The organism is Gordonia sp. (in: high G+C Gram-positive bacteria), assembly GCF_047606305.1.
Taxonomy (GTDB): domain Bacteria; phylum Actinomycetota; class Actinomycetes; order Mycobacteriales; family Mycobacteriaceae; genus Gordonia.
This window is the reverse complement of sequence record NZ_JASGER010000051.1, coordinates 1-56724: the sequence shown is the minus strand read 5'-3', so window position 1 is coordinate 56724 and position 56724 is coordinate 1. Positions and strand designations below refer to the sequence as shown.

52 protein-coding genes and 1 riboswitch (1 of these 53 only partly in view) are annotated in these 56724 nt (G+C 70.1%); of the genes, 25 read left to right on the top strand and 27 right to left on the bottom strand.

Annotation, left to right across the window (positions count from 1 at the left end):
- Window positions 1-770, bottom strand: the 5' portion of a protein-coding gene (locus QM634_RS08070) for a Rieske 2Fe-2S domain-containing protein (RefSeq protein WP_415042257.1). Its footprint begins 346 nt before the window's first position; only the first 770 of its 1116 coding nucleotides appear in the window; its start codon is at window positions 768-770; its stop codon lies beyond the left edge, outside the window.
- 59 nt (window positions 771-829) lie between these two features.
- Between QM634_RS08070 and QM634_RS08065 the strand changes: the two genes are divergently transcribed.
- Window positions 830-1465: a TetR/AcrR family transcriptional regulator gene (locus QM634_RS08065; protein WP_415042256.1), complete on the top strand. Its 636-nt coding sequence runs from the start codon at window positions 830-832 to the stop codon at window positions 1463-1465.
- Between the two features lie 9 nt (window positions 1466-1474).
- Window positions 1475-2515 (top strand): LLM class F420-dependent oxidoreductase, encoded by a 1041-nt coding sequence (locus QM634_RS08060; protein WP_415042255.1) that lies wholly within the window; start codon window positions 1475-1477, stop codon window positions 2513-2515.
- Here QM634_RS08060 and QM634_RS08055 read toward each other — a convergent pair.
- Complete coding sequence (locus tag QM634_RS08055) at window positions 2512-3978, bottom strand: WS/DGAT/MGAT family O-acyltransferase (RefSeq protein ID WP_415042254.1); 1467 nt, start codon at window positions 3976-3978, stop codon at window positions 2512-2514. The genes QM634_RS08060 and QM634_RS08055 overlap by 4 nt on opposite strands.
- An 18-nt stretch (window positions 3979-3996) precedes the next feature.
- Window positions 3997-4275 (bottom strand): hypothetical protein, encoded by a 279-nt coding sequence (locus QM634_RS08050; protein ID WP_415042253.1) that lies wholly within the window; start codon window positions 4273-4275, stop codon window positions 3997-3999.
- Window positions 4276-4324: 49 nt separating this feature from the next.
- On the opposite strand from QM634_RS08050, the gene QM634_RS08045 reads away from it, so the two are divergent.
- Window positions 4325-5038, top strand: coding sequence for a lysostaphin resistance A-like protein (locus QM634_RS08045; RefSeq protein WP_415042252.1), 714 nt, complete (start codon window positions 4325-4327; stop codon window positions 5036-5038).
- 60 nt (window positions 5039-5098) lie between these two features.
- Window positions 5099-5746, top strand: coding sequence for a hypothetical protein (locus QM634_RS08040; protein ID WP_415042251.1), 648 nt, complete (start codon window positions 5099-5101; stop codon window positions 5744-5746).
- 1 nt (window position 5747) lies between these two features.
- Here the strand turns inward: QM634_RS08040 and QM634_RS08035 are convergent, their stop codons facing one another.
- Window positions 5748-6986 (bottom strand): PucR family transcriptional regulator, encoded by a 1239-nt coding sequence (locus tag QM634_RS08035; protein WP_415042250.1) that lies wholly within the window; start codon window positions 6984-6986, stop codon window positions 5748-5750.
- 144 nt (window positions 6987-7130) lie between these two features.
- On the opposite strand from QM634_RS08035, the gene QM634_RS08030 reads away from it, so the two are divergent.
- Entirely contained in the window at window positions 7131-8288 is a 1158-nt protein-coding gene (locus tag QM634_RS08030; protein WP_415042249.1) for a lipase family protein, read from the top strand.
- Window positions 8285-9352, top strand: coding sequence for an esterase/lipase family protein (locus QM634_RS08025; protein WP_415042248.1), 1068 nt, complete (start codon window positions 8285-8287; stop codon window positions 9350-9352). The genes QM634_RS08030 and QM634_RS08025 overlap by 4 nt, the downstream gene beginning before the upstream one ends.
- Window positions 9353-9379: 27 nt before the next feature.
- Here QM634_RS08025 and QM634_RS08020 read toward each other — a convergent pair whose 3' ends face one another.
- Genes QM634_RS08020 through QM634_RS08010 form a run of 3 tightly spaced genes read right to left on the bottom strand, consistent with a single transcriptional unit; the run spans window position 9380 to window position 11981 of the window.
- Window positions 9380-10831, bottom strand: a complete 1452-nt coding sequence (locus tag QM634_RS08020; protein ID WP_415042247.1) for a peptide MFS transporter — start codon at window positions 10829-10831, stop codon at window positions 9380-9382.
- On the bottom strand, window positions 10828-11640 hold the full coding sequence (locus QM634_RS08015) for an adenylate/guanylate cyclase domain-containing protein (RefSeq protein ID WP_415042246.1): 813 nt from the start codon (window positions 11638-11640) through the stop codon (window positions 10828-10830). Before QM634_RS08015 ends, QM634_RS08020 begins: the two co-directional genes overlap by 4 nt.
- Window positions 11637-11981: a hypothetical protein gene (locus tag QM634_RS08010; RefSeq protein WP_415042245.1), complete on the bottom strand. Its 345-nt coding sequence runs from the start codon at window positions 11979-11981 to the stop codon at window positions 11637-11639. Before QM634_RS08010 ends, QM634_RS08015 begins: the two co-directional genes overlap by 4 nt.
- A gap of 118 nt (window positions 11982-12099) precedes the next feature.
- Between QM634_RS08010 and QM634_RS08005 the strand changes: the two genes are divergently transcribed.
- The gene (locus QM634_RS08005) at window positions 12100-12435 is read left to right on the top strand and encodes an RNA polymerase-binding protein RbpA (RefSeq protein ID WP_415042244.1); all 336 of its coding nucleotides are present in this window, start codon (window positions 12100-12102) and stop codon (window positions 12433-12435) included.
- Window positions 12436-12476: 41 nt separating this feature from the next.
- On the opposite strand, the gene QM634_RS08000 is transcribed toward QM634_RS08005, so the two are convergent.
- The 4 genes from QM634_RS08000 to QM634_RS07985 are packed head-to-tail and all read right to left on the bottom strand — an operon-like array spanning window position 12477 to window position 17049.
- Window positions 12477-13277: a polyprenol monophosphomannose synthase gene (locus tag QM634_RS08000; protein ID WP_415042243.1), complete on the bottom strand. Its 801-nt coding sequence runs from the start codon at window positions 13275-13277 to the stop codon at window positions 12477-12479.
- Entirely contained in the window at window positions 13270-14895 is a 1626-nt protein-coding gene (gene lnt / locus QM634_RS07995) for an apolipoprotein N-acyltransferase (protein ID WP_415042242.1), read from the bottom strand. Before lnt ends, QM634_RS08000 begins: the two co-directional genes overlap by 8 nt.
- Window positions 14892-16538: an amidohydrolase gene (locus tag QM634_RS07990; protein ID WP_415042241.1), complete on the bottom strand. Its 1647-nt coding sequence runs from the start codon at window positions 16536-16538 to the stop codon at window positions 14892-14894. The genes lnt and QM634_RS07990 overlap by 4 nt, the downstream gene beginning before the upstream one ends.
- A 31-nt stretch (window positions 16539-16569) precedes the next feature.
- A complete protein-coding gene (locus QM634_RS07985; RefSeq protein WP_415042240.1) occupies window positions 16570-17049 on the bottom strand; it encodes an FxsA family protein in 480 nt (159 codons plus the stop codon).
- Between the two features lie 77 nt (window positions 17050-17126).
- Here QM634_RS07985 and QM634_RS07980 point away from each other — a divergent pair, with 77 nt between their 5' ends.
- Window positions 17127-17954, top strand: a complete 828-nt coding sequence (locus tag QM634_RS07980; protein ID WP_415042239.1) for an alpha/beta fold hydrolase — start codon at window positions 17127-17129, stop codon at window positions 17952-17954.
- On the opposite strand, the gene QM634_RS07975 is transcribed toward QM634_RS07980, so the two are convergent.
- Window positions 17951-18709 (bottom strand): decaprenylphospho-beta-D-erythro-pentofuranosid-2-ulose 2-reductase, encoded by a 759-nt coding sequence (locus QM634_RS07975; RefSeq protein WP_415042238.1) that lies wholly within the window; start codon window positions 18707-18709, stop codon window positions 17951-17953. The two genes, QM634_RS07980 and QM634_RS07975, sit on opposite strands and share 4 nt — an antisense overlap.
- Before the next feature lie 28 nt (window positions 18710-18737).
- On the opposite strand from QM634_RS07975, the gene QM634_RS07970 reads away from it, so the two are divergent.
- From QM634_RS07970 to QM634_RS07955, 4 genes are read left to right on the top strand one after another with little or no spacing between them, the layout of a single operon-like run.
- The gene (locus QM634_RS07970) at window positions 18738-19166 is read left to right on the top strand and encodes a pyridoxamine 5'-phosphate oxidase family protein (RefSeq protein ID WP_415042237.1); all 429 of its coding nucleotides are present in this window, start codon (window positions 18738-18740) and stop codon (window positions 19164-19166) included.
- A 10-nt stretch (window positions 19167-19176) separates the two neighbouring features.
- Complete coding sequence (locus tag QM634_RS07965) at window positions 19177-20313, top strand: M24 family metallopeptidase (protein ID WP_415042236.1); 1137 nt, start codon at window positions 19177-19179, stop codon at window positions 20311-20313.
- A complete protein-coding gene (locus QM634_RS07960; protein WP_415042235.1) occupies window positions 20310-20963 on the top strand; it encodes a hypothetical protein in 654 nt (217 codons plus the stop codon). The genes QM634_RS07965 and QM634_RS07960 overlap by 4 nt, the downstream gene beginning before the upstream one ends.
- A 20-nt stretch (window positions 20964-20983) precedes the next feature.
- Entirely contained in the window at window positions 20984-21577 is a 594-nt protein-coding gene (locus QM634_RS07955) for an SHOCT domain-containing protein (RefSeq protein ID WP_415042234.1), read from the top strand.
- On the opposite strand, the gene QM634_RS07950 is transcribed toward QM634_RS07955, so the two are convergent.
- The 5 genes from QM634_RS07950 to recC are packed head-to-tail and all read right to left on the bottom strand — an operon-like array spanning window position 21578 to window position 31910.
- A complete protein-coding gene (locus tag QM634_RS07950) occupies window positions 21578-22594 on the bottom strand; it encodes a hypothetical protein (RefSeq protein WP_415042233.1) in 1017 nt (338 codons plus the stop codon).
- Between the two features lie 15 nt (window positions 22595-22609).
- The gene (locus QM634_RS07945) at window positions 22610-23338 is read right to left on the bottom strand and encodes a hypothetical protein (protein ID WP_415042232.1); all 729 of its coding nucleotides are present in this window, start codon (window positions 23336-23338) and stop codon (window positions 22610-22612) included.
- Window positions 23339-23375: 37 nt separating this feature from the next.
- On the bottom strand, window positions 23376-25220 hold the full coding sequence (recD, locus tag QM634_RS07940) for an exodeoxyribonuclease V subunit alpha (RefSeq protein ID WP_415042231.1): 1845 nt from the start codon (window positions 25218-25220) through the stop codon (window positions 23376-23378).
- Entirely contained in the window at window positions 25213-28587 is a 3375-nt protein-coding gene (locus QM634_RS07935; RefSeq protein WP_415042230.1) for a UvrD-helicase domain-containing protein, read from the bottom strand. The genes recD and QM634_RS07935 overlap by 8 nt, the downstream gene beginning before the upstream one ends.
- Window positions 28584-31910 (bottom strand): exodeoxyribonuclease V subunit gamma, encoded by a 3327-nt coding sequence (recC, locus tag QM634_RS07930; protein ID WP_415042229.1) that lies wholly within the window; start codon window positions 31908-31910, stop codon window positions 28584-28586. The genes QM634_RS07935 and recC overlap by 4 nt, the downstream gene beginning before the upstream one ends.
- Window positions 31911-31956: 46 nt before the next feature.
- On the opposite strand from recC, the gene QM634_RS07925 reads away from it, so the two are divergent.
- The 3 genes from QM634_RS07925 to QM634_RS07915 are packed head-to-tail and all read left to right on the top strand — an operon-like array spanning window position 31957 to window position 34421.
- A complete protein-coding gene (locus tag QM634_RS07925) occupies window positions 31957-32397 on the top strand; it encodes an acyl-CoA thioesterase (RefSeq protein ID WP_415042228.1) in 441 nt (146 codons plus the stop codon).
- A gap of 27 nt (window positions 32398-32424) precedes the next feature.
- Complete coding sequence (locus QM634_RS07920; RefSeq protein WP_415042227.1) at window positions 32425-32994, top strand: GNAT family N-acetyltransferase; 570 nt, start codon at window positions 32425-32427, stop codon at window positions 32992-32994.
- A complete protein-coding gene (locus QM634_RS07915; protein WP_415042226.1) occupies window positions 32991-34421 on the top strand; it encodes an NAD(P)/FAD-dependent oxidoreductase in 1431 nt (476 codons plus the stop codon). Before QM634_RS07920 ends, QM634_RS07915 begins: the two co-directional genes overlap by 4 nt.
- A gap of 18 nt (window positions 34422-34439) precedes the next feature.
- On the opposite strand, the gene QM634_RS07910 is transcribed toward QM634_RS07915, so the two are convergent.
- Window positions 34440-34859, bottom strand: coding sequence for a PaaI family thioesterase (locus QM634_RS07910; RefSeq protein WP_415042225.1), 420 nt, complete (start codon window positions 34857-34859; stop codon window positions 34440-34442).
- Window positions 34860-35134: 275 nt separating this feature from the next.
- On the opposite strand from QM634_RS07910, the gene QM634_RS07905 reads away from it, so the two are divergent.
- The 9 genes from QM634_RS07905 to QM634_RS07865 all read left to right on the top strand — a co-directional run bounded on the left by QM634_RS07905 (window position 35135) and on the right by QM634_RS07865 (window position 46227).
- Window positions 35135-35551 (top strand): BlaI/MecI/CopY family transcriptional regulator, encoded by a 417-nt coding sequence (locus tag QM634_RS07905; RefSeq protein ID WP_415042224.1) that lies wholly within the window; start codon window positions 35135-35137, stop codon window positions 35549-35551.
- Window positions 35548-36498 carry a M48 family metalloprotease gene (locus tag QM634_RS07900; RefSeq protein ID WP_415042223.1) on the top strand — a complete coding sequence of 317 codons (951 nt, stop codon included), beginning with the start codon at window positions 35548-35550 and terminating at the stop codon, window positions 36496-36498. Before QM634_RS07905 ends, QM634_RS07900 begins: the two co-directional genes overlap by 4 nt.
- Before the next feature lie 9 nt (window positions 36499-36507).
- Complete coding sequence (gndA, locus tag QM634_RS07895) at window positions 36508-37950, top strand: NADP-dependent phosphogluconate dehydrogenase (protein WP_415042222.1); 1443 nt, start codon at window positions 36508-36510, stop codon at window positions 37948-37950.
- Window positions 37951-37953: 3 nt separating this feature from the next.
- The gene (locus tag QM634_RS07890) at window positions 37954-39390 is read left to right on the top strand and encodes a GuaB1 family IMP dehydrogenase-related protein (RefSeq protein WP_415042221.1); all 1437 of its coding nucleotides are present in this window, start codon (window positions 37954-37956) and stop codon (window positions 39388-39390) included.
- A 46-nt stretch (window positions 39391-39436) separates the two neighbouring features.
- Complete coding sequence (locus tag QM634_RS07885) at window positions 39437-40834, top strand: hemolysin family protein (protein ID WP_415042220.1); 1398 nt, start codon at window positions 39437-39439, stop codon at window positions 40832-40834.
- A complete protein-coding gene (locus QM634_RS07880; protein ID WP_415042219.1) occupies window positions 40831-41895 on the top strand; it encodes a hemolysin family protein in 1065 nt (354 codons plus the stop codon). Before QM634_RS07885 ends, QM634_RS07880 begins: the two co-directional genes overlap by 4 nt.
- 21 nt (window positions 41896-41916) lie before the next feature.
- Entirely contained in the window at window positions 41917-42795 is an 879-nt protein-coding gene (locus QM634_RS07875; protein WP_415042218.1) for a 3-methyladenine DNA glycosylase, read from the top strand.
- A 68-nt stretch (window positions 42796-42863) separates the two neighbouring features.
- Window positions 42864-45047: a malate synthase G gene (locus tag QM634_RS07870; protein WP_415042217.1), complete on the top strand. Its 2184-nt coding sequence runs from the start codon at window positions 42864-42866 to the stop codon at window positions 45045-45047.
- Window positions 45037-46227 (top strand): hypothetical protein, encoded by a 1191-nt coding sequence (locus QM634_RS07865; protein WP_415042216.1) that lies wholly within the window; start codon window positions 45037-45039, stop codon window positions 46225-46227. Before QM634_RS07870 ends, QM634_RS07865 begins: the two co-directional genes overlap by 11 nt.
- Here QM634_RS07865 and gcvP read toward each other — a convergent pair.
- The 8 genes from gcvP to secA2 all read right to left on the bottom strand — a co-directional run bounded on the left by gcvP (window position 46224) and on the right by secA2 (window position 55443).
- On the bottom strand, window positions 46224-49082 hold the full coding sequence (gene gcvP, locus QM634_RS07860) for an aminomethyl-transferring glycine dehydrogenase (RefSeq protein ID WP_415042215.1): 2859 nt from the start codon (window positions 49080-49082) through the stop codon (window positions 46224-46226). The genes QM634_RS07865 and gcvP overlap by 4 nt on opposite strands.
- Before the next feature lie 120 nt (window positions 49083-49202).
- Window positions 49203-49297, bottom strand: a riboswitch (glycine riboswitch).
- Window positions 49298-49323: 26 nt separating this feature from the next.
- Complete coding sequence (locus QM634_RS07855) at window positions 49324-49905, bottom strand: MerR family transcriptional regulator (RefSeq protein WP_415042300.1); 582 nt, start codon at window positions 49903-49905, stop codon at window positions 49324-49326.
- Between the two features lie 175 nt (window positions 49906-50080).
- Window positions 50081-50578 (bottom strand): bifunctional nuclease family protein, encoded by a 498-nt coding sequence (locus QM634_RS07850; protein ID WP_415042214.1) that lies wholly within the window; start codon window positions 50576-50578, stop codon window positions 50081-50083.
- A gap of 26 nt (window positions 50579-50604) precedes the next feature.
- Window positions 50605-51279 (bottom strand): MerR family transcriptional regulator, encoded by a 675-nt coding sequence (locus QM634_RS07845; RefSeq protein WP_415042299.1) that lies wholly within the window; start codon window positions 51277-51279, stop codon window positions 50605-50607.
- A 38-nt stretch (window positions 51280-51317) separates the two neighbouring features.
- Entirely contained in the window at window positions 51318-51773 is a 456-nt protein-coding gene (gene garA, locus QM634_RS07840) for a glycogen accumulation regulator GarA (RefSeq protein ID WP_415042298.1), read from the bottom strand.
- A gap of 249 nt (window positions 51774-52022) precedes the next feature.
- Complete coding sequence (gene gcvH, locus QM634_RS07835; RefSeq protein WP_415042213.1) at window positions 52023-52424, bottom strand: glycine cleavage system protein GcvH; 402 nt, start codon at window positions 52422-52424, stop codon at window positions 52023-52025.
- The gene (locus QM634_RS07830; RefSeq protein WP_415042212.1) at window positions 52417-53076 is read right to left on the bottom strand and encodes a CDP-alcohol phosphatidyltransferase family protein; all 660 of its coding nucleotides are present in this window, start codon (window positions 53074-53076) and stop codon (window positions 52417-52419) included. The genes gcvH and QM634_RS07830 overlap by 8 nt, the downstream gene beginning before the upstream one ends.
- A 15-nt stretch (window positions 53077-53091) precedes the next feature.
- Window positions 53092-55443: an accessory Sec system translocase SecA2 gene (gene secA2, locus QM634_RS07825; RefSeq protein WP_415042211.1), complete on the bottom strand. Its 2352-nt coding sequence runs from the start codon at window positions 55441-55443 to the stop codon at window positions 53092-53094.
- Between the two features lie 100 nt (window positions 55444-55543).
- On the opposite strand from secA2, the gene QM634_RS07820 reads away from it, so the two are divergent.
- A complete protein-coding gene (locus tag QM634_RS07820) occupies window positions 55544-55975 on the top strand; it encodes an META domain-containing protein (protein WP_415042210.1) in 432 nt (143 codons plus the stop codon).
- Window positions 55976-55983: 8 nt separating this feature from the next.
- Here QM634_RS07820 and QM634_RS07815 read toward each other — a convergent pair.
- A partial coding sequence (locus QM634_RS07815; RefSeq protein ID WP_415042209.1) for an AIM24 family protein occupies window positions 55984-56724 on the bottom strand: 741 nt, incomplete at its 5' end.

Here is a 56724-nt window from a genome sequence, read left to right as displayed (position 1 = left end):
AACCGCACATCGGAGGTGTGGTCGTCGACCGGCGTCACCGCGGGCATGGTGCGGTTGTCGAGCATGCCCCAGCTCTTGGTCACCGAACAGCCCAGTCCGGCGTTGATCGACTCCACGCCGCTGGTCGCGGCGTCGAGTGTCGCCCCCTCTTCGAAGGCGATCGTGAAGTCCACGTAGGACACCGGCCCAGCGAAGTCGTGGCGGGTGAACTCCGGCATGAAGGGCGTGCCGTGCACGAACTTGAAGTGGGCGAAATCGACGCCGTTCTCCATGATGTACTGCGGGTGGATCTCCAACCCGGGCCGGAAGAGAGTGGCAGCGGGGATGGGCGGGTAGTAGTCGGCGGCGGTCTTGTCGTCGCCGAAGTCGGCGAACACGTCCGGCACGTCGAAATACGGTTCCCGGCCATCGGCGTCGAACCAGATCCAGACCCCCTCGTTCCGCTCGAGTGTCGGATAGCTGCGGATGCGGCGCCCCTTGTTCGGATGCTTCTCATAGGGGATGCAGACGTTGCGCCCCTGGGCGTTCCACTCCCACCCGTGGAACGGGCAGACCAGGTTCTCCCCCTCGACGTGCCCGCCGTGTCCCAGGTGCGCACCGAGGTGCTCGCAGTAGGCGTCGAAGACGGACACCTTGCCCGATGCCGAACGCCAGGCGACCATCTCACGGTTGAAGTACTTCATCGTGTGCACCTGACCGACCGTGATCTCCGGTGACCAGGCCACCTGGAACCAACCGGTCGGTTCCATCGACAAGGGAGTGCGGGCCATTCCCGAAGAATACAAGAACCCTCTATGAAAATGGGTGGTTTCCTCCTTACGATGTCTGCATGACCGAGACGACGGCACCGAGGCGGCGCGCCAACAAGCGTGGGATCGCCACCCGCGAGAACATGATCGCCGCCGCCATCACCTCCCTCGCGACGGGAGACCCGACGGCCGTCTCCGGAAACCGCATCGCACGGGACATCGGTGTCACGTGGGGCGCCATCAAGTACCAATTCGGCGATATCGACGGCCTGTGGGCGGCGGTACTGCGCCACACCGCCGAACTGCGCGGCGATTTGCCCGCCGCCGCCCGCCCCGGTGAGACCCTCCGTGATCGTGTGGTCGGCCTTGTCGACAACATGCTGATCGGTCTGCGGACGCCGGAGTCACTGGCCATCGAGACGCTGCGCGCCGCACTCCCCCGCGATGTCGACGAGTTGGAGCGCGAATACCCGCTCACCGCGGCCGAATTCGCGTCGTGGAAGCCCGGGTGGGATGCGGCGTGCGAACGTGCCTTCGCCGACCTCGGCGTCGACCCGGCCCGTATCCGTCAGATGGCGGCACTGATCCCGGCGGCCATGCGCGGCCTCACCTCCGAGCGGATGCTGGGCACCTACGGCAATCTGGACGACGCACGACAGGGGCTGATCGACGCGATCGTCGCCCTGCTGAGCCTCGACCCGGCACGGGCGCGGTAGGTTGCCCTTATGAAACTTGGTCTGCAACTCGGGTACTGGGGCAAGGGCCCCGAAACCAACCACGGCGAACTCGCGCGGGCGGCCGAGGCCGCCGGCTTCGACGCGATCTTCACCGCGGAGGCCTGGGGATCGGACGCCTACACACCGCTCGCCTGGTGGGGCAAGGAGACCGAACGGGTGCGTCTGGGCACCTCGGTGCTGCAGCTCTCGGCACGCACCCCCACCGCCTGCGCCATGGCGGCGTTGACCCTCGACCACCTGTCCGGCGGACGGCACATCGTCGGCCTCGGCGTGTCCGGACCGCAGGTCGTGGAGGGCTGGTATGGACAGCGCTTCCCCAAGCCGCTCGCCCGGACCCGCGAATACGTCGACATCATGCGCCAGGTGTGGGCCCGCGAGGCACCGGTCACCAATGACGGTCCGCACTACCCGCTGCCGCTGACCGGCGAGGGCACCACCGGGCTGGGCAAGCCGCTCAAGCCGATCGTGCACCCCCTCCGGGAGGACATCCCGATCTTCCTCGGGGCCGAGGGACCGAAGAACATCGCACTCACCGCGGAGATCGCCGACGGCTGGTTGCCGATCTTCTACACGCCCCGCCTGGCCGACATGTACAACGAGTGGCTCGACGAGGGCTTCGCGCGCCCCGGCGCCCGGCGCACCCGCGAGGACTTCGAGATCTGTGCCACCGCCCAGATCGTCATCACCGACGACCGCGACGCCGCGATGGCCGGCATCAAGCCCTTCCTCGCGCTCTACATGGGCGGGATGGGCAGCGAGGACACCAACTTCCACGCCGAGGTATACCGCCGGATGGGGTACTCCGACGTCGTCGACGAGGTCACCAAGCTGTTCCGCAGCGACCGCAAGGACGAGGCCGCCGCGATCATCCCCGACGCCGTGGTCGACGACTCGGCGATCGTCGGCGACGTCGACTACGTCCGCGCCAAGGTGCGCGAATGGGAGGCCGCCGGGGTGACGACGATGTTGGTCACAGCCAAGACCGTCGAGCACATCGACCAGCTCGCCGACGTCGTGCTGAACGCCTAGGCAGAGCCGGCCCGCTCGGCGGCCGACTTGAGCCGGGCGAGTTCGAACGGGAAGTACTCGACGAGCCGTTCGGGATCCGGGACGGCCTCGGGGCAGGCGATGACGCCGACGTGGACCACCCCGTTGTTGGACAGCACGGTGATGTTGAGCCCGGCGCCGTGGAAGATCGGGCCGAGCGGGTACAGCGCGTCGATCTTCGCACCCATGAAGTAGAGCGGCATGGGCGGTCCCGGCACGTTCGAGATCACCAGGTTGTGGACCACCGGGCCGCGCTCGGACACGCGCAGCGCCGCGTAGGTCCGCATCGCCAGGCCGAAGGTCCGCGGCGGGGCGAATTCCGCCCAGTCCTGCAGGGCATCGGCCGGTATGGCCTTCTGATGCTCCTTGGCGTTGCGGTTGGCCTCCTCCATCGCCCCCAACCGCTCCCAGGGGTCGTCGATGTCGGTGCCCAGCCGGGCGAACATAGCCGACACCTTGTTCATGCCGTCAATGCGCTGGGTCTCCTCGCGCACCGATACCGGAACCGTCGCCAGCAGCGGTGAGTCCGGAAGCTCGTCCCGATCACTCAAATAGGACCGCAGGGCACCGCCGGCCACGGTGAGCACGACGTCGTTGACCGTCGCACCGCTCACCCGGCGGATCTCCTTGAAGTCGTCGAGCAGCATGTCCGCCAAGCCGATGGCGCGCCCGCCGGTGATGTTGTTGTTGAAGGGGGTGCGCGGCGCCCGGAACGGCGGTGCCATCGCGGTACCGCTGCGGATCCGCCCGACCGTCTTGACGACGACGTCCACCGACGGCTGGACGATCCGCGGCAGTGTCAGCGGGTGCAGGATTCCCGCCACCACTCCGCGACCGAGGATTTCCAGGGTGCCCGGCTCGCGCACGTCGCGCGGCCCGGCCACGGCACCGGTCATCGCCGCGACGGGCTGGGCGTCGGGCTCAAGGGCACACAAATGCGAGACGATGCTCGCCCCCGACGCGCCGTCGACGGTGGCGTGGTGCATCTTGACGAAGACGACGAGCTTGTCCTGTGCGGTGTCTCCGGTGGCGGTCTTCCCGCCTTCGGGCCCGCGCCCGGCGTCCTTGTAGCCCTCGATCACCCACATCTCCCACAGCGGGTGATGGCGGTTCACCGGCAGTGCCGCCAGGTGGTTGCACAACTCGACCATCTCGTCGTAGCCGCCGTCGCCGGGCAGCGCCACTCGGTGCACGTGCCGGTTGATGTCGAAATGCGTGTCGTGCACCCAGACCGGGTGCGCCAGGTCGAACGGGACCTTCCGGACCTTCTGGGTGAATTGTGGGATGTCGGCGATGGCCAGATCGAGCGCGTCGCGGAACTTGGGGAACGTGTACCCGCCGGGAATGGTCGTGGGATCGAGCACGAAGATCGCACAGACGTGCATCATCTGTTCCGGGGTCTCCAGGTACAGAAAGCTGGCGTCCAACCCGCTCAGACGTTCCATGCCGCCAGAGCCTAATCCTCAGCCGCGGTCGCCACTGGTGATATGCCAGAGCCCGCAGCGGCACCGGTAGACGTCGAGATCGGGAGTGTGCAGCCGCCCCGCGCGGATGACCGCGACGGCCAGCCACGCGGCGTCCTCGCCGGGGTGCCCGGTCTTGCCGGGGGTCGGGCAATCGAGGACGTCACCGTCGTCGGCCACCGGGTCGCGGCGCTGTTTCGCCGGCCCGGGACCCGCCTCGGTCCGGGCCTCGATACGCCGGTAGTACCGCTCCAGCTCGTCGTCGTCGAAAGCCGCCATGACACCGTCGAGTCTGCCACCCGCGGGCACCGCCGGATACGATCGCGGGATGTCCCAACTCACGGCGATCGACCGCCTCCACCCGGCGTTGATCGCGACGATCATCTTCGTCATCGCGAGTGCCAACCTCATCGCCCACTACGCGCACGGCCGGGCGATCTTCCTGGTGATCCCGACGACCGCCCTGCTGCTCGGCGCTGCGGCGCTGGTCAGCGGTCTGCGCTGGCGGGATCTGGGCGTCACGCCCGCCCAACTGCGCGCCGGGCTGCCGTGGGCCGCCGTCGTCGCCGCGGCGGTGGTGGTGATCATCCTCGTCGCGGTGGCCATTCCCCCGCTGCGCGAATTCTTCCTCGACGAGCGGTTCCGCTCACCGCGCACCGCGCTGCTCGCCGCGTTCGTGGTCATCCCGCTGCAGACGGTGTTGCCCGAGGAGCTGTTGTTCCGCGGCGTGCTCCAGGGAGCGCTCATGCGCACCTGGTCGGTGCCGGTCGCACTCGGCGTCGGCGCGGTGCTCTTCGGCCTCTGGCACATCACCTCGTCGATGAACCTCGCCGGGGACAACAAGGGCCTGCGCGACGTCGTCGGCAGTGGTGACGCGGGGCAGATCCTCGGCGTGCTCCTGGCCGTGGTCGCCACGACCGCCGCGGGTCTGGTGTTCGGCTGGTTGCGGTACAAGACCGACAGTCTCCTGCCGTCGATCGCCCTGCATTGGGCCCTCAACGCGACCGGGGCGCTCGGGGCCGCCCTGGCCTGGCGGCTCTGACCCGCCGACCTGCACGGGATTGATTCACTTTCCGTAGGAAGGTGTGTCAAAGTTATCGGCATGAGCCACGACGAGACGACCAACGTCCCCGCCACCGCCGACCCCGCGGTCCCCGCGCCCGGCGAGGAGCACCAGCACGCACCCAAGCACGAGGGCACGAGCTTCGGCCACGCCGTGAGCAGCGCCCTCAAGCGGGCGCTCCTCGCGCTGATCGGCGTCGCGGTCCTGATCGTCCTGTTCTTCTTCCTGCGCTCGGTGGTCCCGCGCGAGTGGGCCGACTTCGTCCAGGACATCGTCCAGAAGAAGCCCGACGAGAAGCCGGGCGTCGTGCGCGGCACCTCCTACGGCATCGGCTTCGGCATCGTCTTCACCCTGGTACCGGTCGTCTGCCTGGCGATGGCCGTCGCCTCGTGGGACCGACTCAAGCACTTCTTCGGCGTGCTGTTCCTGCTGGCCGGGATCATCACCGCGCTGCCCAACCTGCTGACCCTCGCCATCAACAGCAGCCACCCCACCGAGATCGGTTCGCCGCAGGCCGAGGCCAAGGTCACCCTGACCGGCGTCACCGGCTTCCAGAGCGGCACCCTGATCGGCGCCATCATCGGCGGCGTGATCGCCCTGGTGATCGTGTTCTTCATCATCAAGTACAAGATCCGGGGTCGGAAGCTCGAGGCGCAGAAGGCGAAGTCCGCGTCCTCCGACGACTAGGTCAGAGCGCCGTCGCGTCCGGCATCGGTGAGCGTTCGTCGGGCACGCGCGCGACGGTGAGTGCCGCCGCGAGCACCCGTGACTCATGGGGGTCCGACGGGTCGTGGCCGGTCAGCTCGTGCACCCGCCGCAGCCGATAGCTGAGCGTGTTCGGATGCACGTGCACCTCGTCGGCGGCGGCTTTCCGGTTCGCCCCGTGGCGCAGATGCGCCTCGAGGGCCTCGAGCAGATGCGGCTGGTCGTTCAACGGCGCCACCCGGTCGGCGAGTCGGTCACGGGCTGAACTCGGCCGGGTGACCTGGTATTCGACCAACAGATCATCGAGGCGGTAGGCGCCCGGCGGGCGCTTGAGCGCACGGGCGAGCACGGTGAGGTCGGCCGCGTCACCGGCCGCGGTCGGCACCCCCACCGGCGCGACGGTGCCGATCGAGCCGAGATACACCGGTACCCCCAGGCTCTCGGTCAGATCGCGCGCCACTCCGTCCAGTCGCCGATGGACGGCGGTCGCCTCGCCGCTCCCCGGATCGGCGAGCAGTGCCACCCCGTTCACGCCGTCGAAGAGCAACGGGGTCGTCGTGGAGGTGAGCTCGTCGAGGGCGCGTTGGATCACGCGCATCCGCCGTCGGGCCATCAGTGTCTGGGCCGTCGACTCCTCCGGCGGGCTGAACAGGCGCACCGTGACGACGAGATAGGCGTCGGCCACCGTGGTATCGGCCCGTGCCGCCAGCGCGGCGTACGGCCGACCGTGCACCAGGGCGGCGCACAGTTCCCGGCGTGCCTCGCGCTCGGAGTGGAAGATCGACTCTTCGACGGCGGTGTAGGTGGACACCACCGAGAGGTTGATGTGGCCCAGCACGCTCAGCAACCGCGTGCCGACGACGATGAGCTGATCGGTCTCGTCGGGTTCGGCCGTCTCGGCCGCGGTCGCCAACAGAGCCTGCGCCGACCCGTGGACGCCGGCCAGCAGCACCTGCAGCGGCAGTCGGTCCTCGGCGTGGTGTTCGGCGACCGGTCCGACGAAGGCGTGCACCTCGTCGTAGGTCAGCTCCCGATCCGCCGCGATGGCCTCCAGCACCGCATGCCCGGACAGCTGCATCGCCGGCAACACCTCGGCGGTGAAATGCTCAGCCGGCAACCCGGCGGGCGCGGTCGACGCGAGGCCGTCGGCGAGCATCTGCTCGGCGATCTCCGGCCAGCGGACCCGCAGGCGCTGCACCAGGCTCGCACGTCCTTCTCCCATCGGCCCATTGTGGCGCACGCCTAGACGAATCGAGAAATATCGCGTCTTCCCCAACACCGGTTTGTTCCCAGAGACAAGTCGGGGCGCGATTTCTCTGCCGAGCGTGCAGTGACCGCCGCAACACACCGCCGTTAGCGTTGACCCATGCCCAGCCCGATCCTCCTGCCCGAGGACGACCCGTTCTACGCGCGCCCCGCCGACCTCGCCCGATGCGCCCCCGGCGACGTCGTTCGGGCGAGACGAGTCGAGCTGGCCGCTTTCGGTCGGCTGCCCGTCGCCGCGGAGGCGCGACAGCTCGCCTATCGGACCACCGACCTCGACGGCGCCCCCGACCTGGCCGTCACCACGGTGATCGCGCCGCGCGAGGCCGGTTCCGGCGTGTTGTCCTATCAGGCGGCCATCGACGGTGTGTCGACCAGATGTCTGCCGTCCTACGCCTTGCGTCGGGGCTCCCGCGCCACCGGGGCGCTGTGCCAGGTGGAGTTGCCGCTCATCCTTGCGGCCGTCCGTCGCGGCTGGACGGTCTCGATTCCCGACCACGGCGGGATGCGCGGGCAATTCGGCGCCGCCCGTGAACCCGGCTACCGCTCGCTCGATGCGGCGCGCGCGGTTCTCCATTTCGAGTCGCTGTCCGCCGACACGCCGATCGGCCTGTGGGGCTACTCCGGGGGCGGTCTGGCCACCCTGTGGGCGGCCGAGGTGGCTGACGCCTACGCCCCCGAGCTCGCCGTGATCGGCGCCGCGGCCGGCGCGCCGGTGGGCGATCCGCGCGCCACCTTCCTCCGCCTCAACGGCGGATGGTTCTCCGGCTTCCCGACCATCTTCATCGGCGGGTTGCGACGTGCGTATCCACAGTTGGTCCCGATCCTCGACCGCCACGTGGACCGCGAGTTCGGTGAATGGCTCGACGACTCGACCCGTCGCACCACGCTCGTGGCCCTCGCCCGGATGGCGCGTCGAGACGTCCGCGACCACCTCACCGACGGGCTCGAGGCCTTCCTCGCCGAACCCGTCCTGGCCGAGGTCCTCGACGGCGTCCGCCCCGGCGGAACCGCCCCGACCATGCCCCTGCTGATCACCCAGGGACTGCGCGACGAGGTGATCTGCGCCGACGACATCACCGCGCTCGTCGGCCGCTACCGCCGGGCCGGTGCCCGGCTGACCTACCGGTTGGTGCCGTTCGGATGGCACCTGCCACTGGAGTTCGCGACCGCGCCCGGCGCCCTGCGCTGGCTGGATGCACTCCGCACCGCACACACTGCAAGCCGCGAAGCGATCGCGGAGACGGGTGGAATGAAGTGAAGAATCAGACGGTCACACGGCCCCTCGCGGCGGTCACCGCCTTTTCGGCGATGGCGGCCCTCGCGTTCTCCGGAGCGTCCCCCGCCGCCGCCGCACCCCCGCCCAGCGGGGGCACCGGGAGCATGGACCACGTGGGGCGCCCCTTCCCGCCGATCCCCAACACCGTCGGCGTCGGACCGCGGCAGGACGGCTTCTGGTCGGCCTACGGCTACTCGGTGGTCAATCCCAACGTCGCGCCGCCCGGTGCCAACGACTTCCGCTGCAAGCCCCGCGAGGGACAGAACCCCGTCGTGTTGCTGCACGGCACCTTCGAGAACGGTTACAACACCTGGGCGGGCTTCTCCCCCGCCCTCAAGAAGGCCGGCTACTGCGTCTTCGCGCCCTACTACGGGCGGACGACCTTCCTGGACCGCGGTGGACTGGGCGTCGTGCTGCCCTCGATCACCGGGACCGGGGACATCGGCCGCTCGGCGACCCAGGTCGGCAAGTACATCGACCGCGTCCTCAAGGCCACCGGGGCGCAGAAGGTCGACATCATCGCCCACTCGCAGGGCGGCCTGGTCGCCCGACAGTGGATGAAGTTCGGCAAGGCCGCCTCGCTCCACGCACCGGAGAAGAACAAGATCGACCGGCTGATCACCTTCGGAGCCCCCAACCACGGGACGACGCTGCTCGGGATCGCCTGGATCGGCACTCAGATGCGCAAGGCAGGAATCGACACGACGGGCTTCTACTCCTGGTTGTACGGACAGGGCCCCATCGACCAGATGGTCGAATCACCGTTCGTCATGAGGCTGAACCACTACATCGCGACCTACCCCAGCGTGCAGTACACGGTCGTCGGCACCCGCTACGACGAGGTCGTGACCCCGTATGACTCGACCTTCCTGCGCGCCAAGGGCGTCAAGAACATCACCCTGCAGGACGGGTGCCCGCAGGACACCTCCGACCATCTGTCGATGGCCTACTCCCCCCGAGCGATCTCGATCGCGCTGCGCGCCCTCAACCCGCAGCGCTACCCGCGGCTCGTGTGTACCGCCAACCCGTGGTTCTTCAGCTTCTGAGCGCACCCCACGGGCAGCGATGCAGTCTCAGTCCCCGTGCATCCGCGCCGTGATCCACGGCGTCGCGACCGCGATCGCACCACCGGCGACCAGCGACGCCAGGCCCAACGACAGGAAGTAGGGCCTCTCGTGGCTCTCGTCGTAGAAGCCGGCCAGCACACCCGACAGCGCCGTGCCGAGGGCCACCGACAGGAAGAACAGCGCCACCAGTTGCGAGTGGAAGGCCCGTGGCGCCAAGCGAGTCGCGAGCGACAATCCGACCGGTGAGAGCATCAGTTCGGCGAAGCTGAACAGCAGCAGGATCCCGACGAGGCCGAGCAGCGGTGCACTGCCCGGACCGCCGCCGGCCATCGGGAGAAAGCACAGAAACGCGACGCCCATCAGCGCGGTTCCAAGCGCGAACTTCACCGGTGCCGAGGGCTGTCGATCGCCCAGTGCCGTCCACAGCGCCGCGAAGAGGCCGGCGAACACGATGATGAACACCGGGTTGATCGACTGGACCCACGCCGCCGGCACCTCCCAGCCGAACACCGATCGGTTCAACCTGGACTGGGAGTAGGCCGCCACGGTGGTGAACTGCTGTTGGTAGAGCGACCAGAAGACGACCGACGCGGCGAACAGCGGCAGGAAGGCCCACACCCGGCGCCTCTCGCCGTGGCTGATCTGACTGCTGCGCAGGATGTGCGCGAAATAGCCGGCCGCGACCAATGCGGTGATGACGGCGGTCACCGACGCAAGATTCGACGGTCGCAGCAGCCCGGTCGACGCGGCGAGCGCTACGACGCACGCGACTCCCGCCGCGCCGGCCACCCATCTGCCCCGCTGTCCGGCCGGCAGTGGATGGGGCACCGCCGTCCCGATCCCGGCGAGCCGACGGCGCAGCACCGCATAGCAGCACAGGCCCGCGGCCATCCCCACGGCCGCCAGCCCGAAGCCGAGGTGGAACCCGTAGCGCTGCTGCGCCGCGCCGGTGACGAGCGGGCCGAGGAAGCCGCCGACGTTGACACCCATGTAGTACAGCGAGAAGCCTGCATCGCGGCGACGGTCCTCCGGCGAGTACAGCTCGCCGACCATCACCGTCGAGCTCGTCTTGAGGGCACCACTGCCGAAGGCGACGAGCACCAGGCCGGCGCCGACGCCCCAGACGCCCGGGACCAGCGCCAGCGAGAGGTGTCCGGCCATGATCACCATCGCGCCGCCGAACAACGTCCGCTCGGCACCGAGGACCCGGTCGGCCAACCAGGCGCCGACGACCGTCGAGAGGTAGACCAGCGCACCGTAGGCGCCGACGACGCTCATCGCCGATTTGCGCGGCAGACCCAGGCCGCCGTCGACCGCCGCGAAGTACAGGTAGTACGCCAGGATGGCCTGCATCCCGTAGAAGGAGAAGCGCTCCCACGTCTCGACGGTGAACAGCGCCGCCAGACCCGAGGGATGGCCGAGGAACCGTCGATCCTCGGTCGCGGCGCTCGGCGTCACAGCTTGGGGACGACCGAGTAGACCACGAGCTCCTTGGGCACACCCTTCGCCCGGAACCGCTTGCGGCGCAGGACGAATCGGTCGGGCTGCACGGCGTCCACCACCGCGTCGCTGATGAACACCTCGCCCCCGCCTGCCGCCGCACCGACTCGGGCGGCGATGTTCACGTCGACGCCCAGATAGTCGTCGCCGACGGCGCGGGGCATCCCGGTGTGCAAACCGGCCCGCAGCTGGGCGCGATAGCCGCCCACCTCGACGGCGGTGACGGCGGTGATCGTCTCGAACGCGGCCAAGATCGCCTGCTCGGCGTCGGTGAAGACGGCCATCGTGCCGTCGCCGAGGTTCTTCACGACCTGTCCCCCGCGCCGCCGCACGACCTTCTCGGTGGCCCCGTCGACCGCCCGGATGAGTTCGAGCACCTGGTCGTCGCCGGCGCGCAGCGCCCACGTGGAGAAATTGACCAGGTCGGTGAACATGATCGTCGCCGGGACGGGGGCGTCCGAGGCCTTCTCACCCCCGGATCGCGCGCGACGCCGCGTCAGTGACTGCCAGATCTCGACCGTCGCCAACCCCAGTTCGCGGACCGCGCTGGGCTGTGGCCCCCGGGCCTGTTCGATCAGCATGGCGACCCGGTCGCTCGGGCGTTCCTCGCCGGCCGATGCCGGTTCGGGGATCAGATTGCGGGCGGCACGCGCCAGACTGACGGCGCTCTCACTCGCATCGGTGCGGGCGAGGATCTCGGCGGCCCGCTTGGCCATCGAGGCCTCCGATTTGGATCCCGGCTTCTTGGACGGTTTCGCCGCGCTCATCGCACGCGTTCCGCGGCCACCGCGAGATCCACCACCGACTCGGCCATCTCGGCGAGGGTGGCGGCGTCGGCGTCCTCGGCCAGCGCGGTGCGCAAATCCTCGGCGGCACAGCGGAGCTCGAACAGTCGGTCGGCGAGGTCGCGGACCTCGTCGGGTCGCAGGATCACCGCGTCGTCGGGAATACTCGTGCCCGCCGTCAGCGTTCGCTGTTCGTAGGCGCGTTGGCGGCAGGACTGCTGGCAGTATTTGCGTCGGCGACCGAGCGTCGAATCGACGATTTCGCGACCGCACCACGCGCACGACACCAGTCGTTCCCGACGGTTCACGGTCTCGGTCGTCATGTCTGGAAACGCTACCCGATCAGCGGCGTCGCCGACGCCTGCCGACCGCCCGTGTCGGCGTTAGAAGACTGGCGCCCGACTCGCGTAGACTGGAAGGCCGAGACCTGGGAGGAATCACATGGCAGATCGAGTGCTTCGCGGAAGCCGACTCGGAGCGGTCAGCTACGAGACTGATCGCGATCACGATCTGGCCCCGCGCCGAATCGTGCAGTACAAGACCGACAACGGCGAGATCTTCGACGTCCCGTTCGCCGACGACGCCGAGATCCCCTCGAAGTGGCCGTGCAAGAACGGCATGGAGGGCACCCTCCTCGAGGGTGCCGCGCCGGAGGAGAAGAAGGCCAAGCCGCCGCGCACGCACTGGGACATGCTCCTGGAGCGTCGCAGCGAGGACGAGCTCGAGGTGCTCCTCAACGAGCGGCTGGAGATCCTGAAGCAGCGCCGACGCGGCTGAGTCGCGCCGCGCACACCGGCCGGTTGCCCCCCGAAAGGGGGTCAGCCGGCCGTTTTGCTGTTCTTGGGGCTGCGGCCCAGACGGCTGTCGATCCCCCAGCGCGCGACCTGAAGGAATGCTTCGGTGATGACGCCGCCGTCCATCTTGGATTCGCCGATGGCGCGTTCGGTGAAGGTGATCGGCACTTCCTTCACGACGAACCCGCCTTGGATCGCCCGCCAGGCCAAGTCGATCTGGAAGCAGTAGCCCGCCGAGTCGACGGAGTCGAAGTCGAAGCTCTCGAGCACCGCGCGTCGGTAGGCGCGAAAGCCCGCGGTGATGTCGCGCACCGACGAGCCGAGCGCGAGCCGCGCGTAGGTGTTGGCGCCGCGGGAGAGCACCTCGCGCCGTTTGGGCCAGTTCACCGTCGACCCGCCGCGCACGTAGCGCGAGCCGATGGCCAGGTCGGCGCCGTCGTTCACCGCGTCGAAGAGCCGGTGCAGCTGTTCGGGGGCGTGCGAGCCGTCGGCGTCCATCTCGACCAGCACCGCGTAGTCGCGGGCCAGTCCCCAGGTGAATCCGGCGAGGTACGCCTTGCCGAGGCCGTCCTTCTCGGTGCGGTGCAGGACGTGGATGCGCTTGTCCTTGTCGCCGGTGGCCAGCTTGTCGGCCACCTCGCCGGTGCCGTCCGGGCTGGAATCGTCGACGACCAGCACGTGGACGCCACCGAGGGCGGTCAACAGCCGGTCGACGATGATCGGCAGGTTCTCGCGCTCGTTGTACGTCGGGATGACGACCAGGGCGTTCTCCCCCGTCGGGCCGATCACGGGCTTCGCCGATCCGCCCTGTGCACCGCTACTCATCGAGCTCCTTCGCTACGTCCGCGGTGCGCGCACGGGCGCGCACCGGGTTCCGACTGAATCTAGTATGCGTGGCCAAAGCGACCAAAAGGGCCACCACCGCCAACGCGCAGAGTGCGATCGCAGGGGCCCCACCCAACCTCGTCGCCACGGTCCGGTCGGTGCGCAGCGGCACGTCGTCCAGGAGGGTCGCCGGCTCGAAGATCTTCGTGTGCGAGGTGACCGTGCCGTCGGGGGCGACGATGGCGCTGACCCCCGAGGTCGCCGCGACGAGAACAGACCGCCCGTGTTCGACGGCGCGCACCTGGGACATCGCGAGTTGCTGGTAGGTCATCGCGGTGCGGCCGAAGGTCGCATTGTTGGTCGGCACGATCAGGAGCTGCGCGCCCTGATCCACCGAGGCGCGCGCCGCGCGGTCGAAGGCGACCTCCCAGCAGGTCGCGACGCCGGCCACGATCGGGCCCGAGCGGGTCGGTACCCGCACCACCGACGGTCCGCTGCCGGCGTGGAAGTTGCCGGCCATGTCGGCGTAGGACGAGAACAGGCGGAAGAAGCCCCGCCACGGCAGGTACTCACCGAACGGCTGGATGATGTGCTTGTCGTATCGGTCGACGACACCGCGCGCCGGATCCCAGACGAGGACCGTGTTCGTGGGCTCGCCGGGCGTGTCCTCCAGGATCGTGCCGAGCACGATCGGCGCCTTGACGGCCCGCGCCGCCGACTCGATCTCCTGGGCGGCATCCGGGTTGTCGAGCGGGGAGATGTCCGCCGCGTTCTCCGGCCACACCACGAAATCCGGCTGCGGCGCGCGGCCGGCGGCGATGTCGGCGGCCAAGACGCCGGTCTGCCGCACGTGGTAGTCCAGGACGGCCCGCCGCTGCGCGTTGAACTCCAGGCCGAGGCGCGGCACGTTGCCCTGGACGACGGCGATCCGCGTCGTGGACGGCGACAGCACCCGATCGAGGCTGGCCGGCGTGACGAGAATCGCCACGAGCGGGGCGGCCAGGGCCAGGAGCACGACGGCCACCGCGGTCAGCACCCCCGGCGACAGCACGTGGGGCTCCTCGGTGGCCGGTTTGGGGCCCCGGTGCCACGCGCGGACACCGAGGACGAACACCCAGGCGACCGACGCGCCGAACAGAGCCACGCCGAAGGAGAGGCCCGTCGCGCCGACCACCGAGGCCAGGGGCAGCAGCGGTCCGTCCACTTGGCTGAACGCGGTGCGCCCCCAGGGGAAGCCCCCGAAGGGGAACATCGACCGCAGGGTTTCGACGAGCGTCCAGGTGGCGGCGAACCACAGCGGCGGTAGCGGCAGCCGCATGACAATCGTCGCCAAGGCGCCGAACAACGCGGTGTAGGCGGCGAGCACGACCGCCAGCGCCAACCACGGCAGCGGGCCGACGTACTCGCCGATCCACGGCAGCAACGGGACGTAGAAGCCGAGTCCGAACAGGAATCCGTAACCCGCACCGTCGCGGGTGCGAATCCCGCCGGTACCCACGACGAGCGCGAGGACGCCGAGTGACACCGCCGCGAGGAACCACAGATTGCTGGGCGGGAACGCGCCCCACATGGCGACGCCCGCACCGATGGCGGCCGCGGGCCGGATCAGCCTCGTCATGCGCGCTCCGCAGGGGCGGGCAGGTCACCGGAGTCGAACAGCACCGATCCTCGGTGGACGGTCCGCACACATGCCGGCGTCGGGGCACCGGGCGACACGTCGGGCAGCGCCGGGACGCGCGAGCGCGGGTCGGTGGACCACCGCTGGACCTTGTCGTCGGATCCGGCGACGACGAGGTCGTCGACGTCGAAGACGGCGTAGCTCGCCGGTGCGCCGGGCACCAGAATGCCGCTGAGACCGTCGTTGCGACCGGCGGCGCGCCAGCCACCTCTGGTGCACGCGCCGAAGGCCGCACGGGCGGACACCGCCGACTCTGAGCGGTGGTGGCCCACCGCCGCGCCGATCGTCGTCCACGGCGAGATCGCGGTGACCGGGGAGTCCGACGAGAAGGCCAGTGCCACGCCGGCCTTGGCCAGCGCGGCGAAGTCGTTCATCGACGCCGCGCGGGCCGGGCCCAGGCGCTGGGCGTACATCGCATCGGGGCCTCCCCAGGCAGCGTCGAAGGCCGGCTGCATCGAGGCGATCACCCCGCAGCGGCCCAACACCGCCATCTGCTCGGTGGACACCATCTCGGCGTGCTCGACGCGGTGGGCGCAGGCCGCGATGGCCGGTGTGCCGACCTCTGCCGCCAACCGCTCGAGCGCTTCGGTGACAGCACCCATCGCCGCGTCACCGATGACGTGGAACCCGCCCTGGCGGCGCAGGCCGGTGAGCGCACGCAGGTGCGTGTAGACCGCCTCGGCGTCGAGGTAGGAGGTGCCGGCGGTGTCGGGGGCGTCGGCATAGGGCTCGGTCAGCCAAGCAGTGCGCGACCCGAGCGCACCGTCGACGAACAGGTCGCCGGCCAGGCCGGCCGCACCAGTGGCCGCCAGCAGCTCGGTCGCGTGGTCGGCACCCGTCGCGGTCTCCCCCCACAGCCCGATGATCTCGACACCGGTGTCGGTGGCCAGCACCTCGCGGAAATCCTCCGCACCGGCGATGTCGGGCCCACCGTTCTCGTGGACCGAGACGATGCCGAGTGCCGCGATCTCGTCCAGGGCCAGTCGGCGTGCGTCGGCCCGTTGCGTTGCGGACAGCGCCGACTGCGCGACCCGACGAACCGCGTGGTGCGCCTGGCCGGTGAGCGGGCCGTGCGCAGAGAACCCGGCCATCCCGTTCAGGTCGGGTGCGCCGGCGCGCAGGGCACTCGACGCGAGGGCCGAGTGTTCGTCGACGCGGACCAGATAGGCCGGACGTCCACCCACGGCCGCGTCGATCTCCGCGACGGTCGGCGGTCGGCGCCCCTCGGCATCCATCGCCACCCACGTCGACTCGTCCCAGCCACGACCCCAGATCGCCTCGTCGGCCGGCCGGGTGGCGGCGTGGGCGCTCAGCCGTGCCAGGACGTCGTCGCGGTTCACCGCACCGGACAGGTCCAGGCCGGTGCGCGCCAGGCCGGTGGCCGTCAGGTGGACATGGGAATCGACGAACCCGGGCCCGACGAATCGGCCGTCCAGGTCGATGATCTCGGCATCGGGGTGCAGGCTCTTTCCGACCTCGTCATAGCCGACCCAGACCACCGTGCCGTCGGTGACGGCCATCGCGGTCGCCTCCGGGTTGGCCGGCGTGTGGATACTGCCGCCCACGAGCAGTTGCGTCGACATGACGAATAGTCTGCCGTGTCGGCGGCCCGGATCAGTGCGCGGGAGGCAGTTGGTGCGCTCGGCCGGGCACCTCGGAGGGGACGTCGACGACCTCGCCGTCGATCACGTCCCCGTCGAGGATGACCGTGCGCGCACTGAGCGCGGTGACGAGTCCGGCGAAGCGCTTGGCCCCGAACGCCGTGACCAGCGGGCGCGCCGCACGGCGGGTGGGACCGGCCATGAGGATCACGCCGAGCGCGGTGCTCACGATGCCGGGCAGGATCACCAACACCGACGACAGACCGAGCAGCGCCGTGTCGGGCAGCGGCTCGGTCGGACGGATCTCGTTGCGGGCTGCGCGACGGAGGTCGGACACGACCCGACGTCCCCGCGCCGCCAGGAACAGGTAACCGCCGACAGCGGTGGCCAGCGTGATCAGCAGCGCCCAACCGACGCCGAGCCAGGCGATCAGTCCGGCGAACGCGGCGACCTCGATCACCGCGTACAGCAGCAGGATCCAACGAATCCTCATGGGAAACTTCCTTCCATCTGCCCTATCAACGTCGTAGCGGCCCGTTTTGCTCCCGACAACGACTAGTTTGGACAACCGTGCCCCCCATCACCACGTTCAGCAACGACGGACTGACCTTCGACGTCATCGATTCCGGTCCCGCCGACGGCGAACCCGTGGTCCTGCTCCACGGCTTCCCACAGCGCGCGACGGCGTGGGACAAGGTCGCACCCCTCCTTCACGACAAGGGTTACCGGACGATCGCACCCGATCAGCGCGGGTATTCGCCCGGTGCACGCCCGAAGGGACGCAAGCAGTACACGGTGCCCCGGCTCGCCGACGACGTCGCTGCGCTCATCGACGAGATCGGTCGACCCGTGCACCTCGTCGGCCACGATTGGGGCGCCATCGTCGCGTGGGCGGTCGCCGCCGCGCACCCCGACAAGGTCACGTCACTGACTGCGGTGTCGGTCGGCCACCCGGCGGCGTTCCTACGATCGACGATCAAGGGGCAGGTGCTGCGGTCCTGGTACATGTTCGCCTTCCAGACGCCGGTACTGCCCGAGCGCATCCTGTCCGCGGACACCAAGCAGTCTCGGCGTGGCATGAAGGGCTTCGGCATGACCGACGAGATGGTCGATGCCTTCCGCCGCGACATCGTCGACTACGGCGCCCTTCCCGGCGGCCTCGCCTGGTACCGCGGCCTCCCCTTTGCGCCACCGACCTACGTCGGCCGGATCGCGGCGCCGACGACGGTGGTGTGGAGCGACCACGACGCCGCACTCGGCCGAGCCCAAGCGGCCGACTCGGTGAAGTTCGTCGACGGTCCGTTCAGGTTCGTCGAGATCAACGGCGCATCGCACTGGTTGCCCGAGGAGCGCCCGGACGAGATCGCGACGGCGATCCTGGATCGGATCGGCTCCTAGCGCGGCATCCGACGCCAGATCGGGCGCGGCAGCAGGCGAAAGACGAAGGCCGTCGGCCGGATCGCCCAGGGCACCCACACGACCGTCTTGCCGCGGCGGTAGGCCCGGACCACGGCATCGGCGACCTGGTCGGCGGTCTTGGACATCGGCGCGGGCTTCACACCACTGTCCATCAGCTCCTTGGTCATCTGGCCGATGACGAAACCCGACCGCACCAGCAAGACGCGCACCCCGCTGTCGTGCAGGGCGTCGGAGAGGCCCGACGCGAAGCCGTCGAGCCCGGCCTTCGTCGAACCGTAGACATAGTTGGCGCGTCGCACGCGCTGGCCGGCGATCGAGGAGAACACCACGATCGTGCCGCTGCCCTGCTCCCGCAGCTTGTTCGCGAGCAGGGTGAGGATCGAGATCTGGGCCAGGTAGTCGACATTCGCGATGTGCAAGGCGTGCTCGACGTCCCGCTCCGCACGGGCGGCGTCCCCGAGGATGCCGAAGGCGACGATCGCCGCTTCCACCGGTCCGCGCGCCGTGAGCTCGTCGACGAGCGCGGGATGCGAGTCGGTGTCCTGTGCATCGAACTCGACACACGAAACCGCCGTCGCTCCGGCCGCCGTCAGGGCCGACACCTGGTCGGCGAGGTCGGTGGAGCGCCGCGCGGCGAGGACTACCGGTCGACCGGCGGCCATCCTGGTCGCGATGGCCATGCCTATCTCGCTTCGGCCGCCGAAGAGCAGGATCGATCCGGGCTCGGGTGTCATGGGGGCCAGTATCGCATCCGCGACTACCGTGGACGCCGTGAGCGGACCCGAGGACCTGACCGACGAAGCACTCTCCTTTCTGACCGAGCGACACCTCGCCACCCTCGCGACGACGCGGGCCGACGGGTCGCCCCACGTCGTGGCCGTCGGCTTCACCTACGACCCCGACGAGAGGCTCGTCCGGGTGATCACCTTCGACGGCAGCCAGAAGGTCCGCAACGCCGAGCGCGGACCCCGCGCCGCCGTCACCCACGTCGACGGTCCGCGGTGGCTGACCCTGGAAGGACCGGTGCGCGTGTCGCGCGACCCGGCGCGGATTCGTGACGCCGAGCACCGATACGGACAGCGCTACCGGGAACCGAAGCCCAACCCTCGACGCGTCGTCATCGAGATCCCGGTGGACCGGGTGATGGGTTCGGGCGGTTTGCTCGGCCGTCCTGTGGCCCGCCCCGACTAGGGTTGCCGATATGGCCTCCCGCTTCCCCACCGCCGTCTATCGGCACCGCCTCGCCCGCGCGGCGGAATTGGCCGATGCATCGGGTGTCGACGCGCTGATCATCACGCCCGGACCCGACCTCACCTACCTGATCGGATCGACCGCGCAGACCTTCGAGCGCCTCAGTGCGCTCGTCGTCCCGGCCACCGGCGGGCCGGTCCTGGTGGTGCCGCGCCTGGAGGTGGCCTCCTTCGGCGAGTCCGCCGCAACGGAACTCGGCCTGACCACCGTCCCGTGGGTCGACGGAGAGGATCCCTACGCATTGGCCCTGCAGCACCTGCCGGGCAATCCGCAGGTCGCGGTGTCCGATTCGATGCCGGCGGGCCACCTCGTGCCCCTCATGACGGCGACCGAAACCCGACCGCTCCTGGCCACCGACATCCTGCGCGAGTTGCGGATGATCAAAGACGACGACGAGATCGCCGCGCTCCGCCGTGCCGGCGCCGCGATCGATCGGGTGCATGCGCGCATGGGCGAATGGCTGCGCCCGGGACGCACCGAGGCCGCAGTAGCGGCCGATATCGCCGCGGCCATCGTCGCCGAGGGGCACACCGAGGCCGCCTTCGTCATCGTGGGATCCGGGCCGAACGGCGCCGACCCGCATCACGAACACTCCGACCGCGTCATCACCGAGTCCGATGTCGTGGTGATCGACATCGGCGGCCCGGTCGAGCCGGGCTACAACTCCGACTCGACGCGCACGTACTGCTTCACCGAGCCGCGGGCCGACGTGGCGCGCGCCTACGCCGTGCTGGAGGAAGCCCAAGCGGCGGCCGTCGCGGCGGTGCGCCCGGGGGTGACCGCGGAGTCCGTCGACGCCGCCGCTCGCGACCATCTCGCCGCGGCCGGGCTCGCCGACCACTTCATCCACCGCACCGGCCACGGAATCGGGCTCTCGGTCCACGAGGAGCCGTACATCGTCGCCGGCAACGACGTGGTGTTGGCGCCGGGCATGGCGTTCAGCGTGGAGCCGGGCGTCTATTTCGACGGGGACTGGGGAGCCCGGATCGAAGACATCGTCGTCGTGACCGACGACGGATGCGAACCCCTCAACCTGCGCAGTCATGCATTGACCAGGCTGCCGACCGCCTCCGGGGAGGACCGATGACCAGTCCCGCTCGATTCGTGCGCCGCACGTCGCTCGCCGTCGCCGCGTTGGTGTCGCTGTCCGCCCTGGCCCTGGGCGCGTGCGACCGGATCACCTTCGGCCAGGCGGAGCCGGACCCCAAGGCGCGCGTCACCACCACGGTGACGACGACGCTGCAACCGACGACGACCGCGCAGCAGACGGTGCCGACCCCGGCGCCGGGCGCCTTTCCGCCCGACGGCCCCGGAGCGTATGGCGCCGTGGACGCATCGCGATACCTGTTGTCGCCGCCGACCAGCGTCGCGACCTACGCCTTCTCCGTTCCGAGCGGCAACATCGCCTGCTTCGCCGGCACGGAATTCATCTGTGAGATCCACGACGGCCCCGACGACTCCCCCGAAGAGTCCCGCTGCGGACTGTACGAGGGCGCCGAGAGACCGGTGCGCATCGTCGGTTGGTTCAACTACGCCAGCCCGCCGTGCTCGACGATCCTGCAGGGCGTGTGGCGCGATCCCGGGCCGGTCCTCGGCTACGGCGAATCCCTCTCGATCACGGTGTCGGGGGCGCAGTTCACCTGCTACTCGTCGACGGAGGCACTGTACTGCCGCGGCCCGCAGGACTACGGATTCACGTTGTCGCGCACCGAGTTCGCGCGCACGCGGCTGGGCTGACGGGTCCGGGAGTCGAACCGATGACACAACCGGCAGTGTCGAAGATGCTCAGCCAGTCGAAGGCTGCCCGCTGCATCGCCATCATGAACCGGCTGCTCGCACCCGGCGAGCAGTTGCTCGCCCTGGCAGACGTCACCTCGGTGAAGCCGCTGACCCTCGGCCTGGCCGTTACCGACCAGCGCATCCTCGGGGTGCCCAAGAGCGCCGAGCACCCGGTCGAACTCTCATTCCGGCACGGGTCGTTGCGCGAGTACAGCTATGACAAGCGGCTGGTCTTCAGCTATCTGATCTGCGCCACCGATGCGGGCCTGCTCGACTTCGGCATCGTGCTGTCCGACGATCGCACGTTCCTCGATCCGTACCTGTTGCAGTCCGTGCGGATGGCCCCGCCGGTCCCGCCCGCCGGCGGTCCGTCCGGCCACACCGCCGCGCCGCCGCCATCGGCCCACCAGTCCGGCGTGGACCTGGTCAAGAAGACTCCCCCACCTGGGCCCCAGACCGAACAAACCATCGCCGACGAATTGGTGAAGCTCGCCGACCTTCACCAGCGCGGGCTGCTCACGGACGAGGAGTTCCAGAGCGCCAAGGCTGCGGTGATCCACCGCGCCGGGTGATCATCCCCACCGTCGGAGGGCGGCTCGGAACTCCTCCGAGTCGTAGAAGGCTGCCAACCGGCGCCGGATGACGGACTCGACGAAGCCGTCCGCGTGCAACCGCTCCACCACGGGCGGGCCGAAGCGCAGGCCTTCTTCGATGAGGTCGGACCGGAAGACGCCGACTTCGCCGAGCAATTCGCTCAGCGGGGTGTCGCCGTACTTCTCGAAGACGTAGTCGATGGCCTCGTCGATCAGCGCCCGGAGGAACGCGGTGTTGCGGAACTCCCGCCAGAACTCGAAGATCAGCACGACGATGTCGTCGACGTCGTCCTCGGTCACCACGTCGCGGTAGGCGCTCAGCGACTCGTCGCGGTGGTCGCGCCACGCTTCACGCGCAGCCTCGAGCAACAATTCGTCGGCGTCATCCTCGTTGCTCCGCAGCACGAACGACGCACCCGTGCGCGTCGCCTTCTCCACCGCGGTGTCGATGACCGGCCGGACCGGCCGCGCCGCGGTGCGCAATCCCCATGCCGTGCGGTCGCGCAGCCAGCTCACGACGTCGGCGGCCTCGTGCCCCTCGTCGGGCTCCTCGAGAACGGAGTCCACCGCGCGGGTCACCGCCTCGACGGCGGTGTCGATGGTCGCCGGCCCTTCCAGCACCCGTTTGAGGACGCGCTTGGTCACGCCGAGTTCGCCGACGGCGGTGGCCAATTCGTCGAACTGTCGGTCGTCGATGACATCGGTGAGGCGGTATTCGTCGTTGACACTGTTGCGGTAGAGCGACCGGGCGATCTCGCCGACCAGCTCTGGGATGGCCCCTTCGACGGGAACCTGGACCGCGTACTTCTGCGCCACGGCCTTCACCGGCTCGGCAGAAATCGCCTCACCGAGCGTCAGACGATCGGCCAGGGCCAGGAAGTGATCGACCTCCTCGACGACGGTGGCCTCGAACGCCGCCGGGTCGAGCAGCCTGCCCACCTCGAACTCGACGTGGGCGTCCAGCAATCGTGCTGCCGTATCCGGTCGTTTCGCCATGGGCTCAGCCTACGGTCACTCGACCTGCTTGACGACGCACGCCTTCTCGGAGATGTCGCAGGCCTCCCGCGCCCCGGACTTGGTGAACTCCCGTTGCGCGACGATGTATTGGCCCGGCTGGCCGAATTCCTCACCGCGGTACACCTCGGCGTCGGTCTGCGATGCCAGCTCCTGGGCGCTGGACAGACTGGTGAAGGACCCGTACTGGGCGTACCACCCGGAGGTGGCCGTCGCGGCGGAGCCGCCGTCGGGGTCCTCGCTCTCATAGGCCGAGGACGGCCTCGTCTTCGACGGGCGCGCCGTCGTCGTCGTGGTACTCGTGGTCGTCTCCGTCACCGTCACGGTCGTCGTCGACGGATGGTCGGCCGCATAGTTCTCCGAGCGGCGCGCGTTGCTGTCGTTCAGCGCCCACAGGGTGATCGCCACGATCGACGTCGCCAGGAAGACCGTCACCCCGACCAGCGTGGCCAGGATCGCGGGATGCCGCGGCGGACGAACATCGGCGCCCCTGGCCTCCGGCTCCGGCTCGGCGTAAACGTCCTGGTCATAGCCGCTTTCCGCACCGAGATCGGGGAACTGCCCCGACGAGTACGCCTGGCCCGCGGTGGGGTAGTCGCTGTAGGCGCGCGTCGGCGGCGCCGAGTAGTCACCCGGGTATTCGGGCTGGCCGCCCGCGTTCGGGGACCGGTGTCGCCCGTGTCGGCCGTCGTCGGGCCCCGGGTTTCCCCCGCCGTAGTAGGTCATCGCCTCCCCTTACATCTGCAGAGAACGCTAGCACCGGCTACGGCGCGAACTCCTGAACCTCGCCGCGCAGGCCGCTCGCACGGGCGACCCGACGGTCGACGGCGGCGCGCAGCCACTCCGGTGTCCCGACGATCCGCACGCGACTGCGCGCCCGGGTGATCGCCGTGTAGAGCAGCTCCCGCGTCAACAGCGCCGACTCGGCATTCGGCAGCACCACCGTCACCACGTCGAACTGACTGCCCTGGCTGCGGTGGATCGTCATGGCGGCCGCCGGCATCGCGTCGGCCAACTGGGACGGATGCAGTTCGACGATCTCCCCGTACTTGTCGAAGGCGACCGTGACGCCCCCGCGACCGTCGGCGATCACCACACCCGTATCGCCGTTGTAGATCCCGACCCGCTTGTCAGAAGCAGTCACCAGCAGCGGCTCGCCGACCGCCCACTGTCCGCGCCGACCCCCGTCGCGCCACGAGTCGATCATCCGCGCCCACCATCCGACGCCGTATCTCCCGTCGCGGTGGGCGCACAGCACGCGATACGACTCGAGCTCGCCGGCGGCGGCCCTCGCATCGCCGGCCGCCGCCGCCCCGCGGAGGCTCGCCAGCCAGGCGACCGTGTCCGCGCGAACCTCTTCGAGGTGCTCGGGCGGAACCAGTTCGACGTGTTCGCCGCCGTCGGACTCGATGAGTTCCAGGACCCGGTCCGCGTCGCCCGCGTTGACGGCCTCGGCGACCGTCGCGATCGTCGACCCGTAGCGGAATCCTCGACGGAGCGTGAGCACGCCGTCGCCCAACTGCGCCTGCTCGGCGGCGCTGAAGTCCGAGGACGCCAGATCTGCCAGCTCCTCGAAACCCGGCGGTGCGGACGCGGTCGAGCGCAGCGCGCGATCGGTGAGGTCGGTGAGCACCGCGCCGGCCTCGACCGACACCAACTGGTGTGGGTCGCCGACCAACACCAGACGCGCGTCGTCGCGCAGCGCGCGCAGCAGCTGGCTCATCGTGGTCACCGACAACATCGAGGTCTCGTCGACGACCACCACGTCGTACGGCAGCCGATTGTTCGGACCGTGCCTCACCGTGCCGTCGCGCCAAATGCCCAACAGGGCGTGCACGGTATGCGCCACCGGGGCCGCGGACAGCCCGTCGTACCGGTTGATCGACGCCTGCAGTTGCGCGGCCGCCCGGCCGGTAGGGGCGCACAACCCGATCCGCGTATCGGCTCCCAGGACGCGCTCGAGCACCGCGAGGATCCGCGCCACCGTGTGCGTCTTGCCGGTGCCCGGTCCGCCGACCAAGACGGTCGTCCACGACGTCGCCGCCAGTGCCGCGGCCGTGCGCTGTCGGTCGTACTCGGCGGACCGATCGCCGAAGACCTCGGTGATCGCCGCCGCCGCGGTCGTCAGGTCCACGGTCGGGCGCGTGGCCGCGCGCCGCCGCAGGACCTCGCGGATCACCTGCTCCTGCTCGAAGTACTTGCGCAGGTACAGCAGCGGACCGTCGTCGGACTCCACCAGCGCCAGCGGGCGCAGCGGGCCGAAGCGTCCGCCGACCACCAGGCTGCTCTCGCGCAGCGCCGCGATCATGGCCTCGATGGTCGGCCACGGCAGCGGATGCTCCGGATCGGGGTCGAGGGCGGAGAGGTCGTCGAGGCCGACGCAGATCGAACCGCTGCGCACGGCCCGCACCGCCAGCGCTGCGGCGAGCAGCACCTCGTCGGAGGCGGTCTCGTCGGACAGCGCCGAGAGTCGTCGAGAGACACGGACGTCGGCGGAGGTGAGGACGCCCGCCTCGTTGAAGGTGCGCAGGATCCCGGTCTCGCCGATGGCGATATCGGCGCTCGTGAGGTCGACCTCGGCCGCCTCCGCGGTGGTCTGGTCAGTCATCACCCACCCCCGCCAACAGATCCGACAGGCCCAGGACGAGCGCGGCCGGAACGTCCCAGCTGAAGACCCCGCACCCGGACGGCGTGGCTGGACCGACCATGCCGCGGACGAAGTGGTACTGGACCGGGCCTAGGTGGCGCCGCGGGTCGTAGCCCGGTTGCCGCCAGCGCAGATACCGGTGCAGGGCAACCGAGTACAGCAGTGCCTGCAGCGGGTAGTGCGAGGACATCATCTCCTCGGCCATCGCCTCGGCGGAGAACACCTCTGCCACCAGGTCGCCCGGTTGGATGCGGTTGGTCTTGTAGTCCACGACCACGTACCGGGCCTCGCCGTCGGAGCGGACCCGCAGCACCGAGTCGATGCTGCCGGTGAGGAAGCCGTGGAAGCGCTCGTCAGAGACCCCGGCCACCTCGTCCGCATACGGTCGCAGTGGATCGTCGTCGGGCAGGTGACGCTGCATCAGCTCGGCCACGGCCGCCAGGTGGAATCCGCCGTCGGCGTCGGACAGCGGCAATTCGAACTCCATCTCGCTGAGCCTGTCGGCGGGCTTGACGTCCCAGAGATCGCCGAACCCGATCGGTGTGGTGAGGACGCCCTCGAGGGCAGTCGCCAGGCGGTCGACATCGATCTCAAAGGCGCTCCGCCGCGCCCCCTCGACGCAGAGTTCGCGCACATGGGCGCTCCGATCGTCCGCGCCGGTGTCCACGTGCTCGAGGACCTCGTGCACCAGGGTGCCGAACCGGGCACCGAACGGCAGGCCGTTCATCAACGACGGCGTGCCAGTCTGCTCACCGCCGGTGTCGGCCGTCTCCGGCTCATCGGCCTCGGGCGGCTCGTCGGCCACCTCGCCGTCGCGGACCACGGCGTCGTCCGGCTCACTGGTGACTCCCGATACCGCGCCGCGGGCGGCGTGCGCGGCCTCGTGGGCGGCCCGGACGATCGCCGAATACGACGTCCGTCGGTAGGTCTCGTCGATCACCCGGTCGAATCGGGCGACGGCCAGATCGGCCGGGCCGGCGTCCGGAGCCGGTGGATGCCACCGCGGCACGCCGGTGTGTTTCCCGGCGTGTTCGACGACGATCCCCTCGTGCAGACCGGCGACCTCCTGCAGGACCAGCGCCTCGCCCGCGTCGTCGGTCAGCGGGACCGTCTCCGGGATCGGGTGGTGCCCACCCGCGCGCATGGCGGTCGTCCGCTCGTCGGCGGTGAACAGGACCCGGTGGAACGCACCGCCCGGGGTCGTCGTACTCGGCGCCCACCATGCGACCACTTGCGACCGGGCCCGGGTGAGCGCGACGTACAGCAGCCGTAGTTCCTCACCGGCGGCCTCGGCGTCGGCACGGGCCTTGCGCTGGTGGTATCCCGGTGCCGACATCCCGCCGACGTCGAGGTGGCGCACCCCCGCGTCGTCGTGGAAGGTGAAGGTCGTGGGCCGGCTCGGTCGCACACCGTCCCAGCCGAACGGGACGTACACGATGGGGAACTCCAGCCCTTTGCTGGCATGCACGGTCATCAGCTGGACCGCGGCGGTGTCCCGGTCCAGTCGCCGCGTCTGGTTGGCGCGTCGCTGGACGCGACCCCGGTCGGCGACGTTCTCCCCCAGCCAGGCGGCCAGACCGGTGAGCCCGCTGCCGTTCTCGGCGACCTCGTCCCCGAGTAGCGATGCGACCTGCAGCAGATCGGTGAGCAACCGCTCCCCGTCGACCAGGCCGAGTACCCGGCCGGCCACGCCGCGGTCGGCGAGGATCTGCGCGGTCATCGCCGCCGGTCCGCCGGATTCGAAGACGCGCGCCCAGGTGGCGAGGTCGGCGGCCAGCGCACCCACCCCGGCGTCCCCGGCGGCGTCCAGTTCCGCGGGCGTGACGCCGACCAGCGGGGTCACCGCCGCCAACCGCACGCGCCGCGCGTCGGACGGTCGGTCGAGGGCCGACAGCAGGTACCACCAGTACCGGGCCGCGTCGGTGGCGAACACGCTCTGGCCGCCGGTCACCACCGTCGCGATGCCGTAGGCCCCCAGGGCGCGCTGCAACGGTTCGATGGTGCTGTTGGTGCGCAGCAGCACCGCGATGTCGCCGGGTTCCACGGGCCGCTCCCGTGGTCCGTCCCGCCCGTCGACGACGATGCGCGCCCCCGAGGCGAGGGTGGCGGCGATGTCGTCGGCGACATCGGCGATGACCCGCTCGCGCACGCCGGGCACCAGCGGGGTGGAGCCGTCCTTGGTGTGCTTGGTGAAGTCCCTGCGGTCGAAGAACCGCACGCGCAGCGGCGGAGCCCCGACGATCCGCGAGTCGGCCTGGGCGGCGCGGACGGGATGCACGGCGATCTGCCGATCACCGAGTTCGGCGTCCACCAGCACGGCACCCAAGGCATCGACGAGTGGTCCGTCCGACCGCCAGTTCACCGTGAGGTTCCGCTGATCCTGCGCCTCGCGGGCCGCGGCCAGGTAGCTCAGGACCTCCGCGCCGCGGAAGGCGTAGATCGACTGTTTCGGGTCGCCGACCAGCACCATCGGTCGATGCCCGTGGAAACACCGCCGCAGGATCTCCCACTGCTCGGGATCGGTGTCCTGGAACTCGTCGACCAGGACGACGTCGTAGCGGCCGCGGATCCGGGCGCACGCCGCGCCGCCGGCCTCGGGATCGGTGATGATCGCGTGCAGGCGGCCCTGCAGGTCGTCGTAGGTGCGCAGCCTCGACCAGCGTTTGCGGGTGTCCACCCGATCGCGCACGGCCGCGGCGAACCGTACCCAGGTGGCGCCGGCCCCGGCGTCCGGTCCGGTCGGTGCCAGAGCGGTGGTCGGGTTGCGCAAAGCGTCGCGGGCGATCTCCGTCGCCGTGGGGAACGGGTAGTCGTCGTCGGGTTGCCCGGCGAAACGCTTCAGGTAGAGGTCCCGCCCGGCCTCACGGGCAAGATCGTCGACGTCCTCGACGAGGGTGTGGTGCTGGTCGCGCTCGCCGAGGAACCCGAGCACCGTCAGCATCCGGTTGCAGAACGTGTGGGTGGTGGCCATGGTCGCCGCATCGAAGTCCGACAGTGCGGACAGCAGCCGCTCGCGGCGCAGCGCAGCCTCGTCGCTGGAACCGGCGGCGAGCAGGGCGACGAGCGCATCGCCGGACGCTGCGGCCGCGTCGAGGTCGACCAGCGCGTCGGCGCACTCGCGCAACCGCGTGCGGGTTCGGTCGCGCAGTTCGGTCGACGCGGCGTTGGAGAAGGTCGCCATCAGCAGCCGCGACACCGGCGTTCCCTCGGCGATGAAGCGGACGGCGAGGGCGGCGATCGCGTAGGTCTTTCCCGTGCCGGCACTGGCCTCCAGCACAAGGGTGCCGGTCGGCAGCGGGTCGTCGAGGCGGAACGGTGTCGCGGTCATCGGTCCGACTCCTGTTGCAGCATCGGCGCGAAGACGACCAACGCGGCGCGCAGGAACCCGGGGAGGCCCGGCTCGTGCGCCCAGGGGGCATCGGTGGGCACGGAGTCGGGCACCGATCCCACGCAGTCGTCGAAGGTGACCGGGGTGTCGGGGTCGCCGGTCAGCAACAGGGACACCGACTGGTTCTGCACGAAGCGGTCGTATTCGAAGCGGCTGCGCGCGCGGTTCATCGCCTGCACGGGGTTGCCGGTCCGGTCGTAGACGGCGACGGCGCTCTCAGCCGCGTCCAGCGGCAGCGCGAACGGGCTAGCCAGCCCGGCGTCCCGCAGGGCCACCAGCGCACCCAGCACCGCCGCGGCGTCGGCAACCGTGGAATAGCGCCGCAGCGCCGTGCCCTGCCCCTGGCTGCCGATGACGCATGCGCCGCGCACCTCGGCGTCCGAACCGGCGGTGAGTGCGAGCAGCGCCACCCAGGTCTCCAGCCGCTGCTTTCCCTTCAGGTTCGAATAGGTGACCGCGACCGGGCCGTCGTCGTAGACGTCGGGCACCGTCCCGTAGACGCGTCGGCCGTCCGGCAGCTCGACGCGGACGTCGACGGTCCGTGCCTCGCCCCGGCGCGCCGCCCGGGCCCGCTCGGCGATGGCCTGCGCCTTCGCCGATATCGGCGCGAGGGCGTCCAGCCCCAGCTGGAACGGCGGCAGGGCGCCGCGACGGAACTCGGCCGCGCGCGCGTCGGCGGGATCGGCGCCCTCCAGCAGGGCCGACAACAGCCGATCACCCGCCCCCCACCGCTCCAGCGGCCCCAGGTCGACCGACAACTGGTCCGGGGCGCCCTCGTCGGTGCGCGGCACACTCACCCCCAGACGCTGCCGGAGGAATCCGTCAGCCGGGTTCACGATGAACGCCGTGAGTTCGGCGAGGTCGATGTCGCCGCCCGAAACCGGCGGCAGGTCACCGGCCATGGTGGGCCACCGCGCCCCGGGGCGTCGGCTGGCGGTCGACTCCGCGAGGGCCCGGGCACCGGGTAGCAGCGACCGGTCGAAGGAGAACGGCGCGGGCCGGTGGAAGTTCTGTTCGTCGAACGCGTGCAGCGGATGGGCCCGTACGACCTCCGCTGCGACGGCGGGGCCGGCCAACGTGCCCACCGCGTCCAGTAGCTCGCTGACCACCACCGACGGCGGCACCGGCGCGCCGGTGATCGGGTCGGCGCCGGTGTAGCAGACGATCAGGTGCTCGCGCGCCGCCGTGATGGCGTCGAGGAAGGCCTGCCGGTCTTCGTCCCGTGGCGAGCGCTCGCCGACGAGTGGTTCGACGGCCAGGATGTCGTCGCCGTCGACCGATTGGGTGCGCGGGAACGCCTCCCCGTCCATGCCGAGCAGGACGATCGCCCGGTGCGGCACCGACCGCATCGGGACCATCGAGCACACGGTGAGCTCGCCGGTGCAGAAGTTGGACCGCGTCGGCGTCGCAGCGACGAGGTCCTCGACGAGGTCGCGGACGTCCGAGGGGGTGAGGGCGAGGTCGTCGGTCAGTGCCTCGCGGACGAGGCGGATCGCCTGCGCCCGCTCCCATTCCGCATCGCGGTCGACCTGGGTGAGCCGGTCGACGACACCGGTCAGCACGTCGGCCCATCCCCGCGCGGGGCGCGGGCGGCCGAACTCGTCCAGGACTCCGCGCAGCCGCTCGACGTACTCGGCGAAGCGCCCGACCACCTCGGTGTCGCTGGAGTCGATCCCGCCGAGTGGCAGCGCGGTGCCGAGCCAGCGCCCGTCCGCCTCGTCGGCCGCGACCGAGAGCAGCAGCCGGTCCAATCCGGCCTCCGCGGTGCCCTGCGGGAAGCCCGCCATCTCGTAGCGGGTGCGCTGCACGGCGTCCACGCCCCAGCGGATGTTGGCGCGCACCGCCCAGCTGCCGAGGTTCTCGAGGTCGTCGTCGGTGAAGCCGAACCGTCGGCGGACCGGCTCGAGCGCGGCGAGGTCGAGCAGTTCGCTGACCGTCACGCGTCCGACGCCGAGCGCGATGATCCGCAGCACGACCTCCAGCACGTCGTTGGTCGCCAGCAGTCCGCGGTCGGCAAGGCGCACCCGCAGCCCGGCCGCGGGATGATCGCCTCCCTCGCGGCCGAAGGCCCCGGTGATCAGCGGCGCGAACTCCTCGATGTCGGGACACATGATCAGCACGTCGCGCGGCTGCAGGGTCGGATCGTCGGCGAACAGGTGCAGCAACCGCTCCCGCAGCACCTCGACCTGTCGTTCCCGACCGTGGCAGGCGTGCAGCTCCAGCGACGTGTCCGCTGCCAACCCCTTGACCGGAGCGTCCCCGTCGTCGCGCAGCGCGGTCTGGACCGCGGCCAGCAGTGTCCGCTCCGGCGCAGCGGGAGCGGGGTGGTACTGATCGGCGCCGATCGTCGCGCCCAACGATTCCTGCAGTTCCTGCACGTCCCGGGACAGACTCGCCAGCAACGGGTTGGCGATCGCCGGCGGGGAGCGCAGCACGCGCGGGTGGGGTCCGACCGGCGTCGCAGCCGCGGCGACCCTCTCCCACAGGCGGGGGCTCGGATGGGCCAGGTAGAGCCCGATCTCGCGGTGACGGGCCAAGCCGTCGAGCAGCTCGCGCAGCATCTGCGGGATCCGCGTCGGGCCGAAGATCGTCAGCCGCTCGGGCAGATCGAGCCGCCCCGGGTCGTCGACGATCCCGGCGACCACCTCGTCGAGGATCTCGGCCGGGTGCGGGCCGGCGAGCTGCTCGCGCACCCGTCGCCAGAGCAGCGGTTGCCAGAGTTGGTCGAGGTCGAGGGGTTGGGAACCACCGCCGACGACGGCGCCGCTGACGTCCTCCCCGCGGGCCCAGGCGGCCACCATCTGCGGGCGCTGGCGGCCGTAGGAGGCGAACATCCGGGCGATCGTCGTGGCGGTGGCGAGTTTGCGCCCGCGCCACGCGTCCTCGCCGGCGGCGTCGATGTGTCGCGCGAGCATGGTCAGGGCAGGATCGTCGATGCACTCCTCGAGTGCGGCCAACACCGGCCACAGCAGCTGCTCCGGCTGCCACAGCTGTGCCCGCACCCCCCGCGGCAGCGCGAACGGATCGACCACCCGTGTCACCAACTCGGTGGCCCCCAGGAAGTCGATGTTGGCGGCGACCCCGTCGCCGACGGGCCCGGCACCGAGGGTCTGGGCGAGCTGCTGGGCGAGCCACCGCTCGACCCCGTGTGCCGCGACGGCGACGACCTCGGCGGCCATCGGGTCGGCGAGCGGCGACGCCATCGTCGCGGCCAACACCTCGACGAGGGCGTCGGCGCGCTCGGCGCGGTGAACGGTGAGCATCCCGGCGATCCTATCGCCGGGAACCGACACCGCTAGGCTCGCTTTCGTGAGTGATTCCGGCGACGTCTTCGAGATCCATCTGCGCTGGGGCGACATGGACGCCCTGGGCCACATCAACAACGTCCAGATCGCGCGGCTGTTCGAGCAGGCCCGCGTCGAGTGCTTCAACCGGTGGTTCGGCAACGCCCGGCGCGGCATCCACCTGTTGGTCGCGCGCCAGGAGATCGAATACGTCTCGATCCTGCACTACTCGACCGATCCGGTCCGGATCGTCTGCTCGATCAGCGCCGTCGGCCGCTCGTCCTTCGAATTCGGCTACGAGCTGCTCGACCCGAAGGGCACCGTCTGCGCCCTTGCCGAGACCACCGTCGTCATCATGACCGCCGAGGGAAAGCCCGCTCCGATCCCCGACGAGGTGCGCACGATCCTCGCCGACCACCGCGGTGGGCCGGTGCCCTTCCGGCGGCGGCGCGGCGCCACCGACTAGGACGATCGTCCTACTAGACTCGGGCCGATGATCGTCGACACGCCGCGACTGTGGTTGCGCCCGGTGCTGCCCGACGACGTGGACGCCTTCGTCGCCCTCGACGCCGACCCGCAGGTGATGCGCTTCGTCAGCGACGGCGAGCCGACGCCGCGGTCCCAGATTGCCGAGTGGACCATCCCCCGGGCCCGCGCCGAGTACACCGCCCACGGCACCGGGATCTGGACGCTCGTGCAGAAACCGTCCGCCGAGTTCGCGGGGTGGGTCGCGCTGCGCCGACCGCGCCACAGCCGCCGCCGGGAACTCGAGCTGTCCTACCGGCTGCCGCGGCACCTGTGGGGCCTGGGCCTGGCCACCGAGGCGGCCCGAGCGATCCTCGCGATCGCCTTCACCGCACACCCCGCCGAGCGGGTGTTCGCCGGGACCGCACCGGAGAACGCGGCGTCCCGTCGCGTGCTCGAGAAGGTGGGGATGCGGGCCGCCCCGGGTCCGGTCGGGGCCGGCGAGGTCGAGTACGAGATTCTGCGGTCGCGCCGACGCGGCCGTCATCGCTTGCCCGACGCGCTCGCCCGGGCGCGAGGGGATAAGGTTGGCGTGTGACCACGAGTGACACCTCAGCCAGCCCCCGCCACCGCGTCGTCATCATCGGATCCGGGTTCGGCGGGCTCTTTGCCGCACAGCGCCTGAAGCGGGCCGACGTCGACGTCACCCTCATCGCGCGGACCACCCACCACCTGTTCCAGCCGATGCTGTACCAGGTCGCGACCGGCATCGTGTCCGAGGGCGAGATCGCCCCGGCGACGCGCATCATCCTGCGCGACCAGGAGAACGCGACCGTCCTGCTCGGCGACGTGTTCGAGATCGACGTCAAGGCGCAGACGGTGACCTCCCGGTTGCTCGAACGGGTCACCATCACCCCGTACGACAGCCTGATCATCGCCGCCGGCGCCGACCAGTCCTACTTCGGCAACGACCAGTTCGCCGAGTACGCGCCCGGCATGAAGACCATCGACCACGCCCTCGAGTTGCGCGGCCGCATCCTCGGCGCCTTCGAGCAGGCCGAGCTCTCCGACGATCCGGCCGAGCGCGAGAAACTGCTGACCTTCGTCGTCGTCGGCGCCGGCGCGACCGGCGTCGAAATGGCCGGGCAGATCGCAGAGATGGCCGACCGCACCCTGAAGGGGTCGTTCCGACACATCGACCCGACGCAGGCGCGAGTGATCCTGCTGGACGCGGCCCCGGCCGTCCTGGCCCCCTACGGCCCGAAACTCAGCGCAAAGGCGCAGCAGCGACTGGAGAAGCTCGGCGTCGAGGTGCAGCTCAACTCGATGGTCACGAACCTCGATTACGACGGCCTGGAGGTCAAGGACTCCGACGGCACCGTGCGGCGCATCAACGCGCAGTGCAAGGTGTGGTCCGCCGGCGTGCAGGCCAGTGCCCTGGGCAAGGTGCTCGCCGATCAGACCGGCGTCGAACTCGACCGCGCCGGACGCGTGAAGGTCGGTGCGGATCTGACCGTGCCGGGCAACCCGAACGTCTTCGTCGTCGGCGACATGATGGCCGTCGACGGCGTACCCGGCGTGGCCCAGGGCGCGATCCAGGGCGGTCGCTACGCCGCCGATGCGATCAAGGCCGAACTGCGCGGCCAGACGCCCGAGCAGCGCAAGCCGTTCTCCTACTTCGACAAGGGCTCGATGGCCACGATCTCGCGATACGCCGCGGTGATGCAGGTGCCGATCCCCTTCACCAAGAAGAAGTTCGAGACCGAGGGCTACTTCGCGTGGCTGGGTTGGCTGGCGTTGCACCTGGTGTACCTCGTCGGCTTCCGCAACCGGTTGAACACCTTCATCAATTGGTTCTTCGCGTTCACCACGCGCGGTCGCACCCAGCTGGCGGTCACCGAGCAGCAGGTCTACGCGCGCACCGCGATGGGCGCCCTCTCCGAGCTCGAACGCCGCGAGGCCGAAGAGGCGCAGGAGAAGAAGGCCCGCGAACGACGCCACAAGGCCGCCAAGAAGGGCGCCTAGCCACCTCCCGACCGCCCGTCAGGACGGCAGCGGCACGTTCTGCAGTCGCACGCGCCCCTGGGCGAGCAACGTGCCGTCGGGCAGCGTCATGTCGACCTGCCAGAGCTGCTGGCGCTTGCCGCGGTGCACCGGCACCGATCGGGCCACGATCGTCCCCTCGGACACGGACTTGATGAAGTCCGTGCTGTTGTTGACCCCGACGGCGGTCCCGCCGATCCCGGTGTGCTCGAGCCACAGGAATCCGGAGATGCTCGCCACGCTCTCGGCCATCGCGCAATAGACACCGCCGTGAACGATGCCGAACGGTTGGTGATGGGTCCCGGTGATCGGGATCTGGGCCACGACGCCGTCCGGGCCCGCCTCCGAGATCGTCATTCCGAGGGCGGCGTCCAACCCCTTGGGACGGGACGGATCGGGTTCTACGGTGTGATCGCTCATACCGCCAGGTTAACCCCACGCCGATTCCTGCCCCGGATACAGCGGCAGGCCCCACGTTCTCCTACAACGTGGGGCCTGCCGTGCCGAGGATCGGGGGTCTCTGCAGCCCTCAGGACACTCGCGCGATCCGCGTGATTAGTAATGTAGGCTAGCCTTACCTAGTTGTCAAATCCTTGGGGCGAAGAAGTCTCGATCAACCGGTAGGAGACCCAGTGACCACCACCATCGACGCACGTATCACTCCCCTCACCAGCACGCGGGCACGAATCGGTAAGATGAAAAAGGTGAATGCGTTGGGCGATCTCGAACGGGCGGTCATGGACACGCTCTGGGACTCGAGCGTGCCGCAGACCGTGCGCCAGGTGCACGAGTCGCTGAACCGCTCGCGCAACCTCGCCTACACGACGGTGATGACCGTCCTGCAGCGCCTCGCCAAGAAGGGGCTGGTCACCCAGATCCGCGACGACCGCGCCCACAAGTACCAGGCCGCGCACCACCGCGAGGATCTGGTCGCCAGCCTGATGGTCGACGTGCTCGATTCGGCGGACGCCCCCGGATCGCGCGAGGCCGCCCTCGTCTCCTTCGTCGGGCAGGTGAGTGCCGACGAGGCCGCTGCTCTGCGGGCCGCCCTCGACGACCTCGACGCCGCCCAGTCCGGCCCCCGCGACGAGAAGCGCAGCGATCCGACGTGACCGCCGTCGCGTTCGGCCTCCTGTGCCTGCTGCTCGTCGGCCCGGTGCCGGCCTGGCTGTCGAGCGCACAGTGGCCGATGCGCGCCCCCCGCGCCGCCATGACCCTCTGGCAGGCGATCGCACTCGCGGCCGTCCTCTCCGCCTTCAGCGCCGGCCTGGCGATCGCCGCCAACCTCCTGCGCCCGGGCACCGCCGGCACCCCGAGCGCACGGATCGCCGACCAGATCGACCGCCTCGGCCTGCCCCTCTGGTTGTTCAGCGTCGCCGCCTTCGCCGCCACACTCCTCGTCGGGGCACGGCTGGTGGTCACCACGATCCGGGTCGCCTTCCGCACCCGGTCCCGTCGCGCCGCCCATCGCCAGCTGGTCGACCTGATCGCCTCCCTCGACGACCCCGTCGTCGGCGACCGGCACCCGCTGCGGGCGCGGTACGTCCGACGCCTGGCCCTCGATCAGCCCCTCGCCTACTGTCTGCCGGGTCGACGCCAGCGCGTCATCGTCACCGACGGCGCCGTTGCGCGACTGTCCGATGCCGAATTGCGCGCGGTCCTGGCCCACGAGCGCGCCCACCTGCGTGCGCGGCACGACCTCGTGCTGGAGGCCTTCATCGCCCTGCAGGCGGCCTTCCCGCGCTTCGTGCGCAGTTCCTCGGCCCTGGGCTCGGTCGAGCTGCTCGCCGAGGCGCTCGCCGACGACCAGGCCGTTCGCAGCACCAGCCCGTCGACGCTGGCCCACGCCCTCGTCGCCGTTTCCGACTCCGCGGCGCCCCGTGGCGCCCTCGCCGCCGGCGGCTCGACGACGGTCGCCCGGATCAACCGGCTCGCATCGCCCAACTCGACCACGATCGCCGCCGCCGCCTATGCCGGGGCGGCCGCCATCCTCGTCGTTCCGACCCTTGCCGTGGTGATCCCGTGGCTCGTCGAGCTGTCCCGTTTCTTCGGCGGTTAAGCTGACTGCATGACTGCGTCTTCCGCCTCTGCCCAGATCGGGGTCACCGGCCTCGCCGTGATGGGCTCCAACATCGCCCGCAACTTCGCCCGCAACGGCTACACCGTCGCGCTGCACAACCGCTCGATCGCCAAGACCGACGCGCTGATCGCCGATCACGGCGGTGACGGCGACTTCGTGCGCACCGAGACGATGGCCGAATTCGCCGCCGCGCTCGAGCGCCCGCGCCGGGCGCTGATCATGGTTCAGGCCGGTGACGCCACCGACTCGGTGATCGAGGAGTTGGCCGCGGTCTTCGAGCCGGGCGACATCATCATCGACGGCGGCAACGCGCTGTACACCGATACCATCCGCCGCGAGAAGAGCCTCGCCGAGCGTGGACTCCTCTTCATCGGCGCCGGCATCTCCGGCGGCGAAGAGGGCGCGCTGCTCGGGCCGGCCATCATGCCCGGCGGGCCGGTCGACTCCTACAAGGCCGTCGGCCCCATGCTGGAGAAGGTCGCCGCACAGGTCGACGGCGAGCCCTGCTGCACCCACATCGGCCCGGACGGCAGCGGTCACTTCGTCAAGATGGTCCACAACGGCATCGAGTACGCCGACATGCAGCTCATCGGCGAGGCCTACGACCTCATGCGCAAGGCCCTGGACATGCCGGTCGCCGACATCGGCAAGGTGTTCAAGGACTGGAACTCCACCGAACTCGCCAGCTATCTGATCGAGATCACCGCCGAGGTCCTCGACCAGGTCGACGCGAAGACCGGCAAGCCGCTGGTCGACGTGATCGTCGACGAGGCGGGCCAGAAGGGCACCGGCCGCTGGACTGTGAAATCGGCGCTCGACCTTGGTATTCCGGTGACAGGTATCGCCGAGGCCGTCTTCGCGCGCGCTCTCTCGAGCTCGCGGGCCCAGCGTGACGCCGCCGCCGGTCTGGCCGCCGGCGACCTCGCCGCCGCCCCCACCGACGCAGCCGCCTTCATCGAGGACATCAAGGCCGCGCTGTACGCATCGAAGGTCGTCGCCTACGCGCAGGGTTTCGACCAGATCGCGGCCGGCAGCAAGGAGTACGGCTGGAACGTGGACCCGGGCGCCCTCGCCACGATCTGGCGCGGCGGCTGCATCATCCGGGCACAGTTCCTCAACCGCATCCGCGAGGCCTACGCCGAGAACCCGGAGCTGCCGAGCCTGCTGCTCGCGCCGTACTTCCGCAACGCCGTCGAGTCCGGGATCGACTCCTGGCGCCGCGTCGTCGCAACCGCCGCCTCGATGGGCATCCCGGTGCCGGCCTTCGGCTCGTCGCTGTCGTACTACGACGCGCTGCGCGCCGAGCGCCTGCCCGCCGCCCTCACCCAGGGGCTGCGCGACTACTTCGGCGCCCACACCTACCGCCGGATCGACGCCGAGGGCAGCTTCCACACCCTGTGGAGCGGTGACCGCTCCGAAGTCACCGCTTGACCGATGCGCTTCCACTCCGGGAACCGGCCTGAATACGACCTCACCTACGACGACGTGTTCATCATCCCGAACCGCTCCGACGTCGCCTCCCGGTTCGACGTGGACATGGCCACGGTCGACGGGTCGGGCACGACCATCCCGCTCGTCGTGGCCAACATGACCGCGGTGGCCGGCCGTCGGATGGCCGAGACCGTGGCGCGACGCGGCGGCATCGCCGTCCTTCCGCAGGACCTGCCCATTCCGGCGGCGGCCGAGCAGATCGGCTATGTGAAGTCGCGCGACCTCGTGGCCGAGACACCGGTGCTCCTGACACCCGAGCACTCGGTCGCCGAGGCACAGGCACTGCTCACCAAGCGGGCCCACGGCGCCGCCGTCGTGGTCGACGCCGACGGTGCACCACTGGGGGTCGTGACCGAGGACTCGTTTACCGGCGTCGACCGGTTCAGCCGCGTCGGCACCGTCGCCGACACCGGCTTCCTGCGGCTGGCCGCGGGCACCGCGCCGCGCGCCGTCTTCGACACCCTCATCGAGAACCACGCCGAGCTGGCCGTGCTCACCTCCCCCGCCGGCGCGGTGGTCGGCGTGCTGACCAGGGTCGGCGCGCTGCGCGCCGGCATCTACACCCCCGCCGTCGACGCGAAGGGCCGGTTGCGCGTCGCCGCGGCGGTCGGGATCAACGGCGACGTGGTCGGCCGCGCCGAGCAGCTGGCCGAGGCCGGGGCCGACGTGCTGGTGATCGACACCGCCCACGGCCACCAGGAGAAGATGATCACCGCGCTGCGGGCGGTCGCCGGCGCGAACCTCGGCGTCCCCCTCGTGGCGGGCAACGTCGTCGCCGCCGGTGCCACGCGCGACCTGGTCGAGGCCGGCGCCAGCATCGTCAAGGTCGGCGTCGGACCCGGCGCGATGTGCACCACCCGGATGGTCACCGGGGTCGGGCGCCCCCAGTTCTCCGCCGTCGTCGAATGCGCGGCCGCCGCCCGCGAGATGGGCGCACACGTCTGGGCCGACGGCGGGGTGCGCCACCCGCGCGACGTCGCCCTCGCGATCGCCGCCGGTGCCTCCAACGTGATGATCGGCTCCTGGTTCGCGGGAACCTACGAGGCGCCCGGCGAACTCAACATCGATGCCGACGGCATGTACAAGGAGAGCTTCGGCATGGCGTCCAAGCGCGCCGTCGCCGCCCGCTCGGCCGACGACGGCGCCTACGACCGGGCGCGCAAGTCGCTGTTCGAGGAGGGCATCTCCAGCTCCCGGATCCGCGTCGACCCCCTCCGCCCGGGCGTCGAGGACCTGATCGACCAGATCTGTTCGGGTGTGCGGTCCACCGCCACCTACACCGGTGCGCGCAGCCTGCCCGAGCTCCGCGAGAAGGTCGTGCTCGGCGTCCAGTCGGCCGCCGGGTTCGCCGAGGGCCGCCCCCTGCCCGGCGGGTGGTGACGCCACCGTGGACTGGGCCTCGATAGCCGCGACGACCGCCGCAGTGGTGGGATTCATCGCCCTGACCGTCGGCACGGCGGTGTTCGTCGCCGCCGAGTTCTCCCTCACCGCACTCGAGCGCTCGACGGTCACCGACGATGTCGCCACCCGCGGCGACCTGCGGTCACGGCAGGTGGAACGCGCGCACCGGACGCTCTCCTTCCAGCTGTCCGGCGCCCAGCTCGGTATCACGATCACGACGCTGATCACCGGTTACCTGGCCGAACCGGTGCTCGCCCGGTTCATCAACCCGGCGCTCACCGCTCTCGGCGTGCCGGCGAGTTGGCACGGTTGGCTCTCGGCGACCTTGGCACTGGTGCTCGCGACCTCGCTGTCGATGGTCCTGGGCGAGCTGATCCCGAAGAACCTCGCCATTTCGCTCCCCCTGGCCGTCGCCCGGTTCACCGCCGCGCCGATGGTCGGTTTCTCGGCCCTGTTCCGACCCGCGATCAACGGCCTCAACGGGACCGCCAACTGGTTGGTCCGCCGGCTCGGTGTCGAGCCGGCCGAGGAGCTCGCCTCGGCCCGCTCACCGCAAGAGCTCGCCTCGCTGGTCCGCAACTCGGCGCGACACGGCTCGATCGACGCCGACACCGCCGTCCTCGTCGACCGCTCGCTGCGCTTCGGCGAGCTGACCGCCGAGGATCTGATGACCCCCCGCGTCCGCGTCACCACCCTCGGACCCGAGGACACCGTCGACGACCTCGTGCGGGTGGCCGCCGACACCGGGCACAGCCGCTTCCCCGTCTGCCACGAGGGCGACCTGGACAACCTCATCGGCATCGTCCACATCAAGCAGGCCTTCTCCGTGCCGCACGCCCACCTGCGCACAACCCGCCTGGACACGCTGGTGTGGCCGGTCGCCACCGTGCCGGCAAGCCTCGACGGCGACGCCGTGGTGCATCAACTCGCCGCCGGCGGCCTGGAGATCTGCGTCGTCATCGACGAATACGGCGGCACCGCCGGGATCGTCACCACCGAGGACGTCATCGAGGAGATCGTCGGCTCGGTCACCGACGAGCACGACGACGAGAACGACGAGGTCACCGCCGACGGCGACGGGTTCGTCTGCTCGGGGCTGCTGCGGCTGGACGAACTCGACGAGGCCACCGGCCTGCGAGCGCCCGAGGGCGCCTACGACACGCTCGGCGGCCTGGTGATGTTCCGCCTCGGCCGCATCCCCACCGTCGGCGACGAGGTCGACCTGGAGTCCCTCGCCCGCACCGGCGACGACGAGGACGAGTCCGCCGAGCGCCCCGTCTCCCGCAGCGCCCCGACGACCACGCAGCGCTGGCGCGCCCGCGTCACCGCGATGGACGGCCGCCGGATCGACACGGTGTCCCTGCAGCCGCTGCCGCCGACGGATGACGCCCACACCACGCCCGCGTCGGGAGGCCGCTCATGAACGCCTGGGTCGGAGTGGTGCTCACCATCGCCCTGTTGGCCGCCAACGCCTTCTTCGTCGCCGCCGAGTTCTCCCTGATCTCGGCGCGCCGCGACCGCCTCGAGGCCCTCGCCGACGACGGGAACTCGCGGGCGCGGACCGTCATCCGCGCATCCGAGCGGCTGACGATCATGTTGGCCGGCGCCCAGTTGGGCATCACCATCTGCTCGATCCTGCTCGGCCGCGTCGGCGAACCCGCCATCGCCCACATCCTCGAGCAGCCCCTCGATTGGGCGTCGGTGCCGCACTCGCTGCTGCACCCGATCAGCTTCACCGTGTCCCTGATGCTGGTGGTCGTGCTCCACATCCTTCTCGGCGAAATGGTGCCGAAGAACATCGCCCTCGCCGGTCCGGAACGCTCGGCGATGCTCCTGGTACCGGCTCATCTGTTGTTCGTGCGGCTGACCCGACCGATCCTGGCGTTCTACAACCTTCTCGCCAATCTGGCCCTGCGGGTTCTGCACGTCACCCCCCGCGACGAGCTCGACTCGACCGTGTCGCAGACCGAGCTCGCCGTCATGATCAGCGACTCCCGAGACGAGGGCCTGATCGACGACGAGGAGCATCAGCGCCTCACCCGCGCGCTCGCCAGCGTCGGGCGCACCATCGCCGACGTCATGATTCCGCTCACCAAGGTCCGCTGGATCGACACCGAGCCCGGCCACGACGGTCCGACGCTGGCCGCCGTCGAGGAGGCGGTCGCCGAGACCGGCTACTCGCGGTTCCCGGTGCGGGCGCCCGGCGGAATCTTCACCGGCTATCTGCACCTCAAAGACGTTCTCGGTGCAATCGCCGACGACGAGCGCGGTCCGGCGACCATCATCGGCCCCGCTGACGTCAGGCCCCTGCCCGTGCTCACGGCCACCACGATGCTCGACGACGCGATGACCGACATGCGTCGGACCAGTTCCCACCTCGCCGCCGTCGTCGACGACTCCGGGCGCACCATCGGTCTGGCCGCACTTGCCGACCTCGTCGAGGATCTGCTCGGCACCGTAGCGGACGAGACGAACAGGCTCTAAAGACCCGTGGCCTGCCCCACCGTGACCGTGCGGCTGTCCGCCCCGCAGTGGCAGGCGGCCGCCGACGCGCACCGCGACCGTCTCGACGCACTCATTGGCGGGTACCTGGCCGACCGCCGTCGCGGCGCGGCGCACCCCGTTGTGGACTTCCTGTTCACCTACTACCCGTACCGCCCGGCGCACCTGCGACGGTGGCACCCGGGATTCGGCACGATCCTGGACGATCCGGCCACCGGTGAACACCCCTATGCCGAGGCACGCGGCTACGAGCGGGTGCCCGGCGGCGTCCAGGTCGCCGGCGCCCATCTGCTCAAGCGGGAGCGCACCCTGCGCACGTCGGCGGCCCTGCTGGCGGCGACGGCGGCACGACCGGCCCGGTACGGGTGTTTCGGACTGCACGAATGGGCGATGGTCTACCGCACCGGCGCCCCGCGCCACTCGATGCCGCTGCGGCTCGGCGCGGCGGGCACCGACGCCGTCGTGGAGGCGAACCGGCTGGTGTGCACCCACTTCGACGCGTTTCGGTTCTTCACCGGCCCGGCGCGCGGGCGCAACGCGACCCGGCTGCACCACGATGACCGGCTCGACCACGAGCAACCCGGCTGCCTGCACGCCACGATGGATCTGTACCGGGTGGCGGCCAAGCTCAGTCCGCTCGTGCCGTCGGACCTGGTCGCCGACGCCTTCGAGCTCGCCCACACGGCGCGCGAGATCGACATGCGCGCCAGTCCCTACGATCTCACGGCGCTCGGATACGAGCCGATCCGGATCGAGACGACGGCCGGGCGGGCCGAATACGTCACGCGGCAACAGGCGGTGGCCGGGGCCGGTTCGGCCCTGCGCCAGCGGCTGCTCACGGTCATCGGGGACCTGATCGGGGCGCTCCCGGCGAGGGAGTAGCATGAGTGCGGCCCATTTGCGGGCTACCAGCGCTTATGCGCCTCATATCGCACATACGAAAGGCTGACATGTCTGACCGCGTCACCGTCCACGGACTTCAGGTCTCCCCGGTCCTCTACGACTTCATCAACAATGAGGCGTTGCCCGGCACCGGTGTAGACCAGGACGCGTTCTGGGCCGGTGCGGCCGATGTGATCAGCACGTTCGCCCCGCGCAACCGCGAACTGCTCGCCGTCCGCGACGACCTGCAGGCCAAGGTCGACCAGTGGCACCGCGACCACCCAGCGACCGACGGCAAGGTCGACTTCGACGCCTACAAGAAGTTCCTCTCCGAGATCGGCTACCTGGTGACGCCGCCGGAGGACTTCCAGATCGGCACCTCCGGGGTCGACTCGGAGATCTCCGAGACGGCCGGCCCCCAGCTGGTCGTGCCCATCCTCAACGCCCGCTTCGCGCTCAACGCCGCGAACGCCCGCTGGGGCTCGCTCTACGACGCGCTCTACGGCACCGACGTGATCCCGGAGACCGACGGCGCCGAGAAGGGCAAGTCGTACAACAAGGTCCGCGGCGACAAGGTCATCGCGTACGCGAAGAAGTTCCTCGACACCGCGGTGCCGCTGGAGCAGGGCAGCCACTCCGACGCCACCAAGTACGTGATCGACGGCAACCGCGTGAACGTGGTCCTCGGCGACGACTCCCAGGTCACCACCTTCGCCGATCCGGACGCCTTCGTCGGCTACCGCGGCGACGCGCTGGCGCCGACGTCGATCCTGCTGCGTCACCACGGCCTGCACGTCGACATCCTGTTCGACCCGTCGTCGCCGGTCGGCTCCACCGACAAGGCGGGTGTCTCCGATGTCGAGCTCGAGTCCGCGATCACCACGATCATGGACTTCGAGGACTCGGTCGCGGCGGTCGACGCCGACGACAAGGTCGTGGGTTACCGCAACTGGCTGGGCCTCAACCGCGGCGATCTCGCCGAGGAGGTCGCCAAGGGCGGCAAGACCTTCACCCGCGTGCTCAACCCGAACCGCACCTACACGGCGCCTGACGGCTCCGAGCTGGAGCTGCACGGACGCTCGCTGCTGTTCGTCCGCAACGTCGGGCACCTGATGACCAACCCCGCCGTCCTGGACGCCGACGGCAACGAGGTGCCCGAGGGCATCCTCGATGCGCTGGTCACGTCGTTGATCGGCAAGCACGGACTCTCCACGGAAGGTCTGCAGAACTCGCGCACCGGCTCGATCTACATCGTGAAGCCGAAGATGCACGGCCCCGACGAGGTCGCCTTCACCGGCGATCTGTTCGCCGCCGTCGAGGACGTCATCGGCGTGCCGCGCAACACGCTCAAGGTCGGCATCATGGACGAGGAGCGCCGCACGACGGTGAACCTCAAGGCCGCGATCAAGGCCGCGCAGGAGCGCGTCGTGTTCATCAACACGGGCTTCCTGGACCGCACCGGCGACGAGATCCACACCTCGATGGAGGCCGGTCCGATGATCCGCAAGGGCGAGATGAAGTCGCAGACGTGGATCAAGGCCTACGAGGACAACAACGTCGACGTCGGTCTGGCCGCCGGCCTGCAGCACAAGGCCCAGATCGGCAAGGGCATGTGGGCCATGACCGACCTGATGGCCGACATGGTGAACCAGAAGATCGGCCAGCCCAAGGCCGGCGCGACCACCGCGTGGGTGCCGTCCCCGACCGCGGCCACGCTGCACGCCATGCACTATCACGACGTGGACGTCTTCAAGGTGCAGGACGAGCTCGCCAAGCGCTCCCCCGCCTCCGTCGACGACATCCTGACCATCCCGCTCGCCCCGAAGACTGACTGGTCCGATGCCGAGAAGCGCGAGGAGCTCGACAACAACTGCCAGTCGATCCTGGGCTACGTCGTCCGCTGGATCGACCACGGCGTCGGCTGTTCCAAGGTCCCCGACATCCACGACGTCGCCCTGATGGAGGACCGCGCAACGCTGCGCATCTCCAGCCAGCTGCTGGCGAACTGGATGCGCCACGGCATCGTGAGCGCCGACGACATCACGGCCGCGCTCGAGCGGATGGCGCCGGTCGTCGACCGGCAGAACGCCGACGACCCCGACTACACGCCGATGGCCCCCGCCTTCGACTCCAGCATCGCCTTCCAGGCCGCCAAGGAGCTGATCCTCGAGGGTGCGAAGCAGCCGAGTGGCTACACCGAGCCGATCCTGCACCACCGCCGCCGCGAGTACAAAGCGGCCCATGGCGCGTAAGCCCCGCGGCCACGTGCCGGCCAGCGCCGTCCCCGGCGCGGCGAAGCGACGGTGGCCCCGGCCGGTCATCGCCGCGGTCTTGGCCGTATTGCTGGTCGCCGGCCTCGGGGTGAGCTGGTTCCAGGCCCGCGACCACATCGGTCGGCAGACCGACATGGCCGCCGACTCGTGCGTCGAGGGCAAGGCGCAGGTGCCGATCGTCGCGAGCCCGGACATCGCCGAGGCCCTCGGCGAGATCGCCAAGCGGTACAACGACACCCACCCGGTGGTGCGCGACAAGTGCGTGAGCGTGCAGGTGCGCCCGGAGGAGTCGCGCGCCACCCTCGACGCCCTGCGCGGCACGTGGGACACCGCGAAGCTCGGCCCGCGGCCGGCGGCGTGGATCCCGCAGTCGTCGGTGTGGGCCGCCGAGCTGGCCGTCGCCAAGCCCGGTGCCGCCGAGGGCGCCCCGGATTCGCTGGTCACCTCGCCGGTCGTCCTGGCCCTGCCCACCGCGCTGGCCGCCAAGGCCGGCCGCAAGCTGGCCTGGGGCCGGATGCCCGCGCTCACCCAGAACGAGGACGCGATGGGCCAGTTCGGGCTGCCCGCGTGGGGCTCGCTGCGCCTGGCCATGCCGACGGGTGTCGGATCGGACGCCACCGCACTGGCCGCCCAGGCGATCGCCGCCCAGATCGGGCGCATGCCCGGGCGGTTGACCGCGGCGAAGGCCACGTCGACGTCGGTCACCGGCGGCGTCAACGCCGTGCTCTCCGCAGCACCCAAGGCCCCCGAGAATTCCGCCGCGGCGGCAGTCGCGGCCATGGCCAAGGGAGACCAGCGCAAGGGTATCCACGCGGTCCCGATCACCGAGCAGCAACTGTTCCAGCTGACCAAGACCCCGGAGGTCGCCGACAAGATCCGCGGCTACTCGCCGGCCGGTGTGACCCCGGTGGCCGACTACCCGGTGCTCCGGCTGGGCGATGACGGCACCACCAGCGCCCTGCCCGACGCGGTGGCCCACTTCGTCGCCTTCGCCAAGCAGCCCGCGCAACTAGCGGTGCTCACCGCGCTGGGCTATCGGGCCGGTCGCATGCCGATGCCGCCCGGCACCGCCGCGGTTCGTTTCGCGCCGGTGCGCCGACCGCTCACCGCGGCGCCCGGTGCCGCGGTGGCCATCGACAAGCTGGTCTATTCGCGCTAGGCGTCGGCGAAGGCGTCGATCGGCGGGCAGCTGCAGACCAGGTTCCGGTCGCCGAAGGCGCCGTCGATCCGCCGCACCGCGGGCCAGGCCTTTGCGCGTGCGCCGGCCGACGGCAGGCCCGACGGGTAGACCGCCTCCTCGCGGGTGTACGGGTGGTCCCATTCCCCCACCAGGCACTCGGTGGTGTGGGGTGCGCCGCGCAGCGGGTTGTCCTCCACCGGCCACCGTCCCGACCCGACCTTGTCGATCTCGCCGCGGATGGCGATCATCGCCTCGCAGAAGGCGTCGAGTTCGTCGAGGTTCTCACTCTCGGTGGGCTCGACCATGAGGGTGCCGGCCACCGGGAAGCTCATCGTCGGCGCGTGGAAGCCGTAGTCCGCCAGCCGCTTGGCGACGTCGTCGACGGTCACCCCGGTGTCCTTGGTCAGCCCGCGCAGGTCGAGGATGCACTCGTGCGCGACCCATCCCCCGTCGCCGGTGTAGAGGACCGGGTAGTGGTCGGACAGTCGGCGGGCGATGTAGTTGGCCGACGCGATGGCGCTCAGCGTCGCCCGTCGCAATCCGGTCGCGCCCATCATCAGGATGTACGCGTAGGTGATCGGCAGGATCGACGCCGATCCGAACGGTGCCGCGCTGATCGTGAGGTCGCTTCCCAGGCCCGGCTCGAGCGGGTGGCCCGGCAGGTGGGGCGCCAGGTGCTCGCGCACCCCGATCGGGCCGACGCCCGGACCGCCGCCGCCGTGCGGGATGCAGAAGGTCTTGTGCAGGTTCAGGTGACTGACGTCGCCGCCGAAGCGACCCGGTCGGGCGACGCCGACGAGGGCGTTCAGGTTGGCTCCGTCGATGTACACCTGACCGCCGGCATCGTGGACGGCCGCGCAGATGTCGTCGATCTCGTGCTCGAACACCCCGTGCGTCGACGGGTAGGTGATCATCGTGGCGGCCAGCACCTGGCCGTGCTCGGCGATCTTGGCGCGCAGGTCGTCGACGTCGACGTCACCGTTCTCGCGGCACGCGACCACGACCACCCGCATGCCCGCCATCACGGCCGACGCGGCGTTAGTCCCGTGCGCACTCGCGGGGATGAGGCACACGTCGCGCTGGGAGTCGCCGTTGGCCAAGTGGTACCGGCGAATCGCCAACAGTCCCGCGTACTCGCCCTGCGAGCCGGCGTTGGGCTGCAGGCTCACGCGGTCGTAGCCGGTGATCGCCGCGAGCCAGTCGGAGAGCTCGGCGATCAGCTCGCGGATGCCCGCGGTGTCGTCGGGGTCGGCGAAGGGGTGTAGGTTCGCGAACTCGGGCCAGGTGATCGGCTCCATCTCGGTCGTCGCGTTCAGCTTCATCGTGCACGAGCCCAGCGGGATCATGCTCCGGTCCAGTGCGATGTCCTTGTCCGACAGCATCCGCAGGTAGCGCAGCATCGCCGTCTCGGTGCGGTACCGGTGGAAGGCCGGATGCACCAGGTACTCCGACGTGCGGCTCTCGATGTCGGCCGCACTCGCCGTGCCCGCGGTGACCACCGAGCCGAATGCCGCCAGCACGAGTTCGACGTCCTCGTCGGTCGTGGTCTCGTCGCAGGAGACGCCGACGTGGTCGGCATCCACGAGGCGCAGTTGGACGCCGCGGTCACGGGCCGCGGCCACGATCTCGGCGGCCTTGCCGGGCACCTGCGCCAGCACGGTGTCGAAGAAGGAGTCGTGGACGATTGCACTGCCGAGACCGGCCGCCACCGCGGCGGCGCGCTCATGCGTGCGGCGCGCGATCGCCCGCAATCCCTCGGGACCGTGGTAACTCGCGTACATCGCGGCGATGATCGCCAGGAGCACCTGGGCGGTGCAGATGTTGCTGGTCGCGCGCTCGCGGCGGATGTGCTGCTCGCGCGTCTGCAGGGAGAGCCGGTACGCGAGGTTGCCGTCGGCGTCCTTGGACACACCGACGAGTCGCCCGGGAAGCTGGCGCGTCAGGGCGGCCGTCACCGACAGATAGCCCGCGTGCGGGCCGCCGAAGCCCATCGGGACGCCGAAGCGCTGGGTCGTGCCGAAGCAGGCGTCGGCACCCACCTCGCCGGGCGGGGTGACGAGGGTCGCCGCCAGCAGGTCCACGCCGACCGCGATCATCGCGTCGCGCTCGTGGGCGGCCGCCACCAGCGGCGCGATGTCCACCAGCCGACCAGAGGCGCCGGGATTCTGGGTGATGACGCCGTAGAAGTCGCCCGGCGGCAGGCCGACGCCGTCGATCCCCGGGTCCAGCTGCGCCTCGACGATCTCGATGCCGAGGGGCTCGGCACGGGTCTCGATGACCGCACGGGTCTGCGGGAAGAGGTCGGCGTCGACGACCAGGCGGCGGGACTTGTTCTTGGTCGCGCGCAGCATCAGCGTCATCGCCTCGGCGGCGGCGGTGGCCTCGTCGAGCATCGACGCGTTGGCCACCGACATTCCGGTGAGGTCGGCGACCATGGTCTGGAAGTTGAGCAGCGCCTCCAGGCGCCCTTGGCTGATCTCCGGCTGGTAGGGCGTGTACGCGGTGTACCAGGCGGGATTCTCCAGGATGTTGCGCCGGATGACCGCGGGGGTGTGGGTGCCGTAGTAGCCCAGGCCGATCATCGACCGGCGGACCGTGTTCTTGTCGGCCAGCTCGCGCAGCCGGGCGAGCGCCTGCTCCTCGCTCATCGGCGCGGGCAGCGCCGCCATGCCGTCGGGCACGCCGCCGTCGACCGGGTCGGCGATGGTGGCGGGGACGGCCGCGGCCGCCAGCTCGTCGAGGGAGGCGACGCCGATGACGTCGAGGATGCGGGCCGACTCGTCGGCATCGGGACCGATGTGCCGGTCGGCGAAGACGGGGAACGGTGAGGACATGGCGGCGGCTCTCTGCGCGGGGTGTCCTCTCCCTCTGTCATGGAGCCTGAGAGTTTGAACCGGGCGGTGCCGGTCTTTCCCCGTGGGCGGATGGACGTGCCATCACTTTCCAGAGACGCCGTCAGCCCTGCGGTCCGGGTGCCTGAGAGATTGACGGAGAGGTGTTGCTCCTTCGGCGGTCACCGCACAGGGTGACGCTCTCCCACCGGGTAGCGGCGCGAGGATGAGTGTACCGGAATCGCTAGCCGGTCTTGCGCGCGCGACGTCGCGCCGCGAGCTCGTCCTCGGGGGCGGTCTCGGACTCGCCGCCGTCGGCCCGTTCGCCGGGGAAGTCGGCGATCGTGCCGGTCAGTTCGCGCATCGCACCGGAGACGGCGATGCCGAAGACGCCCTGGCCGCCCTGCAGGAGGTCGATGACCTCTTCGGCCGAGGTGCACTCGTAGACGGTGGTGCCGTCGGAGAACAGGGTGACGCGTGCCAGGTCCTCGACGCCGCGCTTGCGCAGATGGTCGACAGCGACGCGGATGTTCTGCAGCGAGATGCCGGTGTCGAGGAGCCGCTTCACGATCTTGAGGACGAGGATGTCCTTGAAGGAGTACAGCCGCTGGCTGCCCGATCCGGCGGCACCGCGGATGGACGGCACGACCAGGCCGGTCCGCGCCCAGTAGTCGAGCTGGCGATAGGTGATGCCGGCGATCTGGCAGGCGCTGGGCACCCGGTAGCCGACCAACTCGTCGGGCACGACGTCGTCGGGGAACAGTCCCGGCTCGACCTCGGCCAGCGAGCCCTGCGCGCCCGTCCGATCAGCATCGTTCGGGGTCATGTCGTCGCCCACTGTTGTCTCCTCGCCATCGCTGGTCCTCAGAATACGCCCGTTGCCGCGGGACGCGCCCGGTCGTCTGCGATTAAGGTAGGCAACCCGCGAGCCCGCGGGCAACGCGACTCGCGGGGCCGAAACCCTAAAGTTCAAGTAGAGACCGAACCGTGACCTTCGCCGGTCACTCCTCGCCGAGGTTGAAGTCGTCGGGCGAGACCTGGTCGAGGAACTCCTTGAACCGTTCGACCTCGTCCTCTTTGAGCCCGGAGCCCTCGACCTCGTCCTCATCGGGGATCACCAGCCCGGCTTCGACGAGGACCTCCTCGTCGGCGTTGATGGGCGCACCGGTCCGCATCGCGACCGCTACCGCGTCGGACGGGCGCGCCGACACGACCACCGAATCGTCGAAGACCATCTCCGCGTAGAAGGTGCCCTCGCGCATGTCGACGATGCGGACCTCCTGCAACTCCTGCCCGAAGGTCTCGACCAGATCGACGATCAGGTCGTGCGTCAGCGGGCGCGGCGGCTCGATCCCCTTCTGGTGCAGGGCGATCGACGCGGCCTCGTTCTGACCGATCCAGATGGCGAGATAGCGCTCGCCACCCATTTCACGCAGGAGCAGGACCGGTTGCGCGGCGGGTGACTCGACCCGGATGCCGACGACCTCCATCTGTCCCATACCGCCAAATCTACACGCCCGGCGGGTCAGTCGAGGATGTCGCGGACCGCCGCCTTCACCAGCTGGGTGTGCAGCGTGACCGACAGTGCGGCGATCTCCCGCACGAGCTCCTCGGCGCGGTCGCGGGCGCCGGTGCCCTTGCCCTTGGCGATCGGGCTGGCGATTTGCCCGACCAGGCCCGCCTCCCGGTCGGCGGACACCTTGAAGGCGCGCAGGTGCCGGGTCTGCAGCCCGTAGTTGGCCAGGGCGGCGGCGGCCTCGACGAGCCGCACGGCGTCCTCGTCGAAGAAGCCGCCGGCACCGGCACCCAGCAGGCCGTTGCGCATGAGTTCGGAGACGAAGCCGGCGTCGGCGCCGGTGCGCTCCATCAGTTCCTCGCGGGAGATGCGCCCGCCGCGCGCGCCGAAATCGGTGGCCGGGGCGATCGTCCCGCGCACCGACGACAGCATCGTGACACCGGCGGCGGCCTCGCCGTCCATCTCGTCGAGCTGCTCGCGGATCACCTTCAGCGGGAGGTACCGGTCGCGCTGGGCGGTGAGCACGAACCGGAGGCGCTGGTAGTCGGCCTCGGTGAAGCGGCGATAACCCGACGGCGTCCGCTCGGGCGTCACGAGCCCCTCGGATTCGAAATACCGAATCTTCGAGATCGTGACGTCCGGGAAGTCCTCACGCAGCCGTGCCACCACCGAGCCGATCGACATCGTCGACTCGCCGCGCTGCTGCGGCGCGGTCGACGGGGTCACGACGCGGCGGAACCGTCTTTGGGACCGGCGAGGAACACCAGGCGGAACTTGCCGATCTGGACCTCGTCGCCGTTGCCGAGGGTCGCCACGTCGACCGGCTCGCGGTTCACATAGGTGCCGTTGAGGCTGCCCACGTCGACGACCTGGAAGTCGCCCTCCTCGCCGCGGAACTCGGCGTGTCGACGACTGACGGTGACGTCGTCGAGGAAGATGTCGCTGTCGGGGTGGCGCCCGGCCGACGTCGTCGGCTGGTCCAGCAGGAAGCGGGAACCGGCATTGGGGCCGCGCTTGACCACCAGGAGCGCGGTGCCGGGGGCGAGGCGCTCCACGCCCAGGTCGGCGGGTTCACCGCTCGATCCGCCGGTCGCGTCCAGTTCCTTGATGATCTCCTCGCGGAACACCGAGGTCGTCTCCACCGGTGCCTCAAACCCGTTGTCGTTGTCGCTCACCAGTTCTCCTGTCGTCTTCACCCCGCGGCGGCCGGGCGACGCCGTTGTCGCCCCGCACCGCGAATCCATTGCTCCGCAGAGACTTCGTCAGTCGCAGAGATTCTCAAGTCACCCAGCCGGCGCCCCGATCCACCGTGACAAGCACTGCCGATCATACCGGTGCGGCGGTGGTCCCATCGTGGGAGTCGGTACCGGTGGGACCGGCCGAATCCAAGTCGTTATCTTTGCGGGGACAGCGGCCCCCACGACGGGCTATTCGCCGATCTGCGCCCGGTACCCGGCGGCGTCGAGCAGGCTCGCGAGCAAGTCGTCGGCCGTGCCGTCGGCGACCCGGAGCTCGGCCAGCCAGCCGTCGCCGAACGGATCGGTGTTCACCAGGTCCGGCGACGCCTCGAGGGCGTCGTTGACCGCGACGACCTCGCCGTCGAGCGGGCTGTAGATGTCCGAGACGCTCTTGGTCGACTCGACCTCGGCGAACGAGTCGCCGCTGGCCACCGCGTCACCCGCACCGGGGAGCTGGACGAACACGACGTCGCCGAGCTGGTCCTGCGCATAGTCGGTGATGCCGACCCGCACGGTCGTGTCGTCGACCTTGACCACCCACTCGTGTTCCACGGTGTAGCGCAGGTCGTCGGGAATCTTCGATTCAGCCACTTGCCTTCCCTTCGTCGGCGATAACGGTATCGGGTGCCGCCGGGGCGTGCGCACCGAGGGTGTCCGATTCGATCGGCGGTGTGGAGCGGATCAGCGCGAGCACCTGGTACCAGTACAGGAGGAACGTCCACAGGTACAGGGCCAGACCCCAGATGAGCAGGGCCCACCCGAATGGGAGGACGGCCCGACCGACCGCGGTGTCGAGCTGGCCGAGCAGGATCCAGGGGAAGGAGCTCATCAGCGCGAAGGTCGCCGCCTTGCCGGCGTAGAGCACCGGGAGGGCGACGAGGCCGCGGGACCGCAGCAGCGGGATCTGCAGGGCCAGCAGCGCATCGCGGGCGATGAGGATGCCGATGATCCACCACGGGATGATGCCGCGGATCCCGAAGGCCAGCGGGATGACGATGATGTAGATCCGGTCGGCCAGCGGGTCCAACAGGGCGCCCAGCGACGACGACTGGTCGAGCCAACGGGCCAGCTTGCCGTCGAGCCAATCCGACGCCCCGGAGGCCACCAGGATCGCGAAGGCCCACCCGTCGGCCTTCGCGACGAGCAGGACGTACAGGAAGACCGGGATGAGCGCCAAGCGCAACACGCTGAGCGCGTTGGGCACCGTCACCACCCGGTCGGTGCGCTGCTCCCCCTCGACCATGACCCGCTCTCTCCCCTAGCGGAAGACGCCGATGATGCCCTGCAGCATCTTGGCGCCACCGGAGGAGAACAGGTTGTCGTGGACCATGTAGGTCCACGTCGACGTCGAGCGGTGCCGGCCGGCCGCGTCCAAGTCGACGCCCTTGTTGGTGATGGTCGCCTCGCGGAACGTGGTGCGCGCCGCTTCGACGGCCTCGTTGGGCAGCTTGGTGAACTCGGCGAGGATCAACCGGTGGAACTCGTCCAGCGGCGACTCACGACCGATCGCGCGCAGGTGGATGCTCGAGCGCACGTCGGAGACGAAGGCCAGGTGATCGCTCCACGCCCGGTCGAGGTGGTACAGCATGATCTCGCGGGCCGCCTGCTCCAGCACGTCCTTGTCGACCTTGCCCCTGATCGGGCCGAAGTCGGCGGTGTCCTCGTCGTCGGCGTCGGGCGCCTTGCCGTCGAGCAGACTCTTGTAGCGGACCGGCTCCAACTCGGCCAGGTCGGTCAGTGCCTCATCTGTGCGCAGCAGTTCCATCCGGCGCGCGACGATGATGTCGCGCTGCTGGTTGACGAGCTGGTTGTAGCGCCAGGTGTTCGAGTGCAGCTCGAGCATGACGCCCTCGGCGACGCGCTGGGCCTGCTCGATGAGCTCGATGCCGCGCGCCCCCATCGAACCGTCCGGCTCGGAGGACTCCGGGTCGCGCTTGAACGACAGGTTGCGGGTCACCAGCGGGTCCTCGAGCGAGGAGAAGAAGACCGACAGACCGGGATCGCCCTGGCGTCCGGCGCGGCCGCGCAACTGGTTGTCGAGGCGCTCGGTGTCGTATCGCCCGGTGCCGATCACGCACAGGCCGCCCAGATCGGCGACCTCGTCGTGCTGTTCGGTCGTCGCCTTCGCCCCGCCGAGGCGGATGTCGGTGCCGCGCCCGGCCATCTGGGTGGAGACCGTCACCGCGTCGCGCTTGCCGGCGTCGGCGATGATCGCCGCCTCTTCGGCATCGTTCTTCGCGTTCAGCACAACACAGTCGACGCCGGCCTTCTCCAGGAAGTAGGCGAGCTCCTCGGACTCCGCGACGTCGTGGGTGCCGATGAGGATCGGCTGGCCCTTCTCGTGGGTGTCCTTGACGTAGTCCACGATCGCCTCGACCTTGTTGGCCTTGGTGTCGTAGACGCGGTCGGGCTCGTCGACGCGGATGTTCTCGGTGTTCGGCGGGATCTGCGAGACGTAGAGGTCGTAGAACTGGCGGAACTGCTCGCCGGCGGCGAGCGCGGTGCCGGTCATGCCGCAGACCTTCGGATAACGGCCGATCAGGGCCTGCACGGTGATCGTGTCGATCACCTCGCCGGAGTCCGTGCGCTCCAGTTTCTCCTTCAGCTCGACGGCCTCCTGCACGCCGTCCGGCCAGCGCTGCAGCTGGGCGACGCGACCGCGCGACGCGTTGATCAGCTTCACCTGACCGTCGCGCACGATGTAGTGGACGTCGCGCTCGAGCAGGTAGTAGGCGTACAGCGCGATGTTGGTGTGGACGAGGGTCGTGCCCACGTGGGCCTCGCTGTACAGGTCGACGCCGAGCTCGTCCTCGACGAAGGCGGCGCCTTCATCGGTGAGGCTGATGTTGCGGCCCTCGGTGTCGATCTCGTAGTGCTTGGTCTTCATCCGCGACACGACGTCGGCGATGGCCTCGTCGGCGACCTGCCCGGTGGCGGCGCCGGCGAGGATCAGCGGGACGAGTGCCTCGTCGACCAGGACCGAGTCCGCCTCGTCGATGATGGCGACGTCGGGCTTGGGTGCGATCAGCTCCTCCTCGCGCACGGCCAACTGGTCGCGCAGGACGTCGAAGCCGATCTCGTTCACCGAGGCGTACACGACGTCGCCGGAGTAGGCCGCGCGCCGCTCGTCGGGGGTGGACGATTCACCGATCGAGGCCACCGTGATGCCGAACATGTCGAAGAGCGGCTTCATCCACTCGGCGTCGCGGTGGGCGAGGTAGTCGTTCACCGAGATCACGTGGACCTTGTGTCCGATCAGGACGTGGCCGACGGCGGCGATCGCCCCCGACAGCGTCTTGCCCTCACCGGTGGCCATCTCGACGACGTCGCCCTCGAGCATGCGCAACGAGCCCTGCAGCTGCACGTCGTAGGGGCGCAGATCCAGGGACCGATCGGCGGCCTCGCGGACGAGCGCGAGGAACTTCGCGCGGTCGACCAGGTCGGAGGCGATCTCCAACTCGCGGGCCTGCGCGCCGAACTCGTCGTCCTTCAGGCCGGCGGCCCACTTCTCGTGGTCGGCGGCCTTGCCGATCAGCGCCACCGATTTGGACTGGTTGCGACCGCTCTGGGCTCCGAGCAGCCGCCACATCGTGTTGGAAATCTTGCCCACCGGCTAATCCGTCTCCTGAGTCGTTTGCGTCAGCGTCCCCAACGGTAGCGCACAGGTCTCTGCCAGTTACTCCGGTAGCGGGCCCCGGTAGCCTTGGGGCATGACCATCTCGACCGCCAAGCTCATCGTCCCCGCCGCCGCCGTCGCTGCTGCCGCCGCCGTGATCGCGGTTCCCGCCGCCCGCTCCGACGCCGCGCCGCAGCTGTTCGGCAAGTCCTTCATCTCCACGTCGGTGACCCCGCAGATCCCCGGCGGCGGTCCGTTGAAGATGACCTTCCTGCCGAACGGGCGGGTCGGCTTGACGGCGGGGTGCAACCAGATGAGCGGCACCGTCAAGACCCTCGGCGGTCGGCTGCACTTCAGCCGCCTCGCCTCGACGATGATGGCCTGCCCGCCGCCGCGCAACATGGCCGACGGCTGGGCCGATGGCTTCACCCGCCAGGCGCCCCGGTACACCCTGCGCGGCAACACCCTCACGCTGCGCACGCGGACCACGACCGCCGTGCTGCACCAGACCCGCTACACCGGCTAGCCGACGGGTCAGGCCACCGGGATCTGCAGCCCCTCGGACGGCTGGACGATCACGAAACCGGGACCGCTGAACGCGACCTGGACCGCTTCGCCCGATCCACGGCCGATGAGCGCCGAGGCCTTCATGGTGGACACCAGCTGGGTCTGCAGGTGCGCCGACCACGCCACGACGGCGTCGGTGTCCGCGTAGGTCGGCGCTTCGGCGGCGTTGAGGACGACCGGCGGGCCGTCGGTCGTCAGTGCGACCCACCCGGTGCCGCGCAGCAGCGTATTGAACAGGCCGCCGGTGAGCATGCTCGCCCCCTTGACGCGTTCGATGTTCCACTCGAGCCCCGCGGAGAAGGCCAGCACGTTCTTGCCGCTGATCGACAGCGCACTGTTCTCCAGTTTGAGCAGGTGGACGTCCTTGGCCAGATCGGCGAGGAAGACGTCGCCCTGACCGCCACAGCGCATGAGCGGCAGTCCCTCACCGGTCAGCGCCTTCTTGATGAAGCGCGAGGCGCCACCACCTTCGAAGGCGAAATCGATGCTGCCCTGGTAGGCCACCATCGCGCCCTGGCGGGCCAGGAAGGGCTCGCCCACCCGCACACGCAGCATCTTCGCGTTCTGCTTGGCGATCGCCTCGTCCTCGTTCTCACTGAACCGACCGTCGACGAGTTCGCCGCTGATCCCGGCGAAGGCGTCCGCGGGCACGGCCACCGGCACGGGCGCCTGGGGCGCCGCCTGGGGCGGAGCGGCCTGCGGCTGCGG

Coding starts and splice junctions, on each gene's coding strand:
- QM634_RS08065 (WP_415042256.1), top strand. CDS start 830: ATGACCGAGACGACGGCACCGAGGCGGCGCGCCAACAAGCGTGGGATC.
- QM634_RS08060 (WP_415042255.1), top strand. CDS start 1,475: ATGAAACTTGGTCTGCAACTCGGGTACTGGGGCAAGGGCCCCGAAACC.
- QM634_RS08055 (WP_415042254.1), bottom strand. CDS start 3,978: ATGGAACGTCTGAGCGGGTTGGACGCCAGCTTTCTGTACCTGGAGACC.
- QM634_RS08050 (WP_415042253.1), bottom strand. CDS start 4,275: ATGGCGGCTTTCGACGACGACGAGCTGGAGCGGTACTACCGGCGTATC.
- QM634_RS08045 (WP_415042252.1), top strand. CDS start 4,325: ATGTCCCAACTCACGGCGATCGACCGCCTCCACCCGGCGTTGATCGCG.
- QM634_RS08040 (WP_415042251.1), top strand. CDS start 5,099: ATGAGCCACGACGAGACGACCAACGTCCCCGCCACCGCCGACCCCGCG.
- QM634_RS08035 (WP_415042250.1), bottom strand. CDS start 6,986: ATGGGAGAAGGACGTGCGAGCCTGGTGCAGCGCCTGCGGGTCCGCTGG.
- QM634_RS08030 (WP_415042249.1), top strand. CDS start 7,131: ATGCCCAGCCCGATCCTCCTGCCCGAGGACGACCCGTTCTACGCGCGC.
- QM634_RS08015 (WP_415042246.1), bottom strand. CDS start 11,640: ATGAGCGCGGCGAAACCGTCCAAGAAGCCGGGATCCAAATCGGAGGCC.
- QM634_RS08010 (WP_415042245.1), bottom strand. CDS start 11,981: ATGACGACCGAGACCGTGAACCGTCGGGAACGACTGGTGTCGTGCGCG.
- QM634_RS08005 (WP_415042244.1), top strand. CDS start 12,100: ATGGCAGATCGAGTGCTTCGCGGAAGCCGACTCGGAGCGGTCAGCTAC.
- QM634_RS08000 (WP_415042243.1), bottom strand. CDS start 13,277: ATGAGTAGCGGTGCACAGGGCGGATCGGCGAAGCCCGTGATCGGCCCG.
- lnt (WP_415042242.1), bottom strand. CDS start 14,895: ATGACGAGGCTGATCCGGCCCGCGGCCGCCATCGGTGCGGGCGTCGCC.
- QM634_RS07990 (WP_415042241.1), bottom strand. CDS start 16,538: ATGTCGACGCAACTGCTCGTGGGCGGCAGTATCCACACGCCGGCCAAC.
- QM634_RS07985 (WP_415042240.1), bottom strand. CDS start 17,049: ATGAGGATTCGTTGGATCCTGCTGCTGTACGCGGTGATCGAGGTCGCC.
- QM634_RS07975 (WP_415042238.1), bottom strand. CDS start 18,709: ATGACACCCGAGCCCGGATCGATCCTGCTCTTCGGCGGCCGAAGCGAG.
- QM634_RS07965 (WP_415042236.1), top strand. CDS start 19,177: ATGGCCTCCCGCTTCCCCACCGCCGTCTATCGGCACCGCCTCGCCCGC.
- QM634_RS07960 (WP_415042235.1), top strand. CDS start 20,310: ATGACCAGTCCCGCTCGATTCGTGCGCCGCACGTCGCTCGCCGTCGCC.
- QM634_RS07955 (WP_415042234.1), top strand. CDS start 20,984: ATGACACAACCGGCAGTGTCGAAGATGCTCAGCCAGTCGAAGGCTGCC.
- QM634_RS07950 (WP_415042233.1), bottom strand. CDS start 22,594: ATGGCGAAACGACCGGATACGGCAGCACGATTGCTGGACGCCCACGTC.
- QM634_RS07945 (WP_415042232.1), bottom strand. CDS start 23,338: ATGACCTACTACGGCGGGGGAAACCCGGGGCCCGACGACGGCCGACAC.
- recD (WP_415042231.1), bottom strand. CDS start 25,220: ATGACTGACCAGACCACCGCGGAGGCGGCCGAGGTCGACCTCACGAGC.
- QM634_RS07935 (WP_415042230.1), bottom strand. CDS start 28,587: ATGACCGCGACACCGTTCCGCCTCGACGACCCGCTGCCGACCGGCACC.
- recC (WP_415042229.1), bottom strand. CDS start 31,910: ATGCTCACCGTTCACCGCGCCGAGCGCGCCGACGCCCTCGTCGAGGTG.
- QM634_RS07920 (WP_415042227.1), top strand. CDS start 32,425: ATGATCGTCGACACGCCGCGACTGTGGTTGCGCCCGGTGCTGCCCGAC.
- QM634_RS07910 (WP_415042225.1), bottom strand. CDS start 34,859: ATGAGCGATCACACCGTAGAACCCGATCCGTCCCGTCCCAAGGGGTTG.
- QM634_RS07905 (WP_415042224.1), top strand. CDS start 35,135: ATGAAAAAGGTGAATGCGTTGGGCGATCTCGAACGGGCGGTCATGGAC.
- gndA (WP_415042222.1), top strand. CDS start 36,508: ATGACTGCGTCTTCCGCCTCTGCCCAGATCGGGGTCACCGGCCTCGCC.
- QM634_RS07890 (WP_415042221.1), top strand. CDS start 37,954: ATGCGCTTCCACTCCGGGAACCGGCCTGAATACGACCTCACCTACGAC.
- QM634_RS07880 (WP_415042219.1), top strand. CDS start 40,831: ATGAACGCCTGGGTCGGAGTGGTGCTCACCATCGCCCTGTTGGCCGCC.
- QM634_RS07870 (WP_415042217.1), top strand. CDS start 42,864: ATGTCTGACCGCGTCACCGTCCACGGACTTCAGGTCTCCCCGGTCCTC.
- QM634_RS07865 (WP_415042216.1), top strand. CDS start 45,037: ATGGCGCGTAAGCCCCGCGGCCACGTGCCGGCCAGCGCCGTCCCCGGC.
- gcvP (WP_415042215.1), bottom strand. CDS start 49,082: ATGTCCTCACCGTTCCCCGTCTTCGCCGACCGGCACATCGGTCCCGAT.
- QM634_RS07855 (WP_415042300.1), bottom strand. CDS start 49,905: ATGACCCCGAACGATGCTGATCGGACGGGCGCGCAGGGCTCGCTGGCC.
- QM634_RS07850 (WP_415042214.1), bottom strand. CDS start 50,578: ATGGGACAGATGGAGGTCGTCGGCATCCGGGTCGAGTCACCCGCCGCG.
- QM634_RS07845 (WP_415042299.1), bottom strand. CDS start 51,279: ATGTCGATCGGCTCGGTGGTGGCACGGCTGCGTGAGGACTTCCCGGAC.
- QM634_RS07830 (WP_415042212.1), bottom strand. CDS start 53,076: ATGGTCGAGGGGGAGCAGCGCACCGACCGGGTGGTGACGGTGCCCAAC.
- QM634_RS07820 (WP_415042210.1), top strand. CDS start 55,544: ATGACCATCTCGACCGCCAAGCTCATCGTCCCCGCCGCCGCCGTCGCT.